The following is a 57,671-nucleotide window of genomic DNA, read 5'->3' as shown; positions in this document are numbered from 1 at the left end:
CAGAAGTTCCTCGTCGACGTGATCGACGAGATCCTCGAGGTGCACACCGGCGACGGTAACGGCGACGACTGGGACTTCGACGCCCTCTGGACCGAGCTGAAGACGCTGTACCCGATCAGCCTCACCATCGACGAGGTGGTGCAGGAGGCGGGCAGCCGCGGTCGCATCAACAAGGAGTTCATGCGCCGCGAGATCCTCTCGGACGCGCAGCTCGCCTACCAGCGCCGCGAGGAGCAGCTGGGCTCTCCCGCCATGCGCGAGCTCGAGCGCCGTGTCGTGCTCTCGGTGATCGACCGCCGCTGGCGCGACCACCTCTACGAGATGGACTACCTCAAGGACGGCATCGGCCTGCGCGCGATGGCCCAGCGCGACCCGCTGGTCGAGTACCAGCGCGAGGGCTTCGCCCTGTTCCAGCAGATGATGGGGCAGATCCGCGAGGAGACCGTCGGCTTCCTCTTCAACCTCGAGGTCGAGGTGACCCAGAAGCAGGGCGAGGTCGCCGGAGTCGCGGCCAAGGGCCTCGCTCAGCCGGTCGCTCCGGCCGAGAAGCTCAGCTACTCGGCCCCGAGCGACACCGGCGGCGTCGAGGTCCGCGACCAGCGCGGACAGGTGCAGCAGGCGGCCACCGCGAAGGCCCGCGCCGAGGAGGCCCGCAAGGCGCTCCCCGAGGGCGAGGCGGAGGAGACTCCGACGACCGGCGCCTTCGGCCAGAAGCCGGGCGGCTCGGACGCCCCCGCCAACCGCGAGGAGCGACGCGCGCAGTCCAAGCGCCGCTGAGTCCTCCCCGGACGACGCCGACGGCCCCGGCTCCGCAGCAGCGGGTGTCCGGGGCCGTCGGCGTTCCTGCGGAGGCTCGGACCCCGCCTCGCCCGCCGTCAGGACTCGCCGCGCGCGAGGGCCGAGACGGAGCCGCCGGCGAAGGTGTCGCCGAGGCCGATCGTCGTCGGCCGGTCCGTCTCGAGGACGAGCCCGGGGACGCAGCAGGCCTCGAGCGTCGACTCCACCGCTGCGCACACCGCTTGTGAGCCGGGCTGGGGAGGGAGTCCGCCGACGCAGTCGTAGTCGGCGGCGGTGAAGCCGTCCCCGAGGAGGTCGCGGAGCTCGGTCGCGCGGATCATCTCGTCACCGCGGCCCCCGGAGCTCGAGGAGGCCCTGCGCGACAGGGGGGTGGAGATCGTGCTCCCGGCCGGTGCGGCCGCCCGGGAGCGCTGACCCGCTCCTCACAGCACGTTGATCGCGGTGGCACGCCAGCGCGCGTCCGTGCCTTCGAGCCGGATCGCGACGGCCCGGCTCCGTGCGCGGTGATGCACCAGCACGACTCCCTCGACGACACCGTCCCGCGGCTCCGTGACGATCACCCGTCCGACCGTGAACGGGACGCGCTGCGCCGTCCGCTTCCGCAGGCTGCGGGCGCGGGCCGCGAGCACGACCCGCTTCTGCAGGTGGTGGTAGACCTCGTCGCTCAGCCACCGCGCGATCTGGTCGATCTCGCGCGAGCCCTCGAGGATCTCGATCACGAGGTGCGTGAGCCGGGCGAGCAGGGGCTCCGGTTCGGGCAGCTCCGCGCGGGTCGCAGGCTGCGGGGCGAAGAACTCCGCGAGGGTGAGCCGCTCCACGGCCGCCTCGGGGTCGAGGGGGAGGGTGCGGTAGTCGAAGGCGTGGAGGGGAAGGCTCATGCGGCGATCTCCTGGGGCAGGACGAGCTGTTCACGGGTCCGGGTCACCTCTCTGCTCGACGGGCGGGGCGCGCTGGGTCGGCACGCGAGGACGACCTCATCGAAGCAGTCGAGGGATGCTCATGGAAGGCAGGGGCGCAGACTGTGGATAATCGTCGGCCGTCCCGAGCTGTGGACAGCGAGCCCGGCGTGCGCCGCCCGGCCGCGCCCTAGGCTTGTCGGGTGTCGACCCTCAGTGACCTCGTCCTCTCCCACGGCCGATCCGACGAAGCGGACGTCGAGTGGCTGCACCTGCTCGTCGGCGACCTGCAGCTGCTCGCCGACCTGGCCTTCGCCGACATCGTGCTCTGGGTGCCCACGGCCGACGACAGCTTCGTCGCCGTCGCCCACGCGCGCCCCAGCAGCGCGGCGACGCTCTTCTACCGCGACTTCGTCGGGCAGAGGATCAAGTCGGAGTGGCGCGCCCAGGTCGTCGAGGCGTTCGAGACCGCGCGGATCGTCGACACCTCCGCCCCGGACTGGTTCGAGGAGACGCCCACCCGCGTGCGCGCGGTGCCCGTCCTGCGCCGCCTGGGGGCCTCCGACGGCGGGACGACGGACCGCCCCATCGCGGTCGTCACGCGCCACACCAACCTCAGCGAGACGCGCACGCCGAGCCGGCAGGAGCTGACGTTCAACGACTGCGCGAACGACCTCTTCTCGATGATCGCCTCGGGTGACTTCCCGGACCTGGGCGCGCCGACCGGTCCTCGTCGCGGGGCGCCGCGCGCGTCCGACGGACTGATCCGCCTGGACGTCGACGGCGTCACCACGTTCGCGAGCCCCAACGCCCTCTCGGCGTTCAACCGCATCGGCTTCGCCGACGAGCTCGAGGGGGAGTCGCTCGCCGAGGTCACCACGAAGCTGATCGCGGGGAAGGTCGTCATCGACGAGTCGCTCCCGCTGGTCGTGACCGGCCGGGCGCCGTGGCGCACCGACATCGAGGCCCGCGGAGTGACGGTGTCGCTGCGCGCGATCCCGATCCGCGACCGCGGCGAGCGGGTCGGCGCCGTCGTCCTGTGCCGCGACGTGACGGAGCTGCGCCACCAGGAGCGGGAGCTCATCACCAAGGACGCGACGATCCGCGAGATCCACCACCGCGTGAAGAACAACCTGCAGACCGTGGCCTCGCTGCTGCGGATCCAGGCCAGGCGCACCCACTCCGACCTCGCCCGGGAGGCGCTCACGCAGGCGATGCGCCGCGTCGCCGCCATCGCGGTCGTGCACGACACGCTCTCGGAGGGGCTGAACCAGAACGTCGACTTCGACGCGGTCTTCGACCGGGTGCTGCTGCTGATCGCCGAGGTCGCCTCGACCCACAACACCACGGTGCACCCGAAGCTGACGGGGAGCTTCGGCAACCTGCCCAGCGAGTACGCGACTCCGCTCGCGCTCGCCCTGACCGAGCTGGTCACCAACGCCGTCGAGCACGGCCTGGCCGGACGGGAGGGCGACGTGGAGATCGTCGCCTCGCGCAGCGATGACGAGCTCACGGTGAAGGTGCGCGACACGGGCGTCGGGCTGCCGGAGGGCAAGGTCGGATCGGGCCTGGGCACGCAGATCGTGCGCACGCTCATCCAGGGCGAGCTCGGCGGCACCATCGACTGGCACACGCTGGTCGGGCGCGGCACCGAGGTCACCATCGAGGTGCCGCTGCGGTGGCTGGAGCGCGCCCGCTCCTGAGCCCGGAGACGACGCGACCCCCGCTGCCGAGAGGCGACGGGGGTCGGGATCGTTCGTGCCGCCGAGCGGCTCGTGCGCCTAGGAGGCGCGGCGTGCGCGGGCGGCGCGGCGCTTCAGGGCGCGACGCTCGTCCTCGCTGAGGCCGCCCCACACGCCCGAGTCCTGGCCGGTCTCGAGGGCGTACTGGAGGCAGACCTCGGTGACGGTGCAGCGTGCGCACACCGACTTCGCCTTCTCGATCTGGTCCACGGCCGGGCCGGTGTTGCCGACCGGGAAGAAAAGCTCGGGGTCTGCGGTGAGGCAAGCGGCCTTGTCGCGCCAGTCCATGCGGGTGCTCCTTGTGTGAAGGCGTGCGTGGAGGAACCACGCAGTGTTCGGGTGGGATGATCGATCCACGCCGACGATCCCGACCAGTACTCGACCTCCGCGCCCTCACCGGCGCACGCCACGAGGCCCCGTGCTGGAGCGCGGGGTGGATCGGGGTGGTGGACGGGAGAACGCTCGGTTCTTGCCGGTGCACTCGACGCGATGCGCGAGCACTGCGTCGGCCGCCCGGCTCCAGTGCTGGTCATCCGGCTCGCCCCCGTGCCTGACGGCACGGCGGGATCGGATGTTCACATCGGCGGAAACCCACGACCCTGTGAGCGGTGAAACGAACTGGACTAGCCTGTCACGGGGATGAGCCCGAATCAAGAGTCCTGGATGGGATGTGCCTGTGACCGCTGACGCGAACGGGTCCCGCGGACCCCGCCCGACCGCCTCCCGGCCGCTCGGTCTGGTGGTGCTGATCGCGGTCCTGGCCCTCGAGACGCTCGCCGTGGCCGGGGTCGCGGCGTGGCTCGTGCTCGAGCTGCTGACGACCCGGGCCGACACGGTCGGCGGAGGGATCGCCATCGTCGTCCTCGCGCTGATCGCCGTGTGCTGGGCCGCCGCGACGACGCTCGGCGCCGTGCGACGGCGCGGCTGGATGCGCGCGTCGGCGCTGACGATCCAGCTGGTGATGATGGCCGTGGCGCTCGGCGCCTTCCAGGGCCAGTACGCCGTGCCCGACATCGGCTGGGCGCTGCTGGCGCCGGCCGTGTTAGCCGTCGTCGCGCTGTTCCTCCCGAGCGTGGTCGCCGCCACTCGTCGCGATCCGGCCGTGTAGCCGGACGGCTGGCGCGCCGCCGCTCCCGGGTGCGACGCTGGAGGGACCCCCTCCTCGACACGGAAGCGACGCGCATGGACTCCACCCGACTCGGCTCCAGCGGCCTGCAGATCTCCTCGATCGTCCTCGGCTGCATGAGCTTCGGCGCTCCCGACCGCGGGGCCCACGGCTGGAGCATGGGCGAGGAGGAGTCGCGGACCTTTCTCCGGCGGGCGCTGGAGCTCGGCGTCACCACGTTCGACACGGCGGACGTCTACTCCGACGGCACGAGCGAGGAGTTCGTCGGCCGGGCGCTCGCGGACTTCGCGGTCCGCGAGGAGGTCGTGATCGCCACGAAGGTCCACGGGCGGATGCGCCCCGGCCCCAACGGCGGCGGCCTCTCGCGGCGGCACATCCTCAGCGCGATCGACGACAGCCTCCGACGTCTCGGCACGGACTACGTCGACCTCTACCAGATCCACCGCTGGGACCCCGAGACGCCGATCGAGGAGACGATGGAGACGCTCCACGACGTCGTCCGCTCGGGCAGGGCGCGCTACATCGGCGCCTCGAGCATGTGGGCGTGGCAGTTCGCGAAGGCGCAGTACACCGCGGATCTGGGCGGCTGGACGCGGTTCGTCTCGATGCAGGACCAGTACAACCTGATCCAGCGCGAGGACGAGCGCGAGCTGCACCCCTTCTGCGTCGACCAGGGAGTCGGCGTGATCCCGTGGTCGCCGCTCGCCCGGGGCCGGCTCACCCGCGACTGGGACGAGACCACGGCGCGCACCGAGACCGACGTCTTCGGCGGCACCCTCTACCGCCAGCAGGAGGAGGCCGACCGGCGGACCGTCGCGACCGTCGCACGCATCGCCGAGCAGCGCGGCGTGCCCCGTGCGCAGGTGGCGCTCGCCTGGGTCCGGCAGCAGGAGGCGGTCACTGCTCCGATCGTCGGAGCCACGAAGCTCCACCACCTCGACGACGCGGTCGCGTCGCTGGACGTGGAGCTGACCGCCGACGAGCTGGAGGCGCTGGGCGCCGACTACGCACCGCGCGCCAACGAGGGGTTCTGATCCGGCCGATGCGCCACCGCTGATCCGCCCGAGCGGTCTCCGCTACGCTTCCTCTCGAAGATGACGGAAGCTCAGAGCGGGAGGCGGCATGGCGAGGAGTGCCGGGGATCCGTTGGGGGCGCGCTACCGCCTGCTCGAGCGGATCGGCTCGGGTGCCGCGGGCGAGGTGTGGCGCGTCGCCGACGCGCAGGGGCCGGACCGCGCGGCGAAGCTCCTCCGCGGTGAGCACGTGCACGACGCGGGCCTGGTCGAGCGGTTCGTCCGTGAGAGGTCGGTGCTCACCCGTCTGCTGCACCCGCACGTCGTGGAGGTGCTCGACCTCGTCGTGGAGGGGGAGACGCTCGGGATCGTGATGGAGCTCGTCGGCGGCGGATCGCTGCGGGAGCTGCTGCGGGACGAGGGCACCCTCCCGGCGGTCGATGCGCTGCCCGTGGCGGCCTCGATCCTCGACGCTCTCGCCGCCGCGCATGCGATCGGCACGGTCCACCGGGACGTGAAGCCCGACAACGTCCTGCTCGCGGAGGGTGCGGACGATGCGGGCTCCGCCGTCCGCGTCTCCGACTTCGGCATCGCTCACGTGGTCGCCGAGGGGCCGCGCGCGACGACGGGTGTCATCGGGACGCCGGAGTACCTCTCGCCCGAGATGCTCGCCACCGGAGCGGCCGGCCCGCCGAGCGACGTCTACTCGACGGGGATCCTGCTCTACGAGCTGCTGTGCGGCCGGACCCCGTTCGCGGGCCCCGGCGCCGACGTCGCGGTCGCCTACCGGCATGTCGCGATGCTCCCGCCGCCGCTGGAGCTGCCGCCGCGGCTCGCGTCGCTCCTGGACCGGATGCTCGCGAAGGATCCGGCGTCGCGGCCGACGGCTGCGGAGGCGGCGGGGATCCTGCGACGCCTCTCCCCGGCGCTGGCCGGGCTGCCGGCGCTGCCGCTCGCGGCGGGCGCGGCGGAGTTCGAGGAGGCCGAGCGCCCGGGCACGGTCCTCCGCGGGATGGCGGTGGAGATGTCGTCGGAGCCGGTGGAGGAGGGGCCCGCTCCCGAGCTCGGCCCGTCGTCGCAGGCGACCGTGCTCCGCCCGGTGCCGCGCCGCGAGCTGCGCCTGGTGGAACGGCCGTTCGAGGCTCCAGCTCGGCGGGGGCGCGGCGGACGTCTGCGGATGATCCTCGCCGCCCTCGGCGCCGGCGTCCTGCTCATCGGGGCGGTGCTCCTCGCCGTCCAGCCGCGCGGCGGCGGAGCACGGGCCTCGGCGCCGGATGCCGACCTGTCGGCCCGGCAGCAGGACCGGCCGCTGCCGACGGGCCTCGGAGTGACGCGATCGGCCACCTGGGACGCGGAGCGACGGGCCGTGGTCGTCGAGATCTCCTACTCCGCCCAGAGCGCGCCCCTCTCGGGGTCCTTCCTCGAGGTGCTGCCGGGCCCGGACGCCGCGGCGGCGTGCCCCGCGGCCAGCTGGTCCGGAGTGACGGCGGTGCGCAACCGGCCGAGCGTCACCGGAGTCGGGGTCGGCTGCGGTTGGAGCCTGACGGACCTGCACGTCCCGGCGCAGGGGATCGTCGACGTCACGGCGACCGTGCCGATCGCGGTGGCCGAGCAGAGCGCCCTGGACGGGTGGCTGGCGGCGGCAGCGTCTGCGACGGCACAGGCCGTGGCCGACCCTGCGGTCACCGGGACGGCGTATCCCGTGCAGCGGCTGCGGGATGTGCGGATCGAGACTCCCGCGCGGACGGTCGGCCGGACCCCGCTGCCGGTGACGCTGGTGCCGGTCTGGCCGAGCGGGGCCGACCCCGTGAACCCCCTGCTCGCGACGCCGTCGTCCGCGCCGGCGAGCAGCATGCTCGACGCGATAGCGGGCGGAGTGGAGGGCGTGCGGTTCAGCGACGGCTGCGGCGGCGCGGTCGCCGTGTCGTCCGACGGGCTGACGGTGACCGCCCTCACGGTGACTCCGTCCTGCGAGCTGCGCGCCCGAGTGGGCGCGTTCTCGGACCTCTCGAGCAGTCCCTTCGCGATCACCACTCGCGAGTGAGTCGACCTCTCGCGCCAGTGTCGAGCCGTCGACGCCATGCGCGCCGTCTGCGCGGTCTCGCCTCCTACCATGACGAGACATCCTCATGAAACCACGGTGGAGTGGGGAGCGGGCGGGACGGTCCCGTCCGCAGGGGTAGAAAGGTGCGACCAATGTCACGTGTTCTCTCGACCGACGAGGCGAAGTCCGCGATCCAGCAGATCCAGTCGATCGTCAACGGCGGCCTCGCCGATCAGATCAGCCGCCTCGACGCACAGGGGCGGACACTGTCCGACCCGAACGTCTGGGACGGTCCGCTGGCCTCGCAGTTCCGCTCGTCGACCTGGCCGGAGACGAAGTCGGCCCTCGAGAAGGCCAAGCAGGAGCTCGAGGAGCTGCGCAGCCAGCTGGCGACGATCTCGCAGAACATCTTCGCCGCCGGCGGAGGGAGCTGACCGGCCGTCCCGCCCCTGCGTGCTCCGGCGAGCGGGGGCGGGACGTGCTCGTCGTCGCCGCGCTCCTTCTTCCGCGCACCTCCATCGGTGCGTCTCGGAGTGATCGGAGCGCTCTCGAGGAGGACGCGCCGATCGACTCGGTGGCGGAGGCGCGATCACCCGCCCGAGGGCGCTGATCAGCCGCCGTCCGCCGGCGTCGGCGAGACCGACTGCACGAAGTGGATCTCGCCGTCGAGGCTGACGAAGCCCCGGCCCACCGTGGGCGGGACGGGGAAGCGCCGCGGGATCTGCGCGCCGAGGAGAGTGCCGTCGTTGTCGACGTCGGGCTGGAGCAGCAGCACGGAGCGGGAGGCCGCCGCCTTCTTCGTCCAGTTCCCGAAATGGCTGCGGAGCTCGCTCGACCGGCCGGCCAGCACGACGCAGAGTCCCGGGCGACCCGACGAGACCAGCCTCATCAGCGCCTGGTCGGTGTCGTCCCAGCGCTCGGCGTCGTCGAGGAGGAGCAGCACGGGGCCCTCCTCCGTCGAGAGCGACGCGAGGAGGGTGCGGAGCTCCTCCGCGCCCACGGCGAGTCGGTCGAGGTCGGCGCCCCTCAGCGGGGAGCGTCGATCGCACACTCCCCAGACGGCGACCGAGCCGGCGGCCCGCGCCGCCTCGGCCAGGGCGAGCAGCACGGTCGACTTGCCCGATCGGGCGGGTCCGGCGATGACGACGTGCTCGCCCTCGAAGACCTGGAACGCCAGCGGGGCGAGGTCCGACTCGCCGAGGCCGATCGGGAGCAGCCACGGCTCGCGATCGAAGCGGGCCTCGATCCCGAGTGCGCTCACGGCGACCCTGTCGGGAAGCGTGCCGACCGTGCTCGTCCTGCCGCGCGCATCCGGCCAGGCGGCCGCGAGCTCGGCGATCGCGTCGTCGAGACCGGCCCTCGGAGTCGCGACCTGCGTCTGCAGGAGCGACGAGGTGATGAAGCAGCGCCCCGGCACCGCTGCCGGCGCCTGCACCGGCTTCACCCCGGCGGCGGCGTAGTCCTGCGGGTCGGCGAGGCGGAACAGCCACTTCTGCGTCGTGACCTCCTCCATCACCGAGGGGATAGCCCTCGCCCGGGTGCTCGTCACCGCGAAGTGCAGGCCGAGCTCCGGTCCGTCGGCGTAGGCGTGGGCGAACGCCTCCATCAGAGCCAGGCCCTCCCAGTCCTGGAACTCGTCCTTCAGAGTCGCGAGTCCGTCGATGAGCACCAGCGCACGCCGGTGGCCCCCGGGCGATGCTCGGCGCCGGCGCACCTCGTCGCGCAGGTGACGGAGGAACCGGGTCTGCTTCTCGTGGGATCCGCCACCTGCTCCGGCGTAGGAGACGGTGTGCGGGAGTCGCGCGAGCGGGGCGGAGTCGCGGGAACCGGCATCGAGGACGTAGAGGTCGAGCTCGTCCGGGGGGAAATGACGGGCGGCCGTCAGTGCGATCGACGCGAGCGCCGTGCTGGTGCCGCTGCCGGGGATGCCGATGAGGAGCAGGTTCCCCTCGCCCAGATCCCAGCCGGTCGGCGACCGGCGCTGCCGGTCGGGGTCGTCCGAGAGTGCGACGTGCAGGACGTCGCCGACGACGCGACCGAGGTCGGACTCCTCCGCACCGAACCCGCTGAGGGCCACGGCGTCCTCGAGCGGCTCCGGCCAGATCGGGCGGGGAGGGCCGAAGCCCGAAGCGGCGTCCGCCTCGACCACCGCGTCGATCAGGAGGTCGAGATCGGTCGGGGCCGTCTCGTCGGCGGCGACCGGGGAGGGGCCCTCGACGGGGACGCCCGTGGGTCCGACCGGGCGGACCTCGATCGCCTCGACGGCCGCCGCCTCCGCGCGACCGGTGACCAGCGCCGTCTGGACGGGCGAGATGTCGTTCTGGCCCCGCTTCACGTACGCCCGGCCGGTCTGGGAGCGGGAGATCCCGGCCGCGCTCGCGACTCCGATCACGTCGGCGGAGTCGTCCCGGCTCTGCACCCGGAGGGCGACGCGGAGGTTGGTGTTGGCGAGGATGTCGTCGTTCACCACTCCGGCCGGACGCTGGGTGGCGAGGATCATGTGCACGCCGAGCGTCCTGCCGACCGCGGCGACGCTCACGAGGGACGTCAGGACGTCGGGATGCTCCTTCGCGAGAACGGCGAACTCGTCGACGACGAGCAGGAGCCGCGGCATCGGCTCCGGCGGCGAGGTGGCCCAGTACGCGTCGAGGTCGTCGACACCCTCGCCGGCGGCGGCGAAGAGCCGCTGACGACGCCGCATCTCGGCCTGGAGCGAGCGCAGCGCGCGGTCGGCGAGCTGGGCGTCGAGGTTGCTGATGGTGCCGATCGTGTGCGGGAGCCGCTCGCAGGACGCGAACGCCGCACCCCCCTTGAAGTCGATGAGCACGAAGGTGAGGCGCGTCGGATCGTTCCAGGCCGCGAGGCCGGCCACGAAGGAGCGCAGGAACTCGCTCTTGCCTGAGCCCGTGGTGCCGCCGACCAGGCCGTGCGGGCCGTCGGCGACGAGATCGAGCACGAGCGGACCGTGCTCGGACGAGCCGACGGGCGCGCGCACGCCCCGGGCGCTCGACCACCACCCCCGGACGTCCGCAGCGGTCGGACGATCGGCGCCCAGGAGCGGCGGCAGCCGCACGAGCGCGGAGAGGGCCGCCCCCGCGGTGACGAGCTCCGGGTCCTCGAAGCGCGCCAGGTCGCGCGCACAGCGCTCGGCCGTGGAGGAGGCGAGACCGGCGAGCACCACGTCCTCGACGGTGATCCGCTCGTCGGGCCGGGAGAGGAGCGCCGAGGCGTCCGCTCCGACCCGGACGACGACCGTGCAGGAGGCGGGGAGCTGCTCCTCCGACGCCGCGAGGACGAGGCCGGAGATCCGGGTCGCCGCCTCGCGCTCGCCGCGGCCGAGTCCGAGGAGTTCGCGCGCCGGAGCGGCGCGTCCCTCGGTCAGCACGTCGGAGTCGAGCACCAGGAGCACGCGCGGCGAGTCCTCGTCGCGGAGGGCGCGGAGGAGCTCGGAGCTGCGGTCGCGCCGGTCGGAGAGGCGGCGTCCGCCCCCGGGCAGACGCGTGTGGGGGAGCCAGGAGGCCCAGCTCCAGTCGGAGTCGCGTCGCCGGTCGCAGAACACCCCGATCGCCAGGTCGGCCGGACCGCAGTGGACCGCCGCCTGGCAGAGCAGGCTCCTCGCCAGAGCGAGGCCGCCCTCGCGGTCGCCGACGATCCCGACGACGCCCGAGTCCGCGAGATCGATGGACACCGGCGCGCTCGGGACGACGCTCACCGCGAGGATCGCGCGCACCTCCTCCTCGAGCCGCGGCACTCCGCGCTGATCGAGCGGGGGAGACCACGGGACGTCGCCGACGCCGATGTGCAGGCGGAGCACATCGGCGGAGGTCGCGCGCCGCTGCCACAGCGACGTGGCGGGCAGCGCCGCCCGGCGGATCGTCGTCGCCGGGTCGGGCGCGTCCTCCTCGAGGCGGGCCCGTTCGACACGCGCGGAACGGGCGATGGCGTCGCGGAGCGTCTGCAGCGCCTCGCCGTAGCGCTGCTCCTCGGACCGGGTCGCTCGGGCGTGCCGGTGCCGCTGCTCGAACCACATGCCCACCCCGGCCACGGGGCTGAGCGCGGCGAAGAGGGCGTAGCGCGCATCGCCCATGATGAGGACCATCGCGAAGGCGAGGACGAGCGGCGCGGCGACGGTGATCACGCTGAAGGTCGTGGCGGAGGCGATCTCGAGGCGGGCCGGCGGGACGACCGCCTCGCCGGCCGCCGGACGTCCCGGTCGCGGCGGCCGGTTGAAGGGCACGGTCGCCGTCGCGGTGACGTTGTCCGTGCTCCCCGGCTCGGGCGCGAGGAGCTCGGGAGGCGCGGGGCGCAGGCGGAGAGCCGCCCCACCGGCGATCACGACCACGGCGTCGGAGACCAGGACCCCGTCCCCCGTCGCGGAGACGCCGTCGACCAGAGTGCCGTTGGTGCTGTCGGCGTCGCGCACCCGCAGGCCGTCGCCCTCGCGGGTCACCGAGAAGTGCTCCCAGGAGGCGCTCGCCGTGTCGAGGACGACGTCGGCGTGCGGGGAGCGGCCCACGATCAGCGCACGGCCCCGCGGGATCTCGACCACGGCTCCCGCGCCGAGACCGCCCGACAGCACGGCCGTCCACCCGCGGGCCGCGGCAGGTCCGGGCAGGGGGGAGCGGGCGATCCGCGTTCCCTCGAGCAGCAGCAGATCGGCCAGCCGGGTCTCCACAGGGTGCAGGGCGGTGTCGACGGCGAGGGCCGTCCCGGGCGGGAGGCGGTGCCCGGTGGCGGTGGCGATCAGCTCGCCGAGTGTCGCGGAGTCGCGGTGGCGGCCGAGGTCGATGTCGGAGCGGGTGCCGTCGAGGTCGAGGAGGAGTCGCACCGGGGGCTCACGGTCGGGGCTGTCCGGCGAACCAGAGCAGCGGCGGGTCGGCGGGCCGCAGGCCGAGGCGCTGCGGCGAGGAGTGGAGGGGGAGTGCCGGGGCGTCCAGAGCGTGCGCGGCGCCGAAGTCGAGCGGCGGACCGGCGAGCCCGTCCGCCGCTCCGATCGTGCATCCCCGGAGTGCGGCGGCGACCGCCGAGGGTGCCCTGCTGCCTGCGACGGCCGCGGCTCGCACGAGCGCCACGACGGCGTCGTGGCTGGGGGCGTCCGCGACCGCGGCGAGATCGCGGAACGCGCGGTCGTCGAGGAGGGTCGCACGCGCGGCATCGTCGGCGGTCATCCGTACGGCCCCCAGGAACGCGGAGGCCGCGCGTCCGCGCTCGTCGCCGCGGAGGGCGACCGCGTCGCCGGAATCCGTGCCGATCGTCGTCAGATCTCCCGAGAGGGTGCCTCCGGCCGCGGCCAGGGCGGGAGCGAAGGCGGGGCTCAGCGCGTCGGGCGTGAGCAGGATCGGGACGGACGCCCCCGCCGCCTGCAGAGCGGCGACCGCCGTCGCCTGCGCCGCGGCGGGGCCGGACACGACGACGCGCTCGACCGCCGGCTCGCCCTCGAGGTGCGGGCGGGCGGCGGTGATGATCACGTCCGCGGCGGCGCCCGGATCGGCGGTCACCGTCGCGGCGGGCGAGAGACCGGTCGGGGTGCCTCCACCGGTGTCGACGAGGAGTACCCGGGCGCCTCCGCCGGCCTCCTCCACGAGTGCCGCGTCGGCCGAGGCGGTGTCGGGTCCGAGGGACCAGACGCCGTCGCCGGGCAGGGCGGGGCCGCCTCCGTACGGGAGGACGGCCGCTGTCCCCGCTGCCCGAGCGGCGTCCACGGCCGCAGCGGTATGGGTGCCGTGGGTCGCGAGGACGAGGCCGGACACGCCCTGCCCCGTCAGCTCCTCGACGGCGGCGCGGGCACCCTCGGGCGTCCCGTGGTCGTCGACGGCGACGAGACCGATCTCGCAGCCGCCCATCGCTGACCGGTGCGCTGCGACGACGGCACCGTTCGCCGCGTCCCTCCATTCCGCGCCCTCGCCCGGAGCCGAGCTGAGCGACACCACCACCCCGAGCGTCAGCTGCTCGGGCACCCGGGCGCACGAGAAGCCGACCGGGAGAGCGGCGACCTCCGTCATCGGGGCGGACTGCGGGGGCAGGAGGGAGACGAGGGCACCGCTGACGCCGAGGAGGGCGACGGCGCCGCCGATCAGCATCGGGCTCCGTCGGGCGGTGCGGGAGTGCTGCGCCGCGCGCCTGCCCAGGCGGGTCATCGCTCGTCCCCGATCCGGAAGGAGTAGACCGTCCGGGTCCGCGTGCCCTCGGGCAGGTCGAGGTGGAACGCGGGAAGCTCATCCCCGGCGCGGAGGGAGGCCCGCTCCTGGGCCTGCGCCAGCAGGATGCCCGAGACGTCCTCGGACCGCACCGCGGCGTAGCCCCGTGCGCTCTGCGAGGCGAGGGCGAGCTGCACGTCGGCGGTGCCGACCTTCGCGGCACTCGTGGTCATCGATCCGAGCAGGCCGGAGCCGCCGACCGTCCGGTCGCCGAGGTCCAGGAGCACCTTGTGCAGATCGGCGGCGAGGAGCGCGGCGGCCGCGTCGGTGTCGCGGGTCGAGGCGTCGATCGTCGTCGCGATGCCGGCCAGGGAGGCGCGCGTCCGCTCGGAGACGGCCCCGCCGATCCGGGCCTCCGCGGTGCGGAGAGCCCGGTGCCCGGCGTCCACCGTCGCTGCACCGTCGGAGCGGATGCCGGAGGAGGCCGTGCGCAGGCTCGAGACCGACCGGTCGAACATCGCGACGACCGCGTCGGCGTCGGCGCCGGAGCGCGTCGAGATCCGCCGCACCTGCTCGTCGAGGAGTGCGGTGACCGCGGAGGCGGCGGCCGTGTCCGTCTCGGCGAACGCCTTCTGGATCGCCGGTGCGAGAGCGTCCTGCTGGGCGCCGAGAGCGTCGATGCGGGTGCCGAGGGCGTCGCGCTGAGCGGTCAGCGCGTCGACGCCGGTGCGGAGGGAGGCGAGCAGGCCGGTGAGGCGTGCGTCGTCCGAGCCGGCCGTCGCGCCGGCCTCGGCCATGCCGCTGCGGACCGTGGCGAGCGCGGCGCGCAGGGCGGCGAGGTCGGCACTCGCGCCGGTGCTGCCGACGGTGGAGGCGACGGCGGTCCACGCGTGGACCTGGTCGCTCAGCCGGTCGGCCAGGGGGGCCGGATAGCCGTCGGGAGCGTCGAGGCGGCCCGCGCCGGAGCAGGGCGTCGCGGTCAGGTAGGCGCGGAGCTCCTCGACGGAGCCCCGGGTCACCTCCACGGGTGCGCGCATCGGGCGCCCGGTCGGCGTGGGTGCGGCAGCAGGGGACTGTGTCGCCGGCGACAGCTCGCAGAGCCGATCGGCCAGCTCCTGGTTCTGCGCCGACAGCGACCCCGTGCTGGTCGGCGTGCCGAGCTCGTCCAGGGCGGTCGTGGCGGCGGCGCCGACCGAGGCGACCGTCGTCTCCAGGCCCGCGGTGTCCGCGTCGAGCTCGTCCAGCGTCGCCGACAGGGCGGCGAGCGCCCGGGTGACGGATCCCTCCGGGTCGGCCAGGGTGTCCACCGAGGCCGACGCGGCGTCCACCCTGCTCGCGAGGGCGGCGAACCCGGCCTGCACGCCGTCCATCAGCTCCGGCTGCAGGGAGTCGACGAGGTCCTGCCCGCGATCGAGCATCCCGAGCAGCACGGTGTCGACGGCGGCTGCGGAGGCGGCGAGGGAGCATGTCATCGAGGGTGCCGTGCAGGTCTCGGCGGAGGGCTGTGCCGGCCCCGCGGCAGCACGGAGAGCCGCGATGACCTCGTCGCGGCAGGACTCGGCCGCGGTCCCGTACGCGTCGAGCTCGGCCGTGAGCCGTAGCAGCTCCGAGTGGATCGAGCCGGTGCGGCCGCCGTCGACGGCGAGTCCGCATCCGCTGCCCGAGACCGTCGGCGGCGGCACCGCGGCCGATGTGTCGCCCAGCAGGGCGTCCACCGCGTCGATCGCCTCGGACAGCTGCGCCAGCAGGCCGGACTCGGTGCCCGAGACCGTCGACGACAGCTGCGCCCGGAGCGCGCCGAGCTGCCCGGAGAGGCTCTGCATCGAGGCCGCCGTCGAGGCGGCGCCGGCCCGCAGCTCCTCGGCCGTGCGGACACCGAGAGTCTCGGAGGTCGCGTCGAGCGAGGCCCGCACCTCGGCGACGGTGGTGCCGGCCTGCGTCAGCAGGTCGTCCACCGCGGTGACGACCTCGATCGTGCGGCGCTCGAGGGCGAGCGGCGAGGCGTCGGAGGAGTCGAACGCGGCGCCCAGCGCCCCCTCGGTGGTCGGGTCGGTGCTCAGGCCGGGCTGGACCGCCAGGTCGAAGGCGGGGACGGCGAAGTCGGCGACGTCGGCGACGAGGGTCAGCGTCGCCGTCGCGCCACCGCCCGGGGGAGCGAGGAGAGCGGCCCACTGCACGACGGCGTCTCCGTGCTCGTCACGGCTGAGCACGCCGTTGGTGACGGCACCCGACTCGCTCTCGGTGACGACGCGACTCGGCGGGACGCCCGGCAGGACCGCGGAGGCTGCGATCGTCAGCGGAGCGCCGACGAGTGCACTGCGGCGGGCTGCACGACCGGCCGCGTCGAACGCGACCTCCTCGAGCCGGACCGTCAGGTTCTCCACCGCGAGCGAGATCTCGATCCGACCCGAGCGCCCGGCGAGGTCGGCCGGATCGGTGCCCGAGGCTTCGGCGGTGCGCCACGAGGGCCGGACACGGACCGGCAGGTCGGCGGCGACCTCGGGGGGATCGTAGACGGTGGTGGTCGCCGAGGTGTCGGACGGGTCGTCGCCGACGGCGAGGGCCGTCCCCTCGATCGCACGGACACCCCCGTCGGACGAGACGGCGACGGACACCGCCTGCAGCACCCTGGCGGTGGTGAGCGCCGGCTCCGGTGGCGTGCAGCCCGCCAGTACAGCGGCCACGACCGCGATCGCCGCTCCGGCCTTCGTCCTGCGAGCATTCGAGCGCACCCTGACCACCCCTCGTCCCGACGGGGCACCGGGCGGTGCCGCTCACGTCGACATGAGAGATGCTCGCAGATGAGCGGAACCCCGAGAGCCGGTGGCGCGCGATGACCTGCACCGCGCGCCCCGGGGTCAGACGATCTTCAGCTTCTTACGGAGCGCCTGCACGTGCCCGGTCGCCCGGACGCCGTACTGCGCGAACTCGAGCGCTCCCTCGGCTCCGACGACGAACGTCGAGCGCAGCACGCCGACGACGGTCTTGCCGTAGAGGCTCTTCTCGCCCCACACCGCGTACGCGCGGTGCACGGTCATGTCGGGGTCGCTCAGCAGCGGGTACGCGATGCCCTGGGCGTCGGCCCAGCGGCGCAGCGCCTCCGGGGCGTCCCGCGAGATCCCGAGGACCTCGTAGCCGGAGTCGCGGAGGGACGCCGCGTTGTCGCGGAAGTCGCAGGCCTCCGTGGTGCAGCCGGGGGTGTCGGCCTCGGGGTAGAAGAACAGGATGACGCGCCGTCCGCGGTATTCCGTGAGCGAGACGGGCTCGCCGTCCTGGTTCGGCAGCGTGAACTCCGGAGCGGAGTCGCCGACGGCGAGGCGCGCCTCGGCGGGGAGGGGGGAGAGGTCGGTCATCGTCTGCTTCCGTCGGTCGTGGCGAAGGTGGTCAGGAGGCGCTGGAGCGAGTCGAGGCGCTCCGGTCCGCTGGCGCCCAGCAGTCCGCCCTCGACAGCCTCGATGATGGCGCAGTCGGGGGAGTCGGGCAGGTGCGTGCAGCCGCGCGGGCAGTCCCGGGCGATCACGGCGAGGGTCGTGAACGCGCCGAGGATGTTGTCGGTGTTCACGTGGCCGAGTCCGAACGAGCGGACGCCGGGGGTGTCGATGACCCAGCCGTGCCGGTCGCCGCGCTCCACGCGGAGCGAGACGGTGGAGGACGAGGTGTGCCGACCGCGGCCCGTCACGGTGTTCACGCGCCCGATGGCCCGGTGCGCGTCCGGGACGAGCTTGTTCACGAGGGTGGACTTGCCGACTCCGGAGTGCCCGACGACCACGGTCTCGTGGCCGAGGAGGGCGTCGGCGATCTCGTCGACCGGCGGCTCGTCCTGGCTCGAGAGGAACACGCGGAGGTCGAGCCCCTCGAAGTTGCGGAGGAACGGGGCCGGGTCCGCGAGGTCGGTCTTGGTGATGCAGAGCATCGGAGTGATCCCGGCGTCGAAGGCGGCGACGAGGTAGCGGTCGACCAGCCGGGTCCGTGGCTCGGGGTCGGCGGCGGCCACCACGCAGAGCATCTGGTCGGCGTTGGCGACGATCACGCGCTCGATCGCGTCGGTGTCGTCGGCGCTGCGGCGGAGGAGTGTCGACCGCTCGCGGATGCGGACGATGCGCGCGAGCGTCCCCTCGTCGCCGCTGGAGTCCCCGACCACGTCGACGCGGTCGCCGGCCACGATCGCCTGGCGCCGCAGCTCGCGGGCCCGGGCCGCCGTGAACTCGTGCTCCTCGGGCGTCCCGTCGCCGATCATCACCGTGTAGCGACCCCGGTCGACGCCGAGCACCATCGCGATCTCGGCGTCCTCGTAGGCGGGCCGGTTCTTGGTCCGGGGCTTCGTGCCCTTCGGGTTCGGGCGCACCCGCGCGTCCGACTCGTCGTACCCGTCGAAGTCGTCGAGAGCACCGTCGGCGTCGAGGCCGCTGTCCGTCCACCACGACACGGGTCAGACCGATCCGGCGAGGGTCGTCCACAGTTCCGGGAACTGGGGGAGGGTCTTCGCTGTCGTCGCGACGTCCTCGATCACCACGCCGGGGACCACGAGGCCGATCAGGGCGCCGGCGTGGGCCATGCGATGGTCCGAGTAGGTGCGCCAGCGGCCGCCGTGGAGCTCGGCGGGCTCGATGCGCAGACCGTCCTCGAGCTCCGTGACCCGGCCGCCGAGGCCGGTGATCTCGGCGGCGAGGGCGGCGAGGCGGTCCGTCTCGTGGTGACGGATGTGGCCGATCCCGGTCAGGGTGCTGGGAGTGGAGGCCAGCGCGGCGAGGGCGGCGAGGGCGGGGGCGAGCTCGCCTCCCTCCGACAGGTCGAGGTCCACGCCCAGGATCTCGTCGCCGCCGGTGACCACGAGGTCCTCGCCGTCGCGCTCGACGCGGGCGCCGAACAGCGGCAGGATCCGCTCGAGGTGCGCCCCGACCTGCGTGGTGACGGTCGGCCAGTGGCGCAGCCGGACGCGGCCGCCCGTGACGAGGGCCGCAGCGAGGAACGGCGCGGCGTTCGAGAGGTCGGGCTCGATCAGCACGTCGGCGCCGGCGATGGGCTGCGGCGCGACGGTCCACTCGCCGTCGGCGGGCGTGCCGACCTCGACGCCCCGTGCCGCCAGTGCGGCGACGGTCATGTCGATGTGGGGCCGGGAGGGGACGGCGCTGCCCTCATGGCGCAGGTGCAGTCCCTCCTCGAAGCGGGCGCCGGCCAGCAGGAGCGCCGAGACGAACTGGCTCGACCGCGAGGCGTCGACGACGACGTCGCCGCCCCGGACGGCCCCGGAGCCGTGGACGGTGAAGGGGAGCGCGCCGCGGCCGTCGTCGGCGACGTCGACGCCGAGCGCGCGGAGGGAGGCGATCGTCGCCCCCATCGGCCGCTTCGCCGCGTACGCGTCGCCGTCGAAGGTGGTGGGGCCGAGCGCGAGGCCGGCCAGCGGCGGGACGAAGCGCATCACGGTGCCCGCGAGCCCGCAGTCGATCGTCGTCGAGCCGAGCAGCTCCTCCGCGGGCTCCACGACCAGGTCGGCGCCGAAGCCGCCGGTCGAGCCGGACTCCCGGATCGTGGTGCCGAGCGAGCGCAGCGCCTCGATCATCAGGGCGCTGTCGCGGGAGTGCAGCGGCGCCCGCAGCGTGGAGGGTCCGTCCGCCAGAGCGGCGAGCACCAGCTCCCGGTTGGTCAGCGACTTGGAGCCGGGCAGGCCGACCTCGGCGTCGAGAGCGCCGGCCGCGAGGGGTGCGGGCCAGGCGTCGTCGCCGGGGAGCGCACGGGCGTCGCCGTACGGATCGAACTCGGGGGCGGAATAACGCGAGAAGACCATCGGTTGTCAGGATAGTCGGCGCGCAGGGCGTCGTCAGGAGCGTGACGGAGGCGGAGCATGACGGCAGCACCCCCGGTCCTCCGGAGCAGCAGGCCCGTCGCCCGGAGGCGCCCTCGTGCCGCAACCCCGGTCGTCCGCCGCGCCGCCGCTCTAGAATCGCTCGTGATGACTCGCGACGACGAACCCCGCACCACCCCCGCCGACGAGGCTCCCGAGCCTGCCGACGCGGAGCAGACGATCGTGGAGACCGTCGAGGAGTCGCTGGACGACGCCCCGGTCGAGGCTCCCGTCGATCTCCGCTCCCTCTTCGAGCAGCAGGCGCTGCCCTTCATCGACCAGCTCTACGCGGCCGGTCTGCGGATGACGAAGAACCCCTCCGACGCGCAGGACCTCGTGCAGGAGACGTTCGCGAAGGCGTTCGGCGCGTTCCGCCAGTTCGAGCAGGGCACCAACCTGAAGGCCTGGCTCTACCGCATCCTCACGAACACGTTCATCAACTCGTACCGCAAGAAGCAGCGCGAGCCCTACCAGAGCGCGATCGACGAGCTCGAGGACTGGCAGCTGGGCGGCGCCGAGTCGACCACGGCCACTTCCAGCCGCTCGGCCGAGGCGGAGGCGATCGACCACCTCCCCGACACCGCGGTGAAGGAGGCGCTCCAGGCGATCCCGGAGGACTTCCGGCTCGCCGTCTACTTCGCCGATGTCGAAGGCTTCTCCTACCAGGAGATCGCGGACATCATGAAGACCCCCGTCGGGACCGTCATGAGCCGGCTGCACCGCGGCCGGCGCATGCTGCGCGAACGACTCACCGACTACGCACGCGAGCGCGGATTCCGCGCCGCATTCACTTCCGGGAGCACGAAATGACCGACAGCGGCTGCACGAAGGCGAAGGCCGAGCTCGAGGAGTACCTCCACAACGAGCTGTGCAAGGAGGACGCCGCCGACATCCGCGAGCACATGGCGGGATGCGTCGACTGCGCCGACGAGGCGAAGGTCGGCGTGGTGCTGACGGTCGCCGTGCAGCGTGCGTGCAAGGAGACGGCGCCGGAGGACCTCCGCGCCCAGGTGCTCGGCATGCTCCGCGACGAGCACGCCGCGCACTCCCAGGCGCCCGCCCGCCTCTAGGCGCCGCACGACCCGGGGAGCCCCGGCCGTTCGAGACCTCCCGCGCACCGCGGGCCCTCGAAGGGCCGGGGCTCCGTCGTGTCCGGCGGCCTCCGGGTGCCGCGGCACCCGCACGTCGCGCGCGCTCCTGCCGGTCTCTGCGGGCCTGCGGTCAGGCACGGTCCGCCTGCAACGCGACGGGCCCGCCGGAACACGAAGTTCCGACGGGCCCGACGGCGTCGTGCGGACCGCGGGTCAGCGGGTGAGCGCCCGCGACAGCAGGTCGGCCTGCTCGGAGGCGTGCCGCTTGGCCGAGCCGGCCGCGGGGGAGGCCGCGGACGGCCGCGAGACCACGCGCATGGACCGGCCCAGCTTCGGAGCGACCTCGAGGGCCATGAACGGCCAGGCGCCCTGGTTCTCGGGCTCGTCCTGCACCCAGACGAGCTCCGCGTCCGGGTAGCGCTCGGCGATGCCGCGCAGCTCCTCGATCGGCGCCGGGTAGTACTGCTCGACCCGGACCAGCGCGATGCCGTCGTCGGGCTTCTTCTCGAGCTCCGCCTTGAGGTCGTAGTGGACCTTGCCGGCGTGGAGCAGGACGCGCTTCACGGCCGAGGCGTCCTGGATCCGCGCGTCGTCGATCACCGGCTGGAAGCGGCCCGAGGTGAAGTCCTCGACCGGGCTCGAGGCTCCGCGGAGACGCAGCATCGCCTTCGGGGTGAAGACGATCAGCGGTCGGCGGGGCCGGGAGTAGGCCTGGCGGCGCAGCAGGTGGAAGTAGGACGCCGGCGTCGACGGGCGCGCGACGGTCATGTTCCGCTCCGCGCACATCTGCAGGTAGCGCTCGATCCGCGCCGACGAGTGGTCGGGGCCCTGGCCCTCGTAGCCGTGCGGGAGCAGGAGCACGAGCGACGAGCGCTGGCCCCACTTCTGCTCGGCCGAGGAGATGAACTCGTCGATCACGATCTGGGCGCCGTTCGCGAAGTCGCCGAACTGCGCCTCCCACAGCACGAGCGAGTCGGGCCGCTCCACCGAGTAGCCGTACTCGAACGCCATCGCCGCGTACTCCGAGAGCAGCGAGTCGTAGATCCAGAGCCGGGCCTGCTGCTCGGACAGGTTCATCAGCGGCAGCCACTCCTGGCCGTTCTCGCGGTCGTGGAGGACAGCGTGGCGCTGGACGAAGGTCCCGCGGCGCGTGTCCTGGCCGACGAGGCGCACCGGGGTGTCCTCGAGCAGCAGCGAGCCGAGCGCGAGCAGCTCGCCGAAGGCCCAGTCGATGGAGCCGGAGCGGCTCATCTCCTGGCGCTTCGCCAGCAGCTGCTGGAGCTTGGGGTGCACGGTGAAGCCCTCGGGCGGCGTCGTGAACGCGTCGCCGATTCGCGTGACGACCTCGGTCTTCACGCCGGTGACCTCGGGCTCGCCCGGGTAGTCCTCGCCCTGCTGCGCGTCGGGCAGCTCGAGGTCGGCCACGGAGTCGCCGTCGGCGGTGATCACGGGGATCGCGCCGGTCTGCGCGGCGTGGGTCTCGGCGAAGGCGCGCTCCAGACGGTCCTGGAAGTCCTGGTGGGCGCGGTCGTACTCCTCCTCGGTGATGTCGCCGCGGCCGACGAGCGCCTCGGTGTACAGCTTGCGGACCGAGCGCTTGGCCTCGATCAGGCTGTACATCAGCGGCTGGGTCATCGAGGGGTCGTCGCCCTCGTTGTGCCCGCGCCGGCGGTAGCAGATCAGGTCGATGACCACGTCGCGGTGGAACCGCTGGCGGTACTCGAACGCGAGCTGCCCGACGTGGACGACCGCCTCGGGGTCGTCGCCGTTCACGTGGAAGATCGGCGCCTGGATCGTCTTCGCGCCGTCGGTCGAGTAGATCGAGGTGCGGGCCTCGTGAGGGGGAGTCGTGAACCCGACCTGATTGTTGATGTTGATGTGGATCGTGCCGCCGGTGCGGTACGCGCGCAGCTGCGACATCTGCAGGGTCTCGACCACCACGCCCTGGCCCGCCATCGCGGCGTCGCCGTGGACGAGGATCGGCAGCGTGGTGAAGGTGCCGATGGGCTTGCGGTCCTGCTTGGCGCGGACGATGCCCTCGAGCACGCCGTTCACGGCCTCGAGGTGCGAGGGGTTCGCCGCCAGGTAGACCGGGATCTCCTCGCCCGCCGCGCCGCGGAAGGTGCCCTCGGTGCCGAGGTGGTACTTCACGTCTCCGGAGCCCTGGACCGTGCGCGGGTCCTGGGTGCCCTCGAACTCGCGGAAGATCTGGCCGTAGGTCTTGCCGGCGATGTTGGTCAGCACGTTCAGGCGGCCGCGGTGGGCCATGCCGATCGCGACCTCGTCGAGGTGCTCGTCGGCCGCGCCCTGCAGGACGGCGTCGAGCAGCGCGATGAGCGACTCCCCGCCCTCGAGCGAGAAGCGCTTCTGGCCCACGTACTTGGTCTGCAGGAAGGTCTCGAAGGCCTCGGCCTCGTTGAGCTTGCCCAGGATGCGCAGCTGCTCGTCGTGGCCCGGCTTCTCGTAGCCGCGCTCGAGCTTCTGCTGCATCCAGGCGCGCTGCTCCGGGTCCTGGATGTGCATGTACTCGACGCCGACGGTGCGGCAGTACGAGTCGCGGAGGATCCCGAGGATGTCGCGCAGCTTGAGCTGGCGCTTGCCGCCGAAGCCGTCCGTGACGAACTCGCGATCGAGATCCCAGAAGGTGAGGCCGTGGCTCTCGATGGCGAGGTCGGGGTGCGAGCGCTGCACGTACTCCAGCGGGTCGACGTCGGCCATCAGATGCCCGCGGACGCGGAACGAGTTGATGAGCTCCTGCACGCGGGCGGTCTTGGAGACGCGCTCGGCGAGGTCGACGGCGATGTCCGTGGACCAGTGGATCGGGTCGTAGGGGATGCGCAGCGCGGCGAAGATGTCCTCGTAGAAGCCGCGGCCGCCGAGCAGGAGCTCGTGCACGATCTTGAGGAACTCGCCCGAGCCGGCGCCCTGGATGACGCGGTGGTCGTAGGTCGAGGTCAGGGTGATGGTCTTGCCGATGCCCAGCTCGACCAGCGTCTTCTCGGACGCGCCCTGGAACTCCGCCGGGTACTCGAGGGCGCCGGCTCCGATGATGCAGCCCTGGCCCTTCATCAGGCGGGGGACGGAGTGGACCGTGCCGATGCCGCCGGGGTTCGTCAGCGAGAGCGTGGTGCCCGCGAAGTCGCCGGCGACGAGCTTGTTGCCGCGCGCGCGCTTGACCAGGTCCTCGTAGGCCGAGAGGTAGGCCGTGAAGCTCAGCGTGTCGGCGCGCTTGATGCTCGGCACGAGCAGGGCGCGCGTGCCGTCGGGCTTCGGCATGTCGATCGCGATGCCGAGGTTGACGTGCGCCGGGGCGACGACCGCGGGCTTGCCGTCGACCTCGTCGTAGAACACGTTCTGGCTCGGGAAGTCCTTGAGCGCGCGGATGAGCGCCCAGCCGATCAGGTGCGTGAACGAGACCTTGCCGCCGCGGGTGCGGCGCAGGTGGTTGTTGATGACGATGCGGTTGTCGATCATCAGCTTCGCCGGGATCGTGCGGACGCTCGTCGCGGTGGGGATGCTGAGGCTGGCGTCCATGTTGGTCGCGAGGCTCTTCGCCATGCCGCGGAGCGGGGTGACGACGTCCTCGTCCGGCGTCGAGTCCTCGGCGGAGGGCTTGCTCACCGGAGCGTCGGCCGGGATCGGCTGCGCCTTCGGCTGCTTCGACGTGGTGCGGGAGGCGGGGGTCGACTCGGAGGAGGAGGCCGCGGCGGGATGGGTCACGGCGCCTCCGCCGCTCGACGAGACGCGCTCGGCGGCAGCGGCGGGCTTCGAGGCGGCGGGCGCGGGGGCCGCGGCGGGAGCCGGAGCCGGAGCGTCCTTGCCGGAGTTCGCGAGCTGGGCGCCGTAGCGCTCCAGGATGGGCCACCAGGACTCGTCCACCGAGGCGCGGTCGGCGCTGTACTGCTCGTACAGCTCCTCCACGAGCCACTCGTTGGCTCCGAAGTCCTCCGCGCCCTGCTCTGTTCCTGCTCCGGTCAACTGGCTCGACACAGCCGATCGCCCACTCTCTCCGTTGATTCGTCCTCGATCATCCGGACGGGCCCGTCGCATCCCTCGGCGCCTGCCACCGCGGCGGAGGAGGTCGTCCTCGCACCAGCGGGAACCGGTGCCGTCGCCTGGTCCCGTCCCGGTCGCCAAGCCTAGCCCCGTTCCCTGCACGGCCGACCCGGGGCCGCGCCGGAGTAGCGTTTCCCCCATGCGTTTCTCCGGCGGAACACCCTCAGGCGACCTCACCTACTCGGACGTCTTCCTCGTCCCCGGCCGCTCGTCGGTGACGAGCCGCCTCGACGTCTCGCTCGCCCCGGGCGACGGCACCGGGGCGACGATCCCCGTCGTCTCCTCCAACATGAACTCGGTCACCGGTCAGCGCCTCGCAGCGACGCTCGCGCGCCGGGGCGGGCTCGGCGTCCTCCCGCAGGACATGCCCCTGCAGGCGCTGGACGCCGCGATCCGCTGGGTGAAGCGCCAGCCGGTCGCCTTCTCCGGCGCCCTCACCGCCTCGCCGGCGACGACCGTGGAGGAGGCGCTGCGCATCCTGCCGGCCGTCGCCGGCCACGGCTTCGTGGTGCAGGAGGAGGGCGGCGCGATCCTCGGCTGCGTCCCGGCCGCGCGCCTGGCGACCGCGCTGCCGGACGCGCGCCTGGGCGACCTGGTGCACTCCGCCACCCCCTCGATCGACGCCGACGACGTGCCCACCGCGCGGGCCGCCTTCGACCTCATGGTGGCCGCCGACCTCGACTTCGCCCCGGTGCTGCACCACGGCGCCCTGGTCGGCACGCTGTCGCGCACCGGCGCCCTCCGCTCCACCGTCTACGACCCGGCGCTCGATGCGGACGGGCGTCTGCGCGTCGCGGCGGCGATCGGCATCAACGGCGACGTCGAGGCGAAGGCGCGCGCTCTCGTCTCCGCGGGCGTCGACGTCCTCGTCCTCGACACCGCGCACGGCCACCAGGAGGGGATGCTCCGGGCGCTCCGGACGGTCTCCGCGCTCGATCTCGGAGTGCCTATCGCGGCGGGCAACGTCGTCACGGCCGACGCGGTGCACGACCTCGTCGACGCGGGAGCGGACATCCTCAAGGTCGGCGTCGGCCCCGGCGCGATGTGCACCACCCGGATGATGACCGCGGTCGGCCGCCCGCAGTTCTCGGCCGTCCTCGAGACGGCCGAGCGCGCGCACGAGCTGGGCGCCCACGTCTGGGCGGACGGCGGGGTGCGCTACCCGCGCGACGTCGCCCTCGCGCTGGCCGCGGGCGCCGCCTCCGTGATGATCGGCTCCTGGTTCGCCGGCACGATCGAGGCTCCGGGGGAGCTGCGCAGCGACGCGGCCGGCCGGGTCTACAAGGAGAGCTGGGGCATGGCCTCGGCCAAGGCGGTGCAGGAGCGCTTCGACCGCCTCGACGCGTACGAGCTCGCCCGCAAGCGCCTCTTCGCCGAGGGCATCTCCTCCTCCACAATCTACCTCGATCCGCTGCGGCCCTCGGTCGAGGACCTGCTCGACATGATCACGTCGGGGGTCCGCTCGTCCTTCACCTACGCCGGAGCCCGGAGCGTGGCCGACTTCCACGAGCGGGCGCACGTGGGCCTGCAGTCGGCCGCGGGCTACGAGGAGGGCAAGGCGCTGCCGGTCAGCTGGTGAGCGGGCGCCGCGTGCTAGAACCGAGCCCATGACCATCGTCGACAACGCCGTGTACGTCGACGGCCGCCGCATCCGGAACCCTGACTCGCTCGAGGACACCTTCGAGCTGATGCGCGACGAGCACGGCATGGCCTGGATCGGCCTCTACCGCCCGACGCGCGAGGAGGTCGAGGCGGTCGCCGAGGAGTTCGGGCTGCACCCGCTCGCCGTCGAGGACGCGCTGAGCGGGCACCAGCGGGCCAAGCTCGAGCGCTACGACGACGGGCTCTTCGTCGTGCTGCGGCCGGCGCGCTACGCGGACGCCGCCGAGACGGTCGTCTTCGGCGAGCTGCACGTCTTCGTCGGCCCCGACTTCGTGGTCACCATCCGGCACGCCGACTCCCCGGACCTCGCCCGCGTGCGCCGCCGCCTGGAGGAGGATCCGGCCCTCCTCGCCCGCGGGCCCGAAGCGGTGCTCTACGCGATCCTCGACCAGGTCGTCGACGAGTACGCGCCGGTGGTGTTCGGCGTCCAGGGCGACGTGGACGAGATCGAGGACCAGCTCTTCGGCGACGACTCGGACGACGGGCTCTCCGAGCGCATCTACCGGCTCTCGCGCGAGGTCATCCACTTCCAGCGCTCGGTGCAGCCGCTGACCGCCCTGCTGCACGAGCTGCTGCAGGAGTCGACGCCCGTGGAGGGGGAGCCCTCGCCCTCGCCGGAGCGGATCGAGCTGCGCCGGTCCCTCCGCGACGTGCTCGACCACACCATCCGCGTGACGGAGGCGGTCGACTCCCTGCGCGCGATCCTCGACAAGGCGCTCACGGTGCACTCGACGCTCGTCTCGCGTCGGCAGACCGAGACCGGGCTCGCCCAGAACGACGTGGTCCGCAAGATCTCCTCGTGGGCGGCGATCCTCTTCGCCCCGACGCTGGTGGCCGGCATCTACGGGATGAACTTCGACGACATGCCGGAGCTGCACTGGCGCCTCGGCTACCCCTGGGCGCTGGGCCTGATGGTGCTGTTCGGCTTCGCGCTCTACGCGGTGTTCAAGCGGAAGAAGTGGCTCTGAGCCGCCGCGTCGGAGCACGCCCGGCGGCGCTCCGCGGCGGGTAGACTCGGCGCCACAATGGACGACCCTCCCTCTGCGCATCCGGCCCGTTCCGCTCACTGCCGTGCTCCTCGGACTCCCGCTCGACGCTCCGGTGCCGCTGCTCCGCCGGCCCGCACTGTCCGGCCCTCCTCGCACCTCCCTCTCGTGACCGGGGGCGACCACCGTGGGAACTGAGTGGCTCCTCCTCGGCGTCGGCCTGCTGCTGACCCTGGGCACCGGCGTCTTCGTCGCCAGCGAGTTCGCGCTGGTGAACCTCGACCGGGCCGACCTCGAGGCCCGTCGCGACCGCGGCGAGACGCGCCTGGGCATGACCATCGCGGCCCTGCGCGTCACCTCCACGCACCTCTCGAGCGCGCAGCTGGGCATCACTCTCACGACGCTGCTCACCGGCTACACGATGGAGCCCGCCCTCTCGACGCTGCTCCAGGAGCCGTTCAGCGGACTCGGCATCCCGGAGGAGGCGCTCGCGCCGGTCATGACGGTGGTCGCCATCGTCATCGCGACCCTGCTGTCGATGATCCTCGGCGAGCTGGTCCCCAAGAACTTCGCCCTCGCTCTCCCGCGGGCGACCGCGAAGCTCGTCGTGCCGCTGCAGACCGCGTTCACGACGGTGTTCCGCCCGGCCGTCGCCCTGCTGAACGGCAGCGCGAACGCCCTGCTGCGCCTGGTCGGCATCGAGCCGAAGGAGGAGCTCTCGGGCGCCCGCAGCGCCGAGGAGCTCTCGAGCCTCGTGCGCCACTCCGCCAGCGCCGGACTGCTCGAGGAGGACACGGCCGACCTGCTCGGGCGCACCCTCCGCTTCTCCGCCCTCACCGCGGGCGACGTGATGACGCCGCGCCTGCGCCTGTCGACGGTCGAGCGCGCGAGCACCGCGCAGGACGTGCTCGACCTCGCCCGCACCACCGGGTTCTCGCGCTTCCCGATCACGGACGACGACATCGACGACATCGTCGGAGTCGTGCACGTCAAGCAGGCCGTCGCCGTGCCCCGCGGCAAGAGGTCCGACGTGCCGGTCACGGCGCTGCGCTCCGAGCCGCTCCGCGTCCCCGAGACCATGAAGCTCGACGTGCTGCTCACGGAGCTGCGCGGACGCGGCTTCCAGCTCGCGGTCGTCGTCGACGAGTACGGCGGGACGGCGGGCGTCGCCACGCTCGAGGACCTGGTCGAGGAGCTGGTCGGCGAGGTCGCCGACGAGCACGACCGCTCCCGGGCCGACGTCGTCAAGCTCCCCGGCTCCACCACCTTCCCCGGCATGCTCCGCCCCGACGAAGTCCTCGACCGCGCCGGCGTGCACATCCCCGAGGAGGGGCCCTACGAGACGGTCGCCGGATTCGTGATGAGCGAGCTCGGCCGCCTCCCCGCCGTCGGCGACCGGGTCGACGTCGAGGGCGGATCTCTGCGCGTCGAGCGCCTGGACGGCCGCCGCATCGACCGCCTCCGCTTCACGCCCGATCCCGACGCGGATCCCGACGGGATCCCCGACCCGCTCGCCGACGTCGCCCGCGGACACCGCGGACGGAAGGAGTCCGACGATGAGTGACTGGGCCGGAATCGCCTGGCTCGTGGTGCTCCTCGCCGCGAACGCCTTCTTCGTCGGAGCGGAGTTCGCGGTCATCTCCGCGCGCCGCTCCCAGATCGAGCCCCTCGCGGAGAGCGGACGCCGCAGCGCGATCACCGCGCTCGCCGCGATGGAGCACGCCACACTGATGCTCGCGACCACGCAGCTGGGCATCACCGTCTGCTCGCTGCTGATCCTCAACGTGAGCGAGCCGGCGATCCACCACCTGCTCGAGGTGCCGCTGCACGCCGTCGGCATCCCCGACGAGCTCTCCGGCACCGTCGCCTTCGTCATCACGCTGCTGATCGTGTCGTTCCTGCACGTGGTGCTCGGCGAGATGGTCCCCAAGAACATCTCGTTCTCGATGCCCGACCGCGCCGTGCTCCTCCTGGCGCCGCCGCTCGTCGCCATCGCCCGGGTCCTCCGCCCGATCATCGTCGCCCTCAACGCGGTCTCGAACGGAGTGCTCCGCCTCTTCAAGGTGGAGCCCAAGGACGAGGCGAACAGCACCTTCACGCTCGAGGAGGTGCAGACGATCGTCGACCAGTCCACCCGCGAGGGCACGCTCCGCGACTCGACCGGGACCCTCCTCGCCGCGTTCGAGTTCACCGAGAAGAAGGTCCACGACGTCGCCCTGCCCCTCGACGGGATCGTCAGCCTCCCCAGCGGAGCGACCCCCGCCGACGTCGAGCGCGCCGTCGCCAAGCACGGCTTCTCCCGCTACGTGATCCTCGGCGAGGACGGCACCCCCGAGGGCTACATCCACCTCAAGGACGTCCTCGACCTCGACGGCGACACGGAGGGCGCCAAGTTCCGCCTCCCCGTCCCCGCCAAGCGCATCCGCCAGCTCGCCTCGATCTTCGAGGCCACCGACCTCGAGGACGCCCTCGCGATCATGCGGCGCACCGGCGCCCACCTCGCCCGGGCGTTCGACGAGCAGGGCCGCGCCACCGGAGTGCTGTTCCTCGAGGACATCATCGAGGAGCTCGTCGGCGAAGTCGACGACGCCACCCGCCGCTAGGCGCGGGCCGCGGAGGGGCCGTCTGCGGCGTTGTCGTCGGGCGCGATACCGCCGGTATCGCTTCCTCCTCCGCCTTGCATCCGACCCCTCAAGCACCCGCGCCCCCTCTGGAGCAAGGGGAGAGGGGTGCGGCTGCGCCGGCACGGTCTGTCGGGACGCGCGGCTGCGCCGGCACGGTGCGGGGAGGGGTGCGGCTGCGCCGGCACCAGTGCGCTGCGCCGGCACCGGGCGGATCCGTCGCAGGGCGACTTAGGGTGGCGGGATGGGTGAGCGGGTCGGGACGGCGGAGGCGGCGCGGAGCATCAGGGTGCCGCGGGAGGACGACGACAAGTACACGCGCGGGGTGCTGGGGATCGCGACCGGGTCGGAGCGGTACCCGGGAGCGGCGGTGCTCGGCGTCGAGGCGGCGGTGCGGACGGGAGTCGGCATGGTCCGCTACCTCGGACCGGAGCGGCCCGCGGGACTGGTGCTCGCCCGGCGGCCGGAGGTCGTGACCGCGGTGGGACGCGTGCAGGCCTGGCTCGTCGGCTCCGGCACCAGCGCCGAGGACCGCAGCGACGAGGAGCGGCGCACCCTGATCGAGCAGCTGCACTCGGGAGTCCCGGTGGTGCTCGACGCGGGCGCGCTCGACCTGATCGACGAGGCCGCAGGGCCGGTCGTCATCACGCCGCACTACCGCGAGCTCGCCGGAGTGCTCGGCCGAGCGGGTCTGGACGCGGACGCCGCGACGATCGCCGAGGCCCCGGGGGAGTGGGCGCGCCGGGCGGCGGACCGCCTCGGAGTCTGCGTGCTCCTCAAGGGCGGCACCACCCACGTCGTCGCGGGCGGCGTCGAGCTCGAGGTCTCCGGATCCACGCCCTGGCTGGCGACCGCGGGCAGCGGCGACGTCCTCGGCGGCGTGCTCGGCGCACTCCTCGCCGGTCGGGCCGCGGACGCCGAGGCGGCCGGGGCGACTCTGACCGCGGAGGACCTCGCCCCCGTGGCCGCCGCGGCCGCCGTCCTGCACGCGGAGGCCGGACGGAGCGCCTCCGCCGGCGGCCCGATCGCCGCGCTCGACATCGCGGAGCACCTGCCCGGAGTGGTCGCCGCACTCCTGCGCTGACACGCCCGTCGGACGAGCGCTGAACCGAACCGGGACCGCCGCCGTTGTCCTGGAGGAAGCGACGCCCGCGGCCCGGCTCACCGGCTCCGCACCGCCGCCTCATCGGGTGCTCGAAGCGAGCACCTCTACCGTCGGATCCGCCGCGTCCGCCTTGACCAGGAGAACAGACATGACCGCGAAGACCACGACTCCCGCCCGCTACGCCCTGACCCTCCTCGCCGGCGCCGGCACCCTCGCCGCGCTCGCCGCCTGCTCCAGCACCACCACGACCGGGAGCGACGCCGCCGACGCGGCGACCACCACCGCTCCGAGCACCGCCACCAGCTCCGCCCCCGAGGCCACCGGCGCCGCGTCCTCCGCCGCGAGCGGCAGCAGCTACGCCGACGGCACCTACGAGGCCGAGGGCGCCTACACCTCGCCCGGAGGGAACGAGAAGGTGGGCGTCTCGCTGACCCTCGCCGACGGCGTCGTCACCGACGTGACCGTGACCCCGGAGTCGGAGAACCCCACCGGCCAGCAGTACCAGTCGCGCTTCGCGGGCGGCATCGCGGGCGAGGTCGTCGGCAAGCAGCTCGACGAGCTGAAGGTCTCCAAGGTGTCGGGGTCCTCCCTCACCTCCGGCGGCTTCAACGACGCCGTCGAGACCATCAAGGCCGATGCCACGGCCTGACGCCCCGACGGTCCTCGGCCACGCGTGGCGGTTCGACGCGATCGGCACCGGCTGGCAGATCGACACCGCCGAGTCGCTCGGGCCCTCCCACCGCTCGCGGGTCGAGGCGCGCATCGCGGAGTACGACCGCACCTGGTCGCGGTTCCGTGACGACTCCGCTGTCTCGCAGCTGCGGGTCGGAGGCGAGCACGTCTTCCCCGACGAGGCGGCCGACCTCTTCGCACTGTACGACGTGCTCGACGAGCTGACCGGCGGGGCGGTCACCCCCTTCGTCGGCGGCTCTCTCGAGCAGCTCGGCTACGACTCCGCGTACACCCTCGTCCCGCGCGGACCCGCCGTCCCCGCTCCCTCCTGGGCCGCCGCCCGTCGCGGGGCGGCGGGACTGCGGGTCGAGCCCGGGACCGTCGTCGACGTCGGCGCCGCGGGCAAGGGCCAGCTCGTCGACCTCGTCCTCGAGGAGCTCGACGGAGTCGGGCCCGCCGTCGTCGACGCGAGCGGCGACCTCCGGGGCGTCGGAGCCGGACCCGTCCGGGTCGGCCTCGAGCACCCGTGGGACCCGAGCAAGGCACTGGGAGTGGCGGTGCCCGGCGACCGCGCGCTCTGCGGCTCGGCGAGCAACCGCCGCGCCTGGGGCAGCGGCCTCCACCACGTCCTCGACGGGCGGACCGGAGCTCCGGTCGAGAGCATCGTCGCCGCCTGGGCGGTGGCCGACACGGCCCTCGTCGCCGACGGGCTCGCGACCGCGCTGTTCGTCTGTCCGCCCGAGGCCCTCGCCGAGCGCTTCGACTTCGAGTTCGTCCGCGTCCGCAGCGACGGCACCCTCCACTACTCGCCTTCCTTCCCCGGAGAGGTCTTCCGATGATCGGCACCTTCGACCGCGCCCTCGGCCGCGTCACCACCTACCGGCTGGTCTGGATGACGCTCGCCGCGCTCCTGCTCGTCGCCGTCGGCTACGCCGCAGCCGGCCTGATCTTCTCGACGCCGCTCGAGATCCTCGGCACGACGCTCGTCGCCGTCGCCTCGACGGCCCTGGTCAGCGCGGTCCTCGCGCGGCTGTTCCGCAGCCGCGCGCACCTGGAGTCCTCGCTCGTCACCGGTCTGCTGATCGCCTGCCTCCTCTTCCCGACGGCCGATCCCCGCGGGCTCGCCGTGATCGCGCTCGTCGGCGCGATCGCCGCCGCGTCCAAGTACGTCCTCGCCTGGCGGGGCCGCCACCTCTTCAATCCGGCCGCGGTCGCCGTGCTGATCATCGGCTTCACCGGGCTCAACGCCGGAGCCTGGTGGATCGCCAGTGGCGCGATCTGGCCGTTCGTCGTCGTGGGCTCCCTCCTGATCGTCGCGCGGGTCCGCCGCTTCGCCGTCTTCGCCGTCTTCGTCGTCGTCGCCGGCGGGGTGTCCGTGCAGCAGGCGGTGCAGAACGGCCAGGACCTCGGCGCCGCGGCGGCCCTGGTCCTCACGGCCTACCCCTTCGTCTTCGCCGGCGCCTTCATGCTGACGGAGCCGCTCACGCTCGCGCCGCGCCGCTCGCAGCAGCTGATCATCGCGGTCGTCGCAGCGCTCGTGGCGAGCGTCCCCTTCCACATCGGCGTCGTCTCCGCCACTCCGGAGCTGGGCCTCGTGGTCGGCAACGCCCTCGCGTTCGCCTTCGCATTCCGCCAGCGTCGGCGGCACACGCTCGAGCTCGCCTCGACCCGCGTGCTGGCGCCGGGCATCGCGGAGTACCGCTTCCGCTCCCGCTCGCCGCTGACCTTCGAGCCGGGCCAGTGGCTCGAGCTCGACCTGCCGCACCGCGCCGACAGCCGGGGCAGCCGGCGCACCTTCTCGGTCTCGTCCGCTCCGTCCGACGGCGAGATCGCGATCGCCCTGCGGATGCCGGAGAAGGCGAGCAGCTTCAAGCGCGCCCTCGCCGCGCTGGAGCCCGGCGACTCACTCCGGGCGACGAGCGTCGGCGGTGACTTCGTCCTGCCGGCCGATCCCACCGTGCCGCTGCTGCTGGTGGCGGGCGGCATCGGGATCACCCCGTTCGCCAGTCAGCTCCGCTCGCTCGCGGACGGTCCGCGGCGCGACGTCGTCGTCGTGGTCGCCGCGCCGAGCCTCGCCGAGGTCGCGTACCGCGACCTGCTGCAGGAGTCGGGGGCCCGGGTCGTGCTCTGCTCGAAGGAGGCGCCGACCGACCTGCCCGCACGGTGGTCGCACGTCACAGGCCGACTGACCGCCGAGCTGCTCGCGGACGCGGTGCCGGACGCCGGCCGCCGTGTGGGCTACGTCTCCGGGTCGCCGTCGTTCGTCGACTCGGTCCGCGGCGCCCTGCGCGGTGCCGGGGCGAAGCGGATCCGCACCGACGCGTTCGCCGGCTACTGAGTTCGTCGGGTCGTGACGCCCGCGGGATGGTGACGCCTGCGGGCTGCGGACGCCTGCGGGCTGCTGACGCCCGCGGGCTGCTGACACCCGCGGCCTGCTGACACCCGCGGCCTGCTGACGCCCGCCGTCTGCTGACGCCCGGCGGCGACCGACGCCGCCGGGGGGGACCGATGCCCGGCGGGAGCGGCGCTCTCAGGCGGGCTCAGGTGCTGCCAGGGTCCCGTTCAGCGGCCCCTCTACAATGACGCGGTGCCGTCCTCCCCTCCTCGAGCGTCCTCCCGCCCCCTCGCCCGGCTGCGCGAGAACCGCGACTCCGTCGCCGTGCTCTGGGGCGCCTTCGCGCTGGTGCACGTGGTGCTCTCCCTCCTGGCGCTGTTCGCTCCGGGTCTGCCGATGGGCGACGTCAGCATCGTCTACAAGGAGTGGATGAGGACCGCCGTCGAGGGCGGCGGCATCGCCGGGATCGACACGGGCTGGGTCTACCCGATCCTCGCCTGGGGCCCGATCGCCGCCTCCTGGCTCTTCGGCTCGGCGGGCTACGACCTGGTGTGGCTCGTCCTCGTCGCGCTCGCCGACGCCGCCGCCTTCGCCCTGCTGCTGCGCGGCCGGTCGGCACCGCGCCTCGCCGCGGCGCGCTGGTGGCTGCTGTTCCTCGTCCTCCTCGGGCCGATCGCGATCGGCCGCATCGACGCCTTCACCGCGCCGCCGGCCATCGCCGGGATGCTCTGGGCGGCGACCCGTCCGGGCATCGCGGCGCTGCTGCTGACCGTGGCCACCTGGATCAAGGTGTGGCCGGCCGCGATCCTCGCCGCTGCCGTGCTGGTCCTGCGCGGACGGCTGCGGATGGTCCTCGTCCCCGCGGTCGCCTCCGTGATCATCGTGCTCGCGGTCGTCCTCGTCGGTGGCGGGGACCAGGTCTTCAGCTTCGTCACCGATCAGACCGATCGGGGCCTCCAGATCGAGGCCGTCGTGAGCACTCCCTGGATGTGGCTGTCGGTCCTCCCGGGATCGGGGAGCTACGTCTACTACGCCGCCGACATCAACACCTTCGAGATGCACGGGCCCGGCACCGAGTTCGCGGCGAGCCTGATGACCCCGCTGCTCGCTCTGGCCATGCTCGGCGTGGCCCTGCTGGGTGCCCGTGCTCTCGCCCGCCGGGCGGACCCCGCCAGGCTGTTCCCGCTGCTCGCGCTGACCTTCGTGGTCGTGTTCATCGACACCAACAAGGTGCTCTCGCCGCAGTACATCGTCTGGCTCGCGCCGCCGGTGATCGCCGGGCTGATCGCGTGCCGCGACGGCGCGTTCGACCGGCCCGCGAAGCTGACCCTCGTCACTGCGGCTCTGACCCAGGTGGTCTACCCGTACCTCTACCTCTTCCTCCTCTGGTCGCACTGGTGGATGGTGCTCGTGCTGACCGTGCGGAACATCCTCCTCGTGGTGCTGCTCGGCTGGCTGCTGCGCGAGCTGTGGAGGATGGGGACGGCGCGGGTCGTCGCACCCGGCGTCACGACCTCCGCATCGTCGCTGACCGGCGAGACCCGCCTGGCGCCCCAGGGCTCGTAGGCTCGGAGGGCGCGGGGCCGGCACGCGGTGCGCGCAGTCAAGGAGGCACCCATGCTCGTCGCATTCTCGGTCGCACCGTCCGGGGGCGAGGCGCCCGACGCGTCCGTCCACGACGCCGTCGCCGCCGCCGTCCGCATCGTCCGCGAGAGCGGCCTGCCGTCGCGGACGACCTCGATGTTCACTGAGATCGAGGGGGAGTGGGACGAGGTCTTCGACGTCGTCAAGCGCGCGACGGAGGCCGTCGGAGCGTTCGGGACGCGCGTGTCGCTCGTCCTGAAGGCGGACATCCGCCCCGGCTACTCGGGCGAGATCGACGGCAAGATAGCCCGGCTGAACGACGCGCTGGGGGAGTAGCGGGTCTGCGCCGAGACCTCTCGTGTCCGGGCTTTCTCGAATCGATTCGACATCCGCCCGATCCTGAGTAGCCTTGACCGGTGACGCTCTCGCCCGCTCGGACCCGCCTCGCCCTGCTCGCCCTCGCGATGGGGGGCTTCGGCATCGGCTCGACCGAGTTCGTCGCGATGGGGCTCCTCCCGCAGCTCGCCGCCGACCTCCTCCCCGGGGTCTGGGCCGTGAGCCAGGAGCAGGCCGTCTCGCAGGCCGGGATGCTGATCTCGGCCTACGCACTCGGCGTCGTGGTCGGCGCCCCCACCATCGCCGCCGCAGCGGCGCGCTGGCCGCGCAAGAGGCTCCTCCTGACCCTCCTCGTCGCCTTCACCGTCGGGACGATCGGCTCGGCGCTGCTCCCGAGCTTCCCGCTCGTCCTCGCCGCGCGTTTCGTCGCCGCCCTCCCGCACGGCGCCTACTTCGGCATCGCCTCCCTGGTCGCCGCCGACCTGATGGGTCCCGGCAAGCGCGGCAAGGGAGTCGCGTTCGTCCTCTCCGGGCTCACGATCGCGAACGTCGTCGGTGTGCCCGCGATCACCTGGGTCGGGCAGGTGGCCGGCTGGCGCACCGCCTACCTCGTGGTCGCGGTGCTCTTCGCGCTGACCGTCGTGGCCGTCCAGCTTCTGGTGCCCGCGCAGCCCGGGAATCCGGCGGCGACCGTCCGCAACGAGCTGCGGGCGTTCGGGCGCCTGCAGGTCTGGATGACCCTGCTCGTCGGCGCCATCGGCTTCGGCGGACTCTTCGCGATGTACAGCTACATCTCGCCGCTCGCGACCGAGGTGACGGGGCTGCCGCTCGGCGCGGTCCCGTGGATCCTGGTCGTCATCGGCCTCGGGATGACCGTCGGCAACCTCGTCGGCGGCTGGGCCGCCGACCGCGACGTGCGGCGGGCGCTGGTGGTGTTCTTCGCAGGCGTCGGCGTCTCGCTGATCGGACTCGCGCTGTCGGCCTCGTCGGTCGTCGGCCTGGTGGTGTTCGCGTTCCTCTCGGCGGGCTTCTCGGCGGCCGCGTCGCCCGCGATCCAGACCCGGCTGATGGACGTGGCGCGCGACAGCCAGACGATCGCGGCCGCGCTCAACCACTCCGCCCTGAACATCGGCAACTCGGTGGGTGCCGCGCTCGGCGGCCTGACGATCGCCGCCGGACTGGGCTACCTGTCGCCCATCTGGGTCGGCGTGGGCCTGACCGCGGCCGGAATCGTGCTCGCCGTCGGCAGCATCGCGATCGACCGCGCCCGGGGCACGGTCTACCCGGTCCACCGCGAGCCCGCCCAGCCGGGCACCGGCGGCATCCCGGTCGACGCGCTGTAAGCAGAGCGCCGCCCGGGCCTCTGGAAGACTCTCGGCATGCGCGCCGTGAGCTACTCGTCCTTCTCCGCCCTCCCCGCGATCGTCGAGGTCCCGGAGCCCGTCTGCCCCGTCGACGGCGTCGTCGTCCGCGTCGCGGCGACCGGGGTGTGCCGGAGCGACTGGCACGCGTGGAAGGGGCACGACGACTCGGTCGTCCTGCCGCAGATCCCCGGGCACGAGTTCGCCGGGACGGTGATCGCGACGGGAGCCCAGGTGTCGCTCTTCGCGGTCGGCGACCGGGTCACGGCGCCGTTCGTGTTCGCCTGCGGCGACTGCGAGCAGTGCCGGGAAGGGGCGACGCAGGTGTGCCTCCGGCAGCAGCAGCCGGGATTCACCCTCGACGGGTCGTTCGCCGAGGCGGTGGCCGTGACGGGTGCGGACCTGAACCTGGTGCGCCTGCCCGACTCCGTCGGCTTCGTCGAGGCGGCCGGTCTCGGCTGCCGCTTCGGGACCGCGTACCACGCCCTGCACGAGCGCGGCCGGGTCGCCCCGGGGGAGTGGGTCGCGGTGCTGGGCTGCGGCGGAGTCGGCCTCTCCGCGGTGATCGTGGCGCTCGCCGCCGGAGCCCGGGTGGTGGCGTCGGATGTCTCCGCTCCCGCGCGGGAGGCCGCGGCGGCGCTCGGGGCGGTGACCGTCCCCGGAGGCGAGGGTGCCGCCGACGCGATCCGCGCGGCGACCGGAGGAGGGGCGCATCTGGCGGTCGACGCCGTCGGCAGCAGGGTCACCGCGGAGGCGTCGATCGCCGCCCTGCGTCCGCGCGGCCGGCACGTGCAGGTGGGTCTGCTCCTCGGGCCCGACGCGGCACCGGCGATCCCGCTCGGCCGGGTCATCGCCCAGGAGCTGGAGCTGCTGGGCAGCCACGGCATCGCCCGGAGCGGCTACACGGCCCTCCTCGACGACATCGTCGCCGGCCGTCTGCGCCCCGCCGACTCCGTCGGCCGCACCATCGCCTTCGAGGACCTGCCCGACGCCCTCGCCGCGATGGACGCCCCCGCCGCGACGCCCGGCATGACGGTCGCCGTCCTGGCCCCCTGACGCGGGCCCGCAGGAGCACGGGCAGTCCCGGTCCGGTGGGTCTCGATGCCGCGCGTCCCGCGGCCTCTCGACCAGCATCGACCCGTTGCCCGTGCCTGGTGGGTCTCGATACGCCGCGTCCCGCGGCTACTCGACCGGCACGACTCAGGCACGCCCGCCCTGCTCGATCGCAGGAGCAGGTGGCCGCCGCTCGACGAGGTGGAGCCCGCCGACAGCGATCCGCGTGCCAGCGGATCGATGCCGGGCGACGCACCTCGCTCCGCGGAACGCACCACGTCGTGAAGCCGATCGCGCCGTGGCGGGCGGGGACCGCCGCGCCCTCGTGGAGCCCGCCGACAGCGATCCGCGTGTCAGCGGATCGATGCCTGGCGACGCACCTCGCTCCGCGGAACGCACCACGTCGTGAAGCCGATCGCGCCGTGGCGGGCGGGGACCGCCGCGCCTTCGTGGAGCCCGCCGACAGCGATCCGCGTGTCAGCGGATCGATGCCTGGCGACGCACCTCGCTCTGCGGATCGCACTACGTCGTGAAGCCGACCGCGCCGCGGCGGGCGGGGACCGCCGCGCCTTCGTGGAGCCCGCCGACAGCGATCCGCGTGTCAGCGGATCGATGCCGGGCGACGCGCCCCGCTCTGCGGATCGCACTACGTCGTGAAGCCGACCGCGCCGCGGCGGGCGGGGACCGCCGCGCCCTCGTGGAGCCCGCCGACAGCGATCCGCGTGTCAGCGGATCGATGCCGGGCGACGCGCCCCGCTCTGCGGAGCGCACCGCGTCGTGAAGTCGACCGCGCCGCGGCGGGCGGGGACCGCCGCCCCCCTGGAGCCCGCCGACAGCGATCCGCGTGTCAGCGGATCGATGCCGGGCGACGCACCCCGCTCTGCGGAACGCACCACGTCGTGAAGCCGACCGCGCCGCGGCGGGCGGGGACCGCCGCGGAAGAGGACTCAGTCCGTCTCGATGAGGATCCCGTCGTGGATGGCGCGCTTGCGGAGCGCCACCTTCGTGCCGACGTCGATGCCGACGACGCGGTACTTCTCGCGGATCCGCTTGAGGTACGACTTCGCGGTCTCCTCCGAGATGCCCAGCTCGAACGCGACCGACTTGACCGGCTCGCCGCCGCCGTAGAGGGCCATCACGCGGCGCTCCTGCGCGCTGAGCTTCGGCGCTCCGTCGGAGTCGCCGGTGGAGAGCGCCATGTCGAGCTCGTGCGAGATGTAGGAGTGGCCGTCCTTGGCCGCGCGGATCGCCTCGACGATCATGTCCGCGTCCTCGGTCTTCACGAGGTAGCCGAGGGCTCCGGAGGCGAGTGCCTCGCGGACCACGGCGGGCTCGGAGTAGGTGCTCATCAGCACGGTCTTCACCCCGGTGGTCTTGAGGGTCGAGAGCTTCACCGAGATCGGGATGTTGTCCTTGAGGTCGAGGTCGAGGAGCACGACGTCGACGGGGAACTCGGGGTGCGTGAGCAGCTCGGGCCAGGAGGCGACCGCGGCCACCAGCTGGATGTCGGAGGCGGCTCCGCGGATCCACTCCGTGAGCGCTCCGAGGAGCATCTTGTGGTCGTCCACGACCGCGAGAGTGATCTTCGCGTCAGCGGTGGGTGTCATCGGTGTCCTTCGGTCGGCGGTCGTCGGCGGTCTCTCGGCGGCTGCTCACCGGTCGGCGGGATTCTCGACCAGGCAGTCGATCTCGATCCGGAGCTCCCCGTCGCGCGAGGTGTCGCGGAAGACGCCGACCTGAGCGATAGCCTCCCACGTCGCAGGATCGACGCCGCGCAAGGGCGCGCCTGAGGAGCGGAGCGTGATCGGCACGAGCAGTCCTCGGGCGGCCGTCCCGGCTCCGGGATCGCGGGGGCTGCCCGACTCGACGTGGAGGACCACGGCGAGCCCGGTCGCGCTGTCGGCGATCAGCCAGATCGCCGAGAGGAGCCCGTCGCGCTGCTGGTGCCCGAGGAGCCCGGCGGTGCCGTCCGGGTCGTCGAGCTCGACGAGCGGCGCGAGCAGCTCGGACTCGAGCACGGCGTGGTGCAGCCAGGTCTCGCGCCGCCCCTCGATGAGGTGGAGGCGGAGCTGGGTGGCGAGCGAGGTCGCGTGCGCGGCGCGCTGGGCGTCGAGGGGCAGGCGGACCGAGCCGTCGCCCACCTCGGCGAGGAGGCGCTCGGCGGCGAGGTCGAGCCGTGCGAGCTCTTCCGAGGCGAGCATCCCGACCGCATAGCGCGGGCCGAGCGTGGTGCTCTGCACGAGGGCGCGGTCGATCTCGAGCTGGACCATCCGGCGGAATCCGCGCATCATCACGACCACGACGACGGCCGGCGCGATCGTCACCACGAGGGCGCTGATGCGCACCGAGAGCGCGCCCGCGCCGCCCGACTCCATCGAGAGGAACGCGATCACCTCGGCGATCGCGACGAGGGCGCTCACCGCGAGGATCTCGATCCCGCGCCGGTGGACGATCAGCGCGGCGTGCGCGACGGCGCCCGCGACCGCGGCGGTGGGGACGGTGCGGGCCGCGCCGGAGTCGGTCACGGCCACCAGGTCGAGCACGACGGCGGCTCCGAGGGCGACGAGGAAGCAGAGGTAGACCGGGAGCGGCAGGCGGCGTCCGCCGAGGTGGATCGCGAGGACGGTGGACCCGAAGGCCAGGACGACGAGGACCCAGGCGATCGCCGCGGGTGCGAGGTCGCTGTAGCGGGCGGAGGTCGAGAGGAAGATCAGCAGCTCGTAGGCGAGGATCGCGGCGGCGATGCCGTTGAGGCCGCTGCCGAGGTAGTTGGTGCCGAGCCCCTCCTGCTGGCGGCGGACCGAGCGGGCGGACCGGGAGGAGCGGCCGTGCGTCGCGGGCACGCGTCCCAGCAGCGGGGCCCGCGACTCCGGCGCGGGGCTCACTTGGGGACCTCCAGCACCACGGTCGTCCCCGATCCGGGGGCGCTGAACAGTCTGGTGCGGCCGCCGACGTCGCCGAGCCGGGCGATCACCGACTCCTTGAAGCCGAGCTTCGTGTCGGGGACGGTCGCGATGTCGAAGCCCGCGCCCGCGTCCGTGACCATCGCGCGGACGGTCGTCTCGTCCTCGGTGATCGTCACGTCGGCCGAGGCGACGCCGGAGTGGCGGCGCACGTTCTCGAGGCACTCCGCCAGGGCGAGCACGAAGGAGTCGAGGGCCGCGCCGGTGAGCGCCACCTGGCCGGAGCCGTGCCAGATCACGTCGAGCCCCATCCGGCCGAAGCGGTTGCGGACGGTCTCGAGGGTGTTGGCCGCGGGGGCGGAGGTGACGCTGGTCAGCTGGTAGGAGCCGGACGCGCTCGGGGTGGGGGTCCCGCCGAGCCGGAGCTGGCGCAGGAGCTGCGCGTCCTGCGCCGCCTGCTGCCGGAGCGCGTCGACCGACACTCCGCGGCCCGAGTGCGCGAGGAGCGTGAGGGTGGCCAGCACCGTGTCGTGCAGGAGCCGCGCGCCCTGCCGGCGCTGCGCCTCCGTCTCGCTGGCGAGGCGCTCCACGCGGTGGGCGTTGCCGATGCTGTCGATCCGCCGCACCACCCGCGGGACCGCTGTGCCGATCCAGAGGGCGAAGCCGCAGAGCGTGCCCCAGGGCAGCAGGCTCTGGACGACCACGGTGGGGATCATGGTGCCGCTCGAGACGAGCACCGACGGGATCAGGCTCGGGAGGAGCACCGGCAGCAGCAGGAGCAGGCGGCGCGCGGACGTCGTCACGACCACGGCGATGCTCGCGGTCACGGCGTTCGCGGTGTTGACCAGGACGAACCCGGCGAAGTCGGCGCCCGGAGCGAGCCCCAGGGCGAGGCCCCAGCCCAGCAGCAGGCCGCCGACGGCGACCGCGATCACGCGGCTGCGGCGCCCCGTCCGGGCGAGCTCGACGTGGGCGGCCATCATGCCCAGGAGCAGCGCGACAGCGAACGGCACGGCGGCGGGCTGGAGCGTCCCGGGGATGAGGGCCATGCCGAGCGCCCCCGCCTCCGTGAGCAGGCCGATCCCGCAGGCGGAGTGGCGCAGCAGCCGGTCGCGCTCGCGGGCGCTGCGGATCATCGGCACGCTCTGGCCCCCTCCGGTCGTGGCGCGGGGCTGGCCCCCGTCTCACGATAGCCACTGCCCGGGCCGGTCGGAGCGGTTCGGGGCGTCGAACCGCGCCGGGGCCGGGCGGGTCAGGCCGTCGCGGGATGCGCCAGCAGCCGGGCGAGGTGCGCGCCGACCGCGTCGTCCTCGATGAGGAACCCGTCGTGGCCGAACGTCGAGGTGATCACCGCGACCTCTCCGCCGTCGAGGGCGCCGGGAGCGTGCGCCGCGATGATCCGCTGGCCCTCGACCGGGAAGAGCCGGTCGCTGTCGATGCCGAGGACGAGGGTCGGGCTGGTGATCCGGGAGAGGGCGGCCGCCTCGCCGCCCCGGCCGCGGCCGACGTCGTGCGAGTTCATCGCCTCGACGAGCGTGATGTAGCTGTTCGCGTCGAAGCGGCGCGTGAACTTGTTGCCGTGGAAGTCGAGGTACGACTCCACGGCGAAGCGGCCGCCGCCGCCGAGCGGGCTGAGCCCCGACTGCCAGCTGCGCTCGAAGCGGTCGTTGAGCTCGGAGGGGCTGCGGTAGTTGAGCAGTGCCATCCGGCGGGCGAGCGCGAGGCCGTGGTACGGGCCCTGGCCGTCGCCGGCGTCGTAGTAGGAGCCGCCCGCGAAGGCCGCGTCGTTGCGGATCGCCTCGAGCTGCACGAAGTTGAGGGCGATCTGGTCGGCCGTGGCCCGCGGGGGAGCGGCCAGGACCGCGAGGCGCGCGACCCGCTCCGCGTGGTCGATCCCCCACTCCAGCGCCTGCATCCCGCCCATCGAGCCGCCGATGACGGTGTGCCAGCGCTCGACGCCGAGCAGGTCGCTGAACTGCACCTGCGCCCGTACCTGGTCGCGGATGCTCGTGTACGGGAACCGTGCGCCCCACTCGTGGCCGTCGGGGGCGAGGGACGCGGGACCGCTGGAGCCCTGGCAGCCGCCGAGCATGTTCGGGGCGACCACGAAGAAGCGGTCGGTGTCGATCACGAGGCCGGGGCCGACGAGTCCCGACCACCAGCCGTCCGTCGCGTGGCCGGGATCGCCGCGGCCGAGCAGGTGGGAGTCGCCGGTCAGCGCGTGCAGGACGAGGACGGCGTTGTCGCGGCGCTCGTTCAGCGCGCCCCAGCTCTCGTAGGCGATGCGGGCGTGGGGGAGTCGGCCGCCCGCCTCGAAGTCGAACGGGCCGAGGTCGACGAAACGGCGTCCGCCCGGGTGGTCGCCGTCGCGCCAGGCTCCGGTGGCGGGCGGCTTGCCGATGACCGAGAGGAGCTGGCGCTCGGTGACGAACGCCGACGGGACCGTGTCCTCGAGTGTCTGCTGCCAGTCCATAGCGCTGTCCATCGTGTCAGAGCGCCGCGGGGCGGAGCCGTTTGTTACGCCCTGCTCCCGCGCTCCTCCACCCGCGCGCGGAGCCCCGACGCGATCCCCGAGGACGGGGACCCCGTCAGGGCGCCGAGGGGCCTCAGGCGTTCGCGCGGGAGGCCTCGACAACAGCGCGCGCGGCGCGGAGGGCCTGGTCGAGGTCGGCGCGGAGGTCGTCGACGTTCTCGAGTCCCACCGACAGGCGCACCAGGCCCGGAGTGACGCCGGCGGTCAGCTGCTGCTCGGGCGAGAGCTGCGAGTGCGTGGTCGACGCGGGGTGGATGACGAGCGAGCGGACGTCGCCGATGTTGGCCAGGTGCGAGAACAGCTCCAGCGAGTCGACGAAGGCCCGGCCGGCATCCACTCCGCCCTTGAGCTCGAACGAGAGCACCGCGCCCACGCCCTTCGGCGCGTAGCGGTTGGCCGCGGCGTACCAGGGCGAGGTGGGCAGGCCCGAGTAGTTCACCGAGGCGATGTCGGAGTGGTTCTCGAGGTACTCCGCGATCTCCTGCGCGTTCTGCACGTGGCGCTCGATCCGGAGCGAGAGGGTCTCGATGCCCTGGATGAGCTGCCAGGCGCTCGCCGGGGCGATCGAGGCGCCGAGGTCGCGCAGCAGCTGCACGCGGGCCTTGATGATGTAGGCGAGGGAGTCGCCGACCGCGTCGGTGTAGACGGCACCGTGGTAGGACTCGTCCGGCGTGGTGAGGCCGGGGAAGCGCTCGGCGTTCGCGGTCCACGAGAAGCGGCCGCCGTCGACGATCGCTCCGCCGATGACCGTGCCGTGGCCGCCGAGGAACTTCGTCGCCGAGTGCACGATGATGTCCGCGCCGTGCTTGAAGGGGCGGATCAGGTAGGGCGTCGCGATGGTGTTGTCCACGATCAGGGGCACGCCGGCGTCGTGCGCGACATCGGCCACGGTGCGGATGTCGAGGATGTTGATCTTGGGGTTGCCGACGGTCTCGGCGAAGAACAGCTTCGTGTTCGGGCGGACGGCGCGGCGCCACTCCTCGCGGTCGTCCTGGTTCTCGACGAAGGTCGTCTCGATGCCGAGCTTGGCGAGGGTGTACTTGAAGAGGTTGTAGGTGCCGCCGTAGATCGAGGACGACGAGACGATGTGGTCGCCGGCCTGGGCGATGTTCAGCACGGCCGCGGTCTCGGCGGCCTGGCCCGAGGCGAGCAGCAGGGCGCCGGAGCCGCCCTCGAGGGCGGTGAGCCGCTCCTCCACGACCGCCTGGGTCGGGTTCTGGATGCGGGTGTAGATGTTCCCGAACTCGGCCAGCGCGAACAGGTTCTGGGCGTGCTCCGCGTTGTCGAAGACGTAGGAGGTGGTCTGGTAGATCGGCGTCGCGCGGGCCTTGGTCACCGGGTCCGGCGCGGCGCCCGAGTGGATCTGCTTGGTCTCGAACTGCCACTGGTCGGAGTCGGTCATGGTGCTTCCCATCGGATCGTCGGGGTCGGGGACGGGGCCGTTCTCCGTCGCGACGAGCGTACGCGGGGGCCCGCCGGGCGGCCAGGACCGCCGACACACGGGGTAACGGCCGTCAGCGCCGCTCGGGCTGCCGGTCGCGCTTGGCGCCCGTGGGGTCGGCGCGGTCCGGGCGCCGGGGCCTCTCGTCGGCTGGCGGGGCGAAGAGCCAGGCCGCGCGGGGCTCGACCAGCCGGTGGAAGACGGTGCGGGTCCAGCCCAGTGAGAGCGCGACCGAGACCGCGATGCAGAACACGATCATCAGCACGAGGGCGAGCGTGCTCTCCGTCCGCGAGAGGATCCCGGACTCCCGCAGCGGATAGAGGACGAAGCTGTGGAGGAGGTAGACGTACATCGTCGACTGCCCCCAGGCGGTGAGCGGGGTGCGGCGGCGCGGAACCAGCGCGAAGAGCGCGAGCGAGAGCACGACCGCTCCGGCCATCAGGGCCAGCCGCACCAGCCCGGCCCACCACTGGGTCTCGCCGAGGGCGTCGTAGGGGCGGTCGTAGAAGAACCAGTAGCGCAGGTCCGCCGCTCGGAACGCCTCGATGTTGACGGTCATGACGACCGCCGTGATCGCGAAGAGGACGACGGCGAGGATCCGGGCGAGGAGCACCCGCGACGGCGGCTGATCGAGCCAGCGGTCGACGGCGGAGCGGCCGCCGGGGGCGAAGCCGCGCAGGCGCCAGCCGAACACGAAGAACGGCAGGATCCCGATCGCGCGTGCGAGCGAGAAGGTCGAGTCGATGTTGTCGTAGTAGCTGACCCCGACCGCGAGCACCACGCTGATCAGCAGCGGCCAGCGCAGCAGCGCCAGGTAGGGGAGGACGAGGCGGAAGATGCCCAGCGCGAGCAGGAACCACAGCGTCCAGCTCGGCTTCGTCGGGTTGAACTCCTGCTTGCCCTCGACCAGGAACTGCACCAGGGTCCAGATCGTCTCCATGATCAGGTAGGGCAGGAGGATGTCGGTCAGCACCCGCCGCATCGCGCGCCCGCTCGGGGCGCCGCTCTTGGAGAAGTAGCCCGAGATGATCGCGAACGCCGGCATGTGGAAGGCGTAGATCGTCAGGTAGACGATGAGCGAGGTGTCGGAGTTGGCCGTCAGCCTCTGGACGCCGTGCCCGATCACGACGAGGGTCACGCAGACGAAGCGCGCGTTGTCCCAGAGGGGAACGCGGCGCTTCGGGGTGACGGCTGTCCCGGCGGTCGCGGGAACCGGGTCGGCGGGCGGCACGCGGCCAGACTAGCGTTGGGCTGCGACGACGGAGTCGAGGGTGTCCGAGGCTTGACGGAAGGGGACGGGCGTGGATCGACGCGTTGTCGTGACAGGAGCGAGTTCAGGGATCGGGGCGGCCGCGGTCCGCCTGTTCCGCGAGCACGGCTGGGAGGTCGTCGCCGTCGCGCGCCGGCGCGACCGGCTGGAGGCGCTCGCCGCCGAGACCGGCGCCGGGTACTTCGCCGCCGACCTCACCGACGCCGCCCAGGTCGACGCTCTGCGCGACCACCTCTCCTCCTCCGGGCCCGTGCACGCCCTCGTGAACAACGCGGGCGGCGCGCTCGGACTCGACTCGGTCGAGAGGTCCGACCCCGAGGACTGGCGCCGCATGTTCGAGATCAACGTGCTCTCGGTGAAGCTCGTGACCAGCGCGCTGCTCCCGCTGCTGCGCGCCGGGATCCGGGGGAGCGGCACCTCCGCGGACATCGTGACGGTCACCTCGATCGCCGGCCACGTCGCCTACGAGGGCGGAGGCGGGTACAACGCCGCCAAGCACGCCGCGCACGCGCTGGTCGCCGTGCTGCGGCTCGAGCTGGCCGGCGAGCCGATCCGAGTGATCGAGATCGCGCCGGGGATGGTGCAGACGGACGAGTTCTCGCTGGTCCGCTTCGGCGGCGACCGGGAGCGCGCCGACGCGGTCTACGCCGAGGTCCCCGACCCGCTGGTCGCGGAGGACGTCGCCGCCGCGATCGTCTCCTCGGTGGAGCTCCCCGCCCACGTCAACCTCGACCTGGTGACCATCAAGCCGGTCGCGCAGGCGGCCCCGCACAAGGTCGCGAAGGGACCCCTGGCCCCGCGCGCCTGACCGATGTGACGCGGAGGCCCGCGACGGCCTAGCCTGTCCCTCATGGTTTCCGACGCCGACGACTCCGCCGCCCTCCTCGCCGCCACGGAGAAGGAGGTGCTCGGCTGGCTCGAGTTCGGCGACGCCGCTCGGCACCTGGCCGACGACGTGGTCGCGTCGGGCTACCGGCCGGAGCTGGTCGTCGCCATCGCGCGCGGCGGTCTGCTCCTCGCGGGCGCCGTGGCCTACGCGCTCGGCATCAAGAGCTGCGGCGCGCTGAACGTCGAGTTCTACACCGGCGTCGAGGCGCGCCTGGCGGAGCCCGTGGTACTGCCGCCGCTGCTCGACGAGGCGTCCGTGCGCGGCAAGCGCATCCTCCTGGTCGACGACGTCTCCGACTCCGGCCACACCCTCGCCCTCTCGGTGAAGCTCATCCGCGCGATGGGTGCCGAGGTGCGCACCGTGACCCTCTACACGAAGCCGCGCACGGTGCTCGAGCCCGATTTCTTCTGGCGCCGCACCCCGCGCTGGATCGTCTTCCCCTGGTCGGCTCTGCCCCCGGTGGACGGAGCCCTCGCCGAGGACGACGAGTGAGCGTCCACCTCATCGGCGGCGGAGGCGGCGTCGAGCACGACCAGCAGCTGTACGGGGCGTTCCTCGCGGAGGCGCGCGCCCACGCGGTCGACGCCGGCCGGATCGAGGGCCCGCGCATCGCGATCGTCGTCGTCCACGACGGGCTCGGCCCGGAGGCCTACGCCGGCTACGCGGCACTGCTCGCGACGGTCGGCCCGCTCGACGCGTTCGCCGTGATGAAGCCGGAGGGCGGCCGGATCGATCCCGCGGTCTTCGACGACGTCGACGGGATCTTCGTCGGCGGAGGGCTGACCCCGGCCTACCGCGACGCGCTCGAGGCCTGCTTCCCGCGGCTGCGCGATCTCGTCTCCTCCGGAGTGCCGTACGCCGGCTACTCGGCGGGAGCCGCCGTCGCGGCCGACCGCGCCCTCGTCGGCGGCCACCGGATCGGCGGCGTCGCCGTCGTCCCGGAGGGCGCGGCGGAGGAGCTCGACGAGGTCACGGTGCTCGAGGGCATCGGTCTCATCGACGTGACGGTCGACGTGCACGCGGCGCAGTGGGGGACCCTCGGCCGCCTGGTCGCGGCCGTCGAGGCGGGCCTGGTCGACGGCGGCGTCGCGCTCGACGAGTCCACCGTGCTGATCGTCGGCACCGGCGCGCTCCGCGTCGGCGGCGCCGGCTCGGTGTGGCGCGTGAGCGGCAGCGACGCCGGAGTCGTCGTCGCGACGCTCGCGGCGGGCTGACCCGGTGGACCTCGCGGAGCTCGCGGCCTCGGGACTGATCGACAGGGGCTGGGCGGAGGCGCTCGCCCCCGTCGCCGGGGACATCGCCGCGATGGGCGACTTCCTCCGCGGCGAGGTCGCGGCCGGTCGGCCCTACCTCCCCGCGGGCCGCGACGTGCTCCGCGCCTTCGCCGCCCCGCTCGCGGACGTGCGCGTCCTCATCGTCGGACAGGACCCGTACCCGACGCCCGGGCACCCGATCGGGCTGTCCTTCGCGGTCGAGCGCCACGTGCGCCCGCTGCCGAGGAGCCTGCAGAACATCCACCGCGAGCTCCGGGACGATCTCGGCGTCGAGCCGCCCGAGCACGGCGACCTCAGCGGCTGGATCTCGAGCGGCGTGATGCTGCTCAACCGGGTCCTCACCGTCGCCCCCGGCGCTCCCGCCTCGCACCGCGGGAAGGGCTGGGAGGTGGTCACCGAGCACGCGATCCGCACGCTGGCCGCCCGGGACGCGCCTCTCGTCGCGATCCTCTGGGGCCGCGACGCTGCGTCGCTCCGCCCGATGCTGGGGGAGGCCGGAGTGATCGAGAGCGCGCACCCCAGCCCGCTGTCGGCCTCGCGCGGCTTCTTCGGCTCCCGGCCGTTCAGCCGCGCCAACGCCCTCCTGGAGGAGCGCGGCGCGGAGCCGGTCGACTGGAGCGCTCTCGCGTGACCGGGCGCTCGCCCGCGGGGCGGCTACGCTGGCCCGGATCGATGGGCGGAGCCGAAGGGGAGCCGGATGCTTGAGGAAGAGTACGAGAGCCGGCGCGTCCTGCCGCCGCACCTGCGGAAGGCGCCGCCTCCCGAGCCCGGCTTCTCGTTCGAGATCCGCGACGCCCGCGACGCCGACCTCCCGGACATCCGCGAGATCTACAACCACTACGTGCGCAACACGGTGGTGACCTTCGACGAGGACGACTCGACTCTGAAGGAGTGGCGCACGAAGTTCTCCCGCAACCAGAAGCTCGGGCTGCCCTTCATCGTGGCCGTCTCGCCGTCGGGCCAGATCCTCGGCTACGCGATGGTGTCGCCGTGGTCCTCCAAGCGGGCGTACCGCTTCACCGTGGAGAACTCGATCTACCTGCGGGCGGCCTCCACCGGCAAGGGCCTCGGCCGGGCGCTGATGGCCGAGCTCCTCGAGCGCGCGAAGGCCGTGGGGATCCGTCAGATCATGGCCGTCATCGCCGACAAGGGCGCGGAGGCGTCGCTGGCGATGCACGCGCAGTTCGGATTCGTCGAGGTCGGCCGGATGGGCCGCGTCGGCTTCAAGTTCGAGCGCTGGCTCAGCACCGTCCTGCTGCAGAAGACCCTCAAGTAGGGCCGACCCGCCCCTGCGAATGCGCCTCATCGACAGGTGCCGGGGAGCGCGCCGTCCCTACACTGGACGGCATGGAATGGCTCGTCCCGCTCATCGTCGTCGTCGCGCTCGTCGTCATCCTCGGGGTCTACCTCTGGGCGACGTACAACTCGCTGGTCACCCTCAACGTCCGCGTGGACGAGGCGTGGAGCGACATCACCGTCCAGCTGAAGCGCCGTGCGGATCTGATCCCCAACGTGATCGACTCCGTGAAGGGCTACGCCTCGCACGAGCGCCAGGTCTTCGAGTCGGTGACGCAGGCTCGCGCCGAGACGCTCCAGGCCCAGGGCCCGGCGGAGGCGTCGGTCGCCGAGGACCACATGCAGAGCGCGCTGAAGTCGATCTTCGCGGTCGCGGAGGCGTACCCCCAGCTGCAGGCGAGCCAGAACTTCCTCCAGCTGCAGGGCGAGCTGGTCGACACCGAGGACAAGATCCAGTCGGCCCGGCGCTTCTACAACGGCGGCGTGCGCGAGATGAACACCAAGGTGAAGGTCTTCCCGAACACGCTCTTCTCGCGTCGGCTCGGCTTCTCGGAGCGCGAGTTCTTCGAGGTCGGCGATCTCGCCGCGATCTCGGAGCCCCCGCGCGTCCAGTTCTAGGCAGCCGCCGTGTACAGCGCGATCGCCCGCAACAAGCGCAACACGGTCCTGATCCTCGTCCTGTTCCTGGCGATCATCGGCGGCCTGGGCGCCCTGGCTGCAGCGGTCTACCGCAGCACGACGATCGTCGTGGTGGTGCTCGTGATCGCCGCCGGGTACGCGTTCTTCCAGTACTTCTTCGCCGCTCGCCAGGCGGTCGCGCTCAGCGGCGGCGTGGCGGTGGAGAAGGCGGACGAGCCGAGGCTGTACCGCATCGTCGAGAACCTCTCGATCGCGACGGGCACGCCGATGCCGGAGGTGTACCTGATCGACGACCCGGCGCCGAACGCGTTCGCGACCGGCCGTGATCCCGAGCACGCCGTCGTGGCTGCGACGACGGGCCTGCTCGCGATCATGGACGACGCCGAGCTGGAGGGCGTGATGGCCCACGAGCTGGGCCACGTCCGCAACTACGACATCCGCGTCTCGATGATCGTCTTCGGTCTCGTCGTCGCGGTGGGCTTCCTCTCGGACGCCTTCCTCCGCCTGGCCTTCTTCGGGCGGGGCGGCAACGGCAACGGCGTGGGCAACCCGGCGCTCCTGATCGTCGGGCTGGTGTCGATGGTCCTCGCGCCGATCGTCGCCTCGGTCGTGCAGCTCTCGATCTCCCGCCAGCGCGAGTACCTCGCCGATGCGACCAGCGCGCTGACGACCCGCCACCCCGACGCCCTCGCCCGCGCCCTGCTCAAGCTCGAGTCCGCGGGCCGGCCGATGCAGCGGCAGAACAGCTCGATGGCGCACCTCTGGATCGCCGACCCGTCGAAGCCGGGGGTGGTCGCGCGCCTCTTCGCGACCCACCCGCCGATCGCGGACCGCGTCGCCCGCCTCTCCGAGATGGGCTCGCGCTTCTAGCAGGACGATCCGGCGGCCGCCCCGTCGCCGATCGCCGCCCGCCCGGATCTCACCCCGGGCAGCGGGGCACGCGTTACCACGCCGGACGGAACGTCATCCGGTCGGAGCCGCGAGCGGACCGCCGTCGACGGTCGTCAGGTACTCGGCGAAGACCGGCGCCGGGTCGATGCCGCTCGCGGCCGCGTCGACCAGCGCCCGCCGGACCAGGGCGAGGACGACGGTGGCCAGGACGGCCGCCCGGTGCGGGGATGTGCGGCCGAGCCCCATCCGCTCCGCGAGGAACGGCGTCAGCGCCTCCTCGCCGTCGTGCAGCGACTGCGCCCAGACGGCGCGCATCGCCGAGGTCTCGGTGAGCAGGGGGATCAGCCGGAGGGTGCGGTCGAGCTGGGGACCGGAGGCCGCCGCGGCGAAGGCGTGGCCGAGCGCCGCGTTCAGCGGCTCGGCGGCCGGGCGCTCGAGGAGGGCGCGTCCCATCGCGGCGATCGCGGCGGCGAGCACCGGGCGCACGCAGTCCTCCTTCCCGCCGAGGTACCGGTGGAAGGTCCGGAGGGAGACGCCGGCCGCGTGGGCGAGCTCGCCCGTGCCGACCCCGACGACGCTCCCGCGCTCGAGCAGACGGGCGACGCAGCGCTCCGAGAGCGCCAGCGCCAGGACGCCGCCGGGCGCGCTCACGCGATCCTCCTCAGTGCTGCGGCGAGGGCGGCCGCGAGGTCGCCGCGACCGACGACCTCGACGGCGTCGAGGCCCTGCCAGGCCGCCGCCTCGACCAGCAGTGCGGCGAGCCGCTCCGGCGTGTCGGCCGGGGCCCCCGGCTCGAGCCAGGCGGCCTGCACGAGGAGGATCCGGCGCTTGCGCTCGCTCTTGAGGTCGACCCGGGCAGCGATCACGTCGTCGAGGAGCACGGGGAGGACGTAGTAGCCGTGGACCCGCTGCTCGGCCGGGGTGTAGATCTCGATCCGGTAGCGGAAGCCGAAGAACAGCTCGGCCCTCGGCCGGTGCCAGACCACGGGGTCGAACGGCGAGAGGAGCGCGTCCGCCCGGAGCGTGCGGGGGCGTCGGGCGTCGACGTGCCGCCAGAGCGGCACGGATCGCCCGCCCCGCTCCCAGCCGCGCACCTCGACGCGCTCGAGCTCGCCCGCCTCGACCAGCTCGTCGATCGCGACGCGCGTGGGGGACTGGAGCAGCCGGTGGTAGTCGGCCAGGTCGCCGAGGGTGCCGATCCCGTGGGCCCGGGCCGCCCGGCGCACGAGCTCGCGGACGGCGTCGGGGAGGGGCACGTCGGCATCGAGCACCGCGCTCGAGAGGAGCCGCTCGGCGAGACCGTAGGAGCGCTCGAAGCGCGTGCGCCCCGCCGTCACCACCTCGCCCCAGCGGAACAGGACCTCGAGGCCGCGCTTGATGTCGGACCAGCCCCACCAGGGGCCCGTGCGGACGTTGGCCTCGTGCTCGACCTCGGAGGCGCGGAGGGGACCGTCGGCGAGCGCGGCGCGGAGCCAGTCGAGGGTGGCGCGGTTCTCGTGGGCCCAGCCCTCGTGCTCGGGCAGGCGGACCCGGCGGTAGTGCTCCATCCGCCAGCGGTAGAGCGGGAGATCCTCGCGGCGGACGAGGGCGGCCTCGTGTGCCCAGTACTCGACGTAGGGGCCGTCGGGGGAGAAGGCCGCGGCGTCGAGGAGGGAGCGCTCGTAGGGGCCGAGCCGCGCGAGCAGCGGCAGGTAGTGGCTCCGCTCGAAGACGTTCACCGAGTCGAGCTGGAGCGGGCGGATCCGGTCCACGGCGGCGCGCACCCGGCGCGCGTCGACCCGGGACGGACGGGGGCCGAACCCCTGCGCCGCCAGGGCGATGCGGCGCGCCAGCGCGGGGGAGAGCTGCTCGGTCATGGTCCGCCCACGCTAGCGAACGCCCCCGACATCGCCGTCCCCGATTCGCCCCCGGCGTTCGCCCGGCATTCACCGCCGCGCTCCCTCGCCGACTCGCGGCGCTCCTACCGTGCCCGAGGCCGTCCCGCCGGGGCGGCCCACCCGACTCCTGGAGGACCCTTGACCATTCAGCGCCTGTCGCGCACCGCCGCGGTCGCCGCCGCCGGCACCGCCCTCGTCTTCACGCTCTCGGCCTGCTCCGGCGGCGCCACCGCCTCGTCCGACGGCGGCGGCGCGGACGCGGCGTCCGCCACGTCCGCCGCGGACCTCGGCGGGCTGGACGCCCTGGTCGAGGCCGCGAAGGCCGAGGGCGAGCTCAACGTCATCGCCCTGCCCGACACCTGGGCGAACTACGGCGAGCTGATCAGCGGCTTCGAGGACGAGTACGGCATCACCGTGAACTCCGCCGACCCCGACGTCTCCTCCGCGGAGGAGATCAGCACGGCGGAGAACCTCGCCGGGCAGGACACCGCTCCCGACGTGTTCGACCTCGGGCCGGCCGTCGCTCTGGCGAACACGGACATGTTCGCGCCGTACAAGGTCGAGTCCTGGGACGACATCCCCGAGGGGAACAAGGAGGAGTCGGGCCTCTGGGTGAACGACTACACCGGCCTGATGTCGATCGGGTTCGACGCGGCCGCGGTGCCTGCGCCCACGTCGCTCGAGGACCTCCTCGGCGCCGACTACCGCGGCTCGGTCGCGATCAACGGCGACCCGACCCAGGCGGGAGCCGCCGCGGCCGCAGTGCAGCTCGCGGCTCTCCAGTCCGGCGGCTCCGCCGACGACGTCCAGGCGGGGATCGACTTCTTCGAGAAGCTGAACGACGCCGGCAACTTCCTGCCGCTGGACCCGACCGACGCCACCATCGCCTCGGGCGAGACCCCGGTCGTCTTCGACTGGAGCTACAACAACCTCGCCGCCGGGAAGGCGAACGAGGGCACCCGCGAGTGGACGACGACCGTCCTCCCGGGCTCCGCCGTCGGCAGCTACTACAACCAGGCGGTCAACGCCGACGCTCCGCACCCCGCGGCCGCGCGGCTCTGGCAGGAGTACCTCTACTCCGACGCCGCGCAGAACCTCTACCTCGCCGCCGGCGCCTACCCGGTGCGCCTGGCCGCGATGACCGAGGCCGGCACGGTCGACCAGGACGCGCTCGACGCCGTCGGCGCCGCTCCCTCCGACCTCGTCCAGTTCACGGAGGAGCAGACCGAGGCGGCCTCGTCGCTCCTCGCCGAGAAGTGGGCCGCGGCGATCCAGTGACCACCGCTCCCGCCGAGGCCGTCTCCGGGGCGTCCGCGCTCCGGGGACGGCGCGGCACCCCGGCCGTGCTGGGCGTCGCCCCCTTCGCGCTCTACGTCCTGCTGTTCCTGGCCGTCCCCACGGTCCTCGCGGTGGCGACCGGATTCACGGACGGAGACGGCCGCTTCACCACGGCGAACGTGCTGGCGCTCGGGGATCCCGTCGTGCTGTCCGCCTTCGGCGCGTCGCTCGGGCTCTCGGCCGTCACCGCCGTCGTCGGCGCGGTGCTGGGCGCGGTCGTGTGCCTGGCCCTGCTCGGCTCCGATCCGCGCGGGGCGCTCCGGACCGTCGTCGATGCAGCGGCGAGCGTCCTCGCGCAGTTCGGCGGCGTGATGCTCGCGTTCGCCTTCATCGCGACGATCGGCGTGCAGGGGATGGTGACCACCCTCCTCGCGGGAGCGGGCGTCGACCTCTACGCCGACGGCGTGTGGCTCTACCAGCTGCCCGGGCTCGTCCTGCCCTACCTCTACTTCCAGGTGCCCCTGATGGTGCTCACGTTCCTGCCCGCGCTCGAGGGCCTGCGTCCGGAGTGGGCCGAGGCGAACGCGGTGCTCGGCGGGGGCCGGCTCGGCTACTGGCTGCACGTGGCCCTCCCGGTGCTGGCGCCGTCGTTCCTCGGCTGTGTGCTGCTGCTGTTCGCGAACGCGTTCTCCTCCTTCGCCACCGCGGCGGCGCTGATCAGCCAGGGCGCGCAGATCGTCCCCCTGCAGATCCGCGCCGCGCTGGTCAGCGAGACGGTGCTGGGCCGTGAGAACCTCGCGGGCGCCCTCGCGCTCGGGATGCTCGCGGTGATGGTGGTCCTGATGTCCGGGTACGCGCTGCTGCAGCGCCGGGCCCGGCGGTGGCAGCGATGAGGCCCGCGCGGCTCCTGTCCGGGGCGGTGCTTGTGATCACCGGGCTGGTGTTCGCCGTCCCGATCGTCGCGATGGCGGAGTTCACGCTCCGCGGCGCCGGCGGCCACGACCTCTCGCACTGGACGGCGATCCTCGACCCGGAGAACGAGCGCGCCTACCGCTCGCTGTTCCGGGGGATCGGAAACTCGCTGGTCCTCGCCGTCGTCACCGCCCTCATCGTCCTGGTCCTGCTGGTGCCGACGATGCTGCTCGTCGAGATCCGGCTCCCGCGCCTGCGCCGGGCTCTGGAGCTGGTCTGCCTGCTCCCGCTGACCGTGCCCGCCATCGTCCTCGTCGTCGGCCTCGCGCCGGTCTACTCCGTGGTCACCGAGCTCGCCGGCTCCGCGCCGTGGACGCTCGCTCTCGCCTACGGGGTGCTGGTCCTGCCCTACGCCTACCGCGCCGTGGCGGCGGACCTCGCCGGTCTCGACGCCGTGACGCTCTCGGAAGCGGCCCGCTCGCTCGGCGCGGGCCCGCTCGCGGTGCTCGGGAGGGTCCTCCTGCCGAACCTGCGCCGGGGCCTGGTCGCGGCCGCGCTGATCACCGTCGCAGTCGTTCTCGGCGAGTACACGATCGCCTCGCTCCTCAGCCGCACCACCCTCCAGACCGGCCTGGTGCAGGTGTCGAAGTCCGACGCCTACGTCGCCGTGATCTTCTCGCTGCTCTCCCTCCTCTTCGCCTTCGCCCTCCTGATCGGGATCGGCCGCCTCGCGCGGATCGGCCTGCCGACGGGCCGGGCGCGTTCCTCGAAAGGCTCCTCGTGACCGCTCCCACCCTCCCCGGCGCCCGCGTGCGCTTCGTCGACGTGGAGCGGCACTACGGCTCCGCGCGAGCGCTCGACGGCGTCTCGTTCGACGTGGCCCCGGGTGAGTTCATCGCGCTGCTCGGCCCCTCCGGCTGCGGCAAGACCACAGCCCTGCGCGCCCTCAGCGGTCTCGAGCGGATCGACGCGGGGCGGATCCTCGTCGACGAGGAGGACGTCGCCCACGTCCCCGTCGCGAAGCGCGACATGGGCATGGTCTTCCAGTCGTACTCGCTCTTCCCGCACCTGCGGGCGCGCGAGAATGTCGAGTTCGGGCTGCGCACCCGGGGAGTCGGGGCGCGCGAGCGCCGGGCGGCCGCGGGGGAGGCGCTGGAGGTCGTGGGCCTCGGCGCCCTCGGCGACCGCTACGCGCACGAGCTCTCCGGCGGCCAGCAGCAGCGGGTGGCGCTCGCGCGCGCCCTCGTCACGCGGCCGCGGGTGCTGCTACTGGACGAGCCTCTGTCGGCACTGGACGCGAAGGTCCGCGTCCAGCTGCGCGACGAGATCAAGCGCCTGCAGTCCGAGATCGGCATCACCACGTTCTTCGTCACGCACGATCAGGAGGAGGCGCTCGCCGTCGCCGACCGCGTCGCGGTGATGAACGCCGGGCGGATCGAGCAGCTGGGTGCACCGGAGGACCTCTACGCGCGCCCGGCGACCGCCTTCACGGCCCGCTTCGTCGGCCTCTCGACGGTGGTCGCGGGGACGGTCTCGTCGGGATCGGTCCTCGCGCTCGGTGTGCGCCTGCCGCTCGTCGACGCGGCGGCGGCCGACGGACCCGTGTCGGTGTTCCTCCGCCCCGAGGACCTCGCCGTCGTGGCCGACGGCGCTCCCGACTCCCTGCCCGGAGTCGTCCTCGCCTCGAGCTTCCTGGGGCCGGTGCGGCGCTCGACAGTCCGGCTGTCGACGGGCGAGGAGGTCACCGTCCAGCACGCGTCGGGGCACCGCCTCGAGCCGGGGGAGCGGGTCGGCGTGCTGCCCGCGCGGCGCCCGGTCGCCGTCGGTCCGGCACCGGAGCAGGCGGCGGTCGGCGCCGCCGCATGAGCACTCCCCGGGGATACCGCGCGGGGTATGCGCCGGGGCCTAGTCTGGGCAGATGAGACTCGGCAGGTCCCGCCGCACCTCCGGCCCGCGCGCCGTCCAGCCCGCGTCGGGGCACCGCCTCGAGCCGGGGGAGCGGGTCGGC

At 73.3% G+C, this 57,671-nt stretch carries 49 protein-coding genes (1 of these 49 running past the window's edge); 31 read left to right on the top strand and 18 right to left on the bottom strand.

Annotation, left to right across the window (positions count from 1 at the left end):
- Positions 1-777, top strand: partial view of a preprotein translocase subunit SecA gene (gene secA, locus C5C95_RS07020; protein ID WP_104225488.1) — the 3' end only. 2,019 nt of this gene lie to the left of the window's left edge; 777 of the gene's 2,796 nt are visible here — the last part of the coding sequence; its start codon lies off the left edge, out of view; the stop codon is at positions 775-777.
- A gap of 98 nt (positions 778-875) precedes the next feature.
- Here secA and C5C95_RS07015 read toward each other — a convergent pair whose 3' ends face one another.
- Positions 876-1,118 (bottom strand): hypothetical protein, encoded by a 243-nt coding sequence (locus tag C5C95_RS07015; RefSeq protein WP_104324122.1) that lies wholly within the window; start codon positions 1,116-1,118, stop codon positions 876-878.
- Between the two features lie 102 nt (positions 1,119-1,220).
- The gene (locus tag C5C95_RS07010) at positions 1,221-1,676 is read right to left on the bottom strand and encodes an Rv3235 family protein (protein WP_219812255.1); all 456 of its coding nucleotides are present in this window, start codon (positions 1,674-1,676) and stop codon (positions 1,221-1,223) included.
- Between the two features lie 221 nt (positions 1,677-1,897).
- On the opposite strand from C5C95_RS07010, the gene C5C95_RS07005 reads away from it, so the two are divergent.
- Positions 1,898-3,397: a sensor histidine kinase gene (locus C5C95_RS07005; protein ID WP_104224128.1), complete on the top strand. Its 1,500-nt coding sequence runs from the start codon at positions 1,898-1,900 to the stop codon at positions 3,395-3,397.
- 78 nt (positions 3,398-3,475) lie between these two features.
- Here the strand turns inward: C5C95_RS07005 and C5C95_RS07000 are convergent, their stop codons facing one another.
- Positions 3,476-3,724 (bottom strand): WhiB family transcriptional regulator, encoded by a 249-nt coding sequence (locus tag C5C95_RS07000; RefSeq protein ID WP_055788231.1) that lies wholly within the window; start codon positions 3,722-3,724, stop codon positions 3,476-3,478.
- A 388-nt stretch (positions 3,725-4,112) separates the two neighbouring features.
- Here C5C95_RS07000 and C5C95_RS06995 point away from each other — a divergent pair, with 388 nt between their 5' ends.
- From C5C95_RS06995 to C5C95_RS06980, 4 genes are all read left to right on the top strand, one after another.
- The gene (locus C5C95_RS06995) at positions 4,113-4,544 is read left to right on the top strand and encodes a hypothetical protein (protein WP_104266808.1); all 432 of its coding nucleotides are present in this window, start codon (positions 4,113-4,115) and stop codon (positions 4,542-4,544) included.
- Positions 4,545-4,618: 74 nt separating this feature from the next.
- Entirely contained in the window at positions 4,619-5,596 is a 978-nt protein-coding gene (locus C5C95_RS06990) for an aldo/keto reductase (protein ID WP_104257096.1), read from the top strand.
- A gap of 88 nt (positions 5,597-5,684) precedes the next feature.
- Complete coding sequence (locus tag C5C95_RS06985; protein ID WP_104324121.1) at positions 5,685-7,619, top strand: serine/threonine-protein kinase; 1,935 nt, start codon at positions 5,685-5,687, stop codon at positions 7,617-7,619.
- Positions 7,620-7,771: 152 nt separating this feature from the next.
- Complete coding sequence (locus tag C5C95_RS06980) at positions 7,772-8,053, top strand: pyrophosphorylase (RefSeq protein ID WP_104224124.1); 282 nt, start codon at positions 7,772-7,774, stop codon at positions 8,051-8,053.
- Positions 8,054-8,229: 176 nt separating this feature from the next.
- On the opposite strand, the gene C5C95_RS06975 is transcribed toward C5C95_RS06980, so the two are convergent.
- The 6 genes from C5C95_RS06975 to aroA all read right to left on the bottom strand — a co-directional run bounded on the left by C5C95_RS06975 (position 8,230) and on the right by aroA (position 19,541).
- Positions 8,230-12,447 (bottom strand): FtsK/SpoIIIE domain-containing protein, encoded by a 4,218-nt coding sequence (locus tag C5C95_RS06975; protein ID WP_104324120.1) that lies wholly within the window; start codon positions 12,445-12,447, stop codon positions 8,230-8,232.
- A 7-nt stretch (positions 12,448-12,454) separates the two neighbouring features.
- Positions 12,455-13,756, bottom strand: a complete 1,302-nt coding sequence (locus C5C95_RS06970) for an ABC transporter substrate-binding protein (RefSeq protein ID WP_104324119.1) — start codon at positions 13,754-13,756, stop codon at positions 12,455-12,457.
- On the bottom strand, positions 13,753-16,488 hold the full coding sequence (locus C5C95_RS06965; RefSeq protein WP_146087063.1) for a hypothetical protein: 2,736 nt from the start codon (positions 16,486-16,488) through the stop codon (positions 13,753-13,755). Before C5C95_RS06965 ends, C5C95_RS06970 begins: the two co-directional genes overlap by 4 nt.
- 126 nt (positions 16,489-16,614) lie before the next feature.
- Entirely contained in the window at positions 16,615-17,109 is a 495-nt protein-coding gene (gene bcp / locus C5C95_RS06960) for a thioredoxin-dependent thiol peroxidase (protein ID WP_104324117.1), read from the bottom strand.
- Positions 17,106-18,182 carry a ribosome small subunit-dependent GTPase A gene (gene rsgA / locus C5C95_RS06955; protein WP_104224119.1) on the bottom strand — a complete coding sequence of 359 codons (1,077 nt, stop codon included), beginning with the start codon at positions 18,180-18,182 and terminating at the stop codon, positions 17,106-17,108. Before rsgA ends, bcp begins: the two co-directional genes overlap by 4 nt.
- A 3-nt stretch (positions 18,183-18,185) precedes the next feature.
- Positions 18,186-19,541, bottom strand: a complete 1,356-nt coding sequence (gene aroA / locus C5C95_RS06950) for a 3-phosphoshikimate 1-carboxyvinyltransferase (protein WP_104283374.1) — start codon at positions 19,539-19,541, stop codon at positions 18,186-18,188.
- Between the two features lie 165 nt (positions 19,542-19,706).
- On the opposite strand from aroA, the gene C5C95_RS06945 reads away from it, so the two are divergent.
- The gene (locus C5C95_RS06945; protein ID WP_104224117.1) at positions 19,707-20,408 is read left to right on the top strand and encodes a sigma-70 family RNA polymerase sigma factor; all 702 of its coding nucleotides are present in this window, start codon (positions 19,707-19,709) and stop codon (positions 20,406-20,408) included.
- On the top strand, positions 20,405-20,668 hold the full coding sequence (locus C5C95_RS06940) for a zf-HC2 domain-containing protein (RefSeq protein ID WP_104224116.1): 264 nt from the start codon (positions 20,405-20,407) through the stop codon (positions 20,666-20,668). Before C5C95_RS06945 ends, C5C95_RS06940 begins: the two co-directional genes overlap by 4 nt.
- A 234-nt stretch (positions 20,669-20,902) precedes the next feature.
- Here the strand turns inward: C5C95_RS06940 and C5C95_RS06935 are convergent, their stop codons facing one another.
- Complete coding sequence (locus tag C5C95_RS06935) at positions 20,903-24,679, bottom strand: multifunctional oxoglutarate decarboxylase/oxoglutarate dehydrogenase thiamine pyrophosphate-binding subunit/dihydrolipoyllysine-residue succinyltransferase subunit (RefSeq protein ID WP_181068290.1); 3,777 nt, start codon at positions 24,677-24,679, stop codon at positions 20,903-20,905.
- Between the two features lie 205 nt (positions 24,680-24,884).
- Here C5C95_RS06935 and C5C95_RS06930 point away from each other — a divergent pair, with 205 nt between their 5' ends.
- From C5C95_RS06930 to C5C95_RS06875, 12 genes are all read left to right on the top strand, one after another.
- On the top strand, positions 24,885-26,324 hold the full coding sequence (locus tag C5C95_RS06930; protein ID WP_104246650.1) for a GuaB1 family IMP dehydrogenase-related protein: 1,440 nt from the start codon (positions 24,885-24,887) through the stop codon (positions 26,322-26,324).
- Between the two features lie 28 nt (positions 26,325-26,352).
- Complete coding sequence (gene corA, locus C5C95_RS06925; protein WP_104224113.1) at positions 26,353-27,375, top strand: magnesium/cobalt transporter CorA; 1,023 nt, start codon at positions 26,353-26,355, stop codon at positions 27,373-27,375.
- Positions 27,376-27,580: 205 nt separating this feature from the next.
- The gene (locus C5C95_RS06920; protein WP_104225499.1) at positions 27,581-28,957 is read left to right on the top strand and encodes a hemolysin family protein; all 1,377 of its coding nucleotides are present in this window, start codon (positions 27,581-27,583) and stop codon (positions 28,955-28,957) included.
- The gene (locus C5C95_RS06915) at positions 28,950-29,996 is read left to right on the top strand and encodes a hemolysin family protein (protein WP_104224111.1); all 1,047 of its coding nucleotides are present in this window, start codon (positions 28,950-28,952) and stop codon (positions 29,994-29,996) included. The genes C5C95_RS06920 and C5C95_RS06915 overlap by 8 nt, the downstream gene beginning before the upstream one ends.
- A gap of 262 nt (positions 29,997-30,258) precedes the next feature.
- Positions 30,259-31,098, top strand: a complete 840-nt coding sequence (locus C5C95_RS06910) for an ADP/ATP-dependent (S)-NAD(P)H-hydrate dehydratase (RefSeq protein ID WP_104287629.1) — start codon at positions 30,259-30,261, stop codon at positions 31,096-31,098.
- Between the two features lie 169 nt (positions 31,099-31,267).
- Positions 31,268-31,768, top strand: a complete 501-nt coding sequence (locus C5C95_RS06905; RefSeq protein WP_104224453.1) for an FMN-binding protein — start codon at positions 31,268-31,270, stop codon at positions 31,766-31,768.
- A complete protein-coding gene (locus C5C95_RS06900; RefSeq protein ID WP_104324116.1) occupies positions 31,755-32,630 on the top strand; it encodes an FAD:protein FMN transferase in 876 nt (291 codons plus the stop codon). Before C5C95_RS06905 ends, C5C95_RS06900 begins: the two co-directional genes overlap by 14 nt.
- Positions 32,627-34,129 carry an oxidoreductase gene (locus tag C5C95_RS06895; protein WP_104324115.1) on the top strand — a complete coding sequence of 501 codons (1,503 nt, stop codon included), beginning with the start codon at positions 32,627-32,629 and terminating at the stop codon, positions 34,127-34,129. The genes C5C95_RS06900 and C5C95_RS06895 overlap by 4 nt, the downstream gene beginning before the upstream one ends.
- 249 nt (positions 34,130-34,378) lie before the next feature.
- The gene (locus C5C95_RS06890) at positions 34,379-35,692 is read left to right on the top strand and encodes a glycosyltransferase 87 family protein (protein ID WP_104324114.1); all 1,314 of its coding nucleotides are present in this window, start codon (positions 34,379-34,381) and stop codon (positions 35,690-35,692) included.
- A gap of 51 nt (positions 35,693-35,743) precedes the next feature.
- The gene (locus tag C5C95_RS06885) at positions 35,744-36,046 is read left to right on the top strand and encodes a thiamine-binding protein (protein WP_104224449.1); all 303 of its coding nucleotides are present in this window, start codon (positions 35,744-35,746) and stop codon (positions 36,044-36,046) included.
- A 128-nt stretch (positions 36,047-36,174) separates the two neighbouring features.
- Positions 36,175-37,389, top strand: a complete 1,215-nt coding sequence (locus C5C95_RS06880) for an MFS transporter (protein WP_104324152.1) — start codon at positions 36,175-36,177, stop codon at positions 37,387-37,389.
- 36 nt (positions 37,390-37,425) lie between these two features.
- Positions 37,426-38,463 carry an alcohol dehydrogenase catalytic domain-containing protein gene (locus C5C95_RS06875; protein WP_104324113.1) on the top strand — a complete coding sequence of 346 codons (1,038 nt, stop codon included), beginning with the start codon at positions 37,426-37,428 and terminating at the stop codon, positions 38,461-38,463.
- Positions 38,464-39,407: 944 nt separating this feature from the next.
- Here the strand turns inward: C5C95_RS06875 and C5C95_RS06870 are convergent.
- From C5C95_RS06870 to C5C95_RS06845, 6 genes are all read right to left on the bottom strand, one after another.
- Complete coding sequence (locus C5C95_RS06870; protein ID WP_104224447.1) at positions 39,408-40,067, bottom strand: response regulator; 660 nt, start codon at positions 40,065-40,067, stop codon at positions 39,408-39,410.
- Between the two features lie 45 nt (positions 40,068-40,112).
- Positions 40,113-41,303 (bottom strand): hypothetical protein, encoded by a 1,191-nt coding sequence (locus C5C95_RS06865; RefSeq protein WP_104255275.1) that lies wholly within the window; start codon positions 41,301-41,303, stop codon positions 40,113-40,115.
- A 38-nt stretch (positions 41,304-41,341) separates the two neighbouring features.
- Positions 41,342-42,499 carry a sensor histidine kinase gene (locus C5C95_RS06860; protein ID WP_104224445.1) on the bottom strand — a complete coding sequence of 386 codons (1,158 nt, stop codon included), beginning with the start codon at positions 42,497-42,499 and terminating at the stop codon, positions 41,342-41,344.
- Between the two features lie 116 nt (positions 42,500-42,615).
- A complete protein-coding gene (locus tag C5C95_RS06855; RefSeq protein ID WP_104232776.1) occupies positions 42,616-43,836 on the bottom strand; it encodes a homoserine O-acetyltransferase in 1,221 nt (406 codons plus the stop codon).
- A 133-nt stretch (positions 43,837-43,969) separates the two neighbouring features.
- Positions 43,970-45,298 carry a bifunctional o-acetylhomoserine/o-acetylserine sulfhydrylase gene (locus tag C5C95_RS06850; RefSeq protein ID WP_104324151.1) on the bottom strand — a complete coding sequence of 443 codons (1,329 nt, stop codon included), beginning with the start codon at positions 45,296-45,298 and terminating at the stop codon, positions 43,970-43,972.
- A 112-nt stretch (positions 45,299-45,410) separates the two neighbouring features.
- On the bottom strand, positions 45,411-46,568 hold the full coding sequence (locus C5C95_RS06845) for an acyltransferase family protein (protein WP_104324112.1): 1,158 nt from the start codon (positions 46,566-46,568) through the stop codon (positions 45,411-45,413).
- Between the two features lie 70 nt (positions 46,569-46,638).
- Here C5C95_RS06845 and C5C95_RS06840 point away from each other — a divergent pair, with 70 nt between their 5' ends.
- The 7 genes from C5C95_RS06840 (at position 46,639) to C5C95_RS06810 (ending at position 51,575) form a co-directional block, all read left to right on the top strand.
- Positions 46,639-47,415 (top strand): SDR family NAD(P)-dependent oxidoreductase, encoded by a 777-nt coding sequence (locus C5C95_RS06840; protein WP_258067581.1) that lies wholly within the window; start codon positions 46,639-46,641, stop codon positions 47,413-47,415.
- 42 nt (positions 47,416-47,457) lie between these two features.
- Complete coding sequence (locus tag C5C95_RS06835) at positions 47,458-47,988, top strand: phosphoribosyltransferase (RefSeq protein WP_104224441.1); 531 nt, start codon at positions 47,458-47,460, stop codon at positions 47,986-47,988.
- Entirely contained in the window at positions 47,985-48,710 is a 726-nt protein-coding gene (locus C5C95_RS06830) for a peptidase S51 (RefSeq protein WP_104224440.1), read from the top strand. The genes C5C95_RS06835 and C5C95_RS06830 overlap by 4 nt, the downstream gene beginning before the upstream one ends.
- Before the next feature lie 4 nt (positions 48,711-48,714).
- Positions 48,715-49,401, top strand: coding sequence for a uracil-DNA glycosylase (locus C5C95_RS06825; RefSeq protein WP_104324111.1), 687 nt, complete (start codon positions 48,715-48,717; stop codon positions 49,399-49,401).
- 66 nt (positions 49,402-49,467) lie between these two features.
- Positions 49,468-50,046 (top strand): GNAT family N-acetyltransferase, encoded by a 579-nt coding sequence (locus C5C95_RS06820; RefSeq protein WP_104224438.1) that lies wholly within the window; start codon positions 49,468-49,470, stop codon positions 50,044-50,046.
- Positions 50,047-50,117: 71 nt separating this feature from the next.
- Positions 50,118-50,684: a LemA family protein gene (locus C5C95_RS06815; RefSeq protein ID WP_104225511.1), complete on the top strand. Its 567-nt coding sequence runs from the start codon at positions 50,118-50,120 to the stop codon at positions 50,682-50,684.
- Positions 50,685-50,693: 9 nt separating this feature from the next.
- Positions 50,694-51,575, top strand: coding sequence for a M48 family metalloprotease (locus C5C95_RS06810; RefSeq protein ID WP_104324110.1), 882 nt, complete (start codon positions 50,694-50,696; stop codon positions 51,573-51,575).
- 93 nt (positions 51,576-51,668) lie between these two features.
- Here the strand turns inward: C5C95_RS06810 and C5C95_RS06805 are convergent, their stop codons facing one another.
- Positions 51,669-52,247 carry a TetR/AcrR family transcriptional regulator gene (locus tag C5C95_RS06805; protein ID WP_104224435.1) on the bottom strand — a complete coding sequence of 193 codons (579 nt, stop codon included), beginning with the start codon at positions 52,245-52,247 and terminating at the stop codon, positions 51,669-51,671.
- On the bottom strand, positions 52,244-53,452 hold the full coding sequence (locus C5C95_RS06800) for a winged helix-turn-helix domain-containing protein (RefSeq protein WP_104324109.1): 1,209 nt from the start codon (positions 53,450-53,452) through the stop codon (positions 52,244-52,246). Before C5C95_RS06800 ends, C5C95_RS06805 begins: the two co-directional genes overlap by 4 nt.
- Positions 53,453-53,611: 159 nt before the next feature.
- On the opposite strand from C5C95_RS06800, the gene C5C95_RS06795 reads away from it, so the two are divergent.
- Genes C5C95_RS06795 through C5C95_RS06780 form a run of 4 tightly spaced genes read left to right on the top strand, consistent with a single transcriptional unit; the run spans position 53,612 to position 57,529 of the window.
- Positions 53,612-54,751 (top strand): ABC transporter substrate-binding protein, encoded by a 1,140-nt coding sequence (locus tag C5C95_RS06795; RefSeq protein ID WP_104283387.1) that lies wholly within the window; start codon positions 53,612-53,614, stop codon positions 54,749-54,751.
- On the top strand, positions 54,748-55,644 hold the full coding sequence (locus C5C95_RS06790) for an ABC transporter permease subunit (RefSeq protein ID WP_104324150.1): 897 nt from the start codon (positions 54,748-54,750) through the stop codon (positions 55,642-55,644). Before C5C95_RS06795 ends, C5C95_RS06790 begins: the two co-directional genes overlap by 4 nt.
- Positions 55,645-55,670: 26 nt before the next feature.
- On the top strand, positions 55,671-56,447 hold the full coding sequence (locus C5C95_RS06785) for an ABC transporter permease subunit (protein ID WP_308471517.1): 777 nt from the start codon (positions 55,671-55,673) through the stop codon (positions 56,445-56,447).
- Entirely contained in the window at positions 56,444-57,529 is a 1,086-nt protein-coding gene (locus C5C95_RS06780) for an ABC transporter ATP-binding protein (RefSeq protein WP_104249531.1), read from the top strand. Before C5C95_RS06785 ends, C5C95_RS06780 begins: the two co-directional genes overlap by 4 nt.
- The last annotated feature ends 142 nt before the right edge of the window (positions 57,530-57,671 follow it).

The organism is Rathayibacter sp. AY1B7 (assembly GCF_002932735.1).
In the GTDB taxonomy this organism is placed as follows: Bacteria; Actinomycetota; Actinomycetes; order Actinomycetales; family Microbacteriaceae; genus Rathayibacter.
Note: the sequence above shows the minus strand (reverse complement) of the source record. Positions and strands in the feature narration are given on the sequence as shown.

Excerpts from the sequence above, each read along its gene's own strand:
- C5C95_RS06930 (WP_104246650.1), top strand. The coding sequence starts at position 24,885 with ATGCGTTTCTCCGGCGGAACACCCTCAGGCGACCTCACCTACTCGGAC.
- C5C95_RS06860 (WP_104224445.1), bottom strand. The coding sequence starts at position 42,499 with ATGATCCGCAGCGCCCGCGAGCGCGACCGGCTGCTGCGCCACTCCGCC.
- C5C95_RS06915 (WP_104224111.1), top strand. The coding sequence starts at position 28,950 with ATGAGTGACTGGGCCGGAATCGCCTGGCTCGTGGTGCTCCTCGCCGCG.
- aroA (WP_104283374.1), bottom strand. The coding sequence starts at position 19,541 with ATGGTCTTCTCGCGTTATTCCGCCCCCGAGTTCGATCCGTACGGCGAC.
- C5C95_RS06885 (WP_104224449.1), top strand. The coding sequence starts at position 35,744 with ATGCTCGTCGCATTCTCGGTCGCACCGTCCGGGGGCGAGGCGCCCGAC.
- C5C95_RS06985 (WP_104324121.1), top strand. The coding sequence starts at position 5,685 with ATGGCGAGGAGTGCCGGGGATCCGTTGGGGGCGCGCTACCGCCTGCTC.
- C5C95_RS07015 (WP_104324122.1), bottom strand. The coding sequence starts at position 1,118 with ATGATCCGCGCGACCGAGCTCCGCGACCTCCTCGGGGACGGCTTCACC.
- C5C95_RS06815 (WP_104225511.1), top strand. The coding sequence starts at position 50,118 with ATGGAATGGCTCGTCCCGCTCATCGTCGTCGTCGCGCTCGTCGTCATC.
- C5C95_RS06820 (WP_104224438.1), top strand. The coding sequence starts at position 49,468 with ATGCTTGAGGAAGAGTACGAGAGCCGGCGCGTCCTGCCGCCGCACCTG.
- C5C95_RS07010 (WP_219812255.1), bottom strand. The coding sequence starts at position 1,676 with ATGAGCCTTCCCCTCCACGCCTTCGACTACCGCACCCTCCCCCTCGAC.
- C5C95_RS06900 (WP_104324116.1), top strand. The coding sequence starts at position 31,755 with ATGCCACGGCCTGACGCCCCGACGGTCCTCGGCCACGCGTGGCGGTTC.
- C5C95_RS06895 (WP_104324115.1), top strand. The coding sequence starts at position 32,627 with ATGATCGGCACCTTCGACCGCGCCCTCGGCCGCGTCACCACCTACCGG.
- C5C95_RS06875 (WP_104324113.1), top strand. The coding sequence starts at position 37,426 with ATGCGCGCCGTGAGCTACTCGTCCTTCTCCGCCCTCCCCGCGATCGTC.
- C5C95_RS06880 (WP_104324152.1), top strand. The coding sequence starts at position 36,175 with ATGGGGGGCTTCGGCATCGGCTCGACCGAGTTCGTCGCGATGGGGCTC.
- C5C95_RS06970 (WP_104324119.1), bottom strand. The coding sequence starts at position 13,756 with ATGACCCGCCTGGGCAGGCGCGCGGCGCAGCACTCCCGCACCGCCCGA.
- C5C95_RS06990 (WP_104257096.1), top strand. The coding sequence starts at position 4,619 with ATGGACTCCACCCGACTCGGCTCCAGCGGCCTGCAGATCTCCTCGATC.
- C5C95_RS06835 (WP_104224441.1), top strand. The coding sequence starts at position 47,458 with ATGGTTTCCGACGCCGACGACTCCGCCGCCCTCCTCGCCGCCACGGAG.
- corA (WP_104224113.1), top strand. The coding sequence starts at position 26,353 with ATGACCATCGTCGACAACGCCGTGTACGTCGACGGCCGCCGCATCCGG.
- C5C95_RS06870 (WP_104224447.1), bottom strand. The coding sequence starts at position 40,067 with ATGACACCCACCGCTGACGCGAAGATCACTCTCGCGGTCGTGGACGAC.
- C5C95_RS06850 (WP_104324151.1), bottom strand. The coding sequence starts at position 45,298 with ATGACCGACTCCGACCAGTGGCAGTTCGAGACCAAGCAGATCCACTCG.
- C5C95_RS06940 (WP_104224116.1), top strand. The coding sequence starts at position 20,405 with ATGACCGACAGCGGCTGCACGAAGGCGAAGGCCGAGCTCGAGGAGTAC.
- C5C95_RS06945 (WP_104224117.1), top strand. The coding sequence starts at position 19,707 with ATGACTCGCGACGACGAACCCCGCACCACCCCCGCCGACGAGGCTCCC.
- C5C95_RS06980 (WP_104224124.1), top strand. The coding sequence starts at position 7,772 with ATGTCACGTGTTCTCTCGACCGACGAGGCGAAGTCCGCGATCCAGCAG.
- C5C95_RS07000 (WP_055788231.1), bottom strand. The coding sequence starts at position 3,724 with ATGGACTGGCGCGACAAGGCCGCTTGCCTCACCGCAGACCCCGAGCTT.
- C5C95_RS06905 (WP_104224453.1), top strand. The coding sequence starts at position 31,268 with ATGACCGCGAAGACCACGACTCCCGCCCGCTACGCCCTGACCCTCCTC.
- C5C95_RS06800 (WP_104324109.1), bottom strand. The coding sequence starts at position 53,452 with ATGACCGAGCAGCTCTCCCCCGCGCTGGCGCGCCGCATCGCCCTGGCG.
- bcp (WP_104324117.1), bottom strand. The coding sequence starts at position 17,109 with ATGACCGACCTCTCCCCCCTCCCCGCCGAGGCGCGCCTCGCCGTCGGC.
- C5C95_RS06910 (WP_104287629.1), top strand. The coding sequence starts at position 30,259 with ATGGGTGAGCGGGTCGGGACGGCGGAGGCGGCGCGGAGCATCAGGGTG.
- C5C95_RS06855 (WP_104232776.1), bottom strand. The coding sequence starts at position 43,836 with ATGGACTGGCAGCAGACACTCGAGGACACGGTCCCGTCGGCGTTCGTC.